Origin of the sequence: Rhodanobacter aciditrophus (genome assembly GCF_042679525.1) — a bacterium.
GTDB classification, from domain to species: domain Bacteria; phylum Pseudomonadota; class Gammaproteobacteria; order Pseudomonadales; family Marinomonadaceae; genus Marinomonas; species Marinomonas aciditrophus.
The window spans coordinates 1-56,624 of record NZ_JBHTMN010000004.1 but is presented as its reverse complement, the minus strand read 5'-3'; the positions used below and the strand labels follow the sequence as shown (position 1 = coordinate 56,624).

Sequence of the window (56,624 nt, the reverse complement as noted above, 5' to 3'; positions counted from 1 at the left end):
GAATAACAGTTACAGATTTAGCAATGTTAGACAGGTAAAGCGCTTCTTCAACCGCCGTATTACCACCACCAATAACGGCAACGTCTTGGCCACGGTAGAAGAATCCATCACACGTTGCACAAGCCGATACCCCTTGGCCCATAAACTTCTGCTCACTCTCCAAGCCTAGGTACTGGGCACTTGCACCAGTTGCAATGATCAAGGCATCACAAGTGTAAACACCACTGTCGCCTTCTAAGCGGAATGGACGGTTTTCTAGATCTACTTTATTGACGTGATCGAACACGATCTCAGTATCAAAACGCTCCGCATGAGCACGCATACGTTCCATTAGCTCTGGACCTTGTACACCTTGTACGTCACCAGGCCAGTTGTCCACTTCAGTAGTCGTTGTTAACTGACCACCCATCTGCATACCAGTGATCATCACTGGGTTCAGGTTAGCCCGGGCAGCGTACACAGCAGCCGTGTATCCAGCAGGGCCAGAACCCAAGATCATTAACTTAGCGTGTTTAACGTCGCTCATATGGAATGCTCCTTAAAATAAAGTCTAGCCACGAATACCACGGGGCTTTTTAAACTGGCGTTAGGATAATAAAACCACTAACAAATAAACATCGAATTAATTTAATAAAGAAAATAGGGCTTAACTATTAATTTTCAACCTGACAAACAGCACATTCGCTATCTGTACTCAATCGCATGGCGCGCCAATCTCCTGTTAAACCATCAAACAAACGCAAGATACCGTGCTTCGCATCGCCTTTACCGGACAAAACCTTGATCGCTTCGAGGGCTTGCTGCACGCCAACCACTCCTACCACGGGACCAATAATACCACTCACGTTACAACTCAATTGTTGATCAGAAAGCTCAGGGTACAAGCATTCATAACAAGGAGTAGAAACTAAATCATAACGGAAATTCACCTGTTGCCCCTCCCAACGAATGGCGGCGCCATTGATGAGTGCTACTTTATTCACGAGGGCCCAACGATGCACTAACTGACGCGTTTGAAAGTTATCACAACAATCCAAGATCACATCTGCATTCAATAACAGCGCTTCGACATTTGATTCACTGACACGGGTTTCGACAGCCGTTACCACTGCACTAGCATTACGTGATAAGAGCGCCTGCTGTAAAGCAATGGCTTTTGAGACACCGATATCGCTCTCGGCGTACATAATTTGGCGAGGCAAGTTGGACAATTCCACCTGATCATCATCAATGATTGTCAGCCGCCCCACACCAGCGCCCGCTAAATAACCCGCTGCAATATTACCCAATCCCCCCGCGCCAATGATCACAGCATGCTTTTCTAGCAATGACTGCTGACCGTCCACGTCAAAATTAGTAAGGAGCATCTGTCGACTGTAGCGATTGATCGCTTCATCATTCATGATGAGTATTTCCTGCCCGCATGGTCAACTTTTTGCTAAGATAAGCAAAAGTTTAGTTGGAAGATAAAACATGAAATTCCCCGGCCGTCGCAAACTGAAACACTACTTCCCTGTTGCACAGGACAAAACATCTTTACCCAAGTCCGAAGTGCAGCCCAAAGCAGACACCTACATTGTAGGACTCGATGAAACCATCGTAGATGTCATCGCGAAAACAGAGGGGAATTTTCTTGAGCGTCATGGTATCCGAAAAGGCCTCTCAAACCTAGTCGACAAAGACACAGCGACTGCAATCTATGATGAATTGGTCAAAGAAAACCGCATCTCAGATCACTTTGCTGGAGGCACTATAGGTAACACCCTGCACAACTACTCCGTGTTAGCGGATGATAAATCTGTGTTACTCGGTGTCATGTCAGAATCCATCACCCTTGGGTCACCGGAATATCACTATATTTGTCATACCAGTAGCAAGGTAGATATGAATCACCTGCAAGGGGTACAGGGGGATATTGGTCGTGGCATTACCCTAATCACTGAAGATGGAGAACGTACCTTCGCCATCGCCCCTGGGGAAATGGACGAGCTTACTCCAGAGGCCATCGACGAAGAAATCATTGCTAACGCCGCCGCTTTTGTCACCTGCGCCTACCCACTGCGCCACGCAGGCAAACCCATCAAAGCAGCATTAATGAAATGCCTAGAATACACCCACAAGCATAACATCCCTGTGATCTTAACCTTAGGCACACAGCATCTAGTGGAAGAATATCGAGAAGAAATCATTCAGATTATTCAAGACTACGTCTGTGTAGTGGCCATGAATGAAGAAGAAGCCCATGCCCTAACGGGAGAACAAAATCCTCTGTTAGCGGCCAATATCGCTTTAGATTGGGTCGATATGCTGCTACTGACCGCAGGGCCTGAAGGCCTGTACCTATGCGGCCACACAGAAGAAGCAAACAAGCGAGAAACCTCTCACCCAATCAAATCAGGTGCCATTGCAGACTTTAACCAGTGGGAGTTTTCTCGACCTCAGCGACAGAAAGACTGTCAAAACCCCATCAAAGTCTTTTCCCATATCGATCCGTACATGGGAGGGCCTGAAAAAATCCGAAATACTAACGGCGCAGGGGATGGAGCATTGTCTGCCCTATTGCATGATATTGCCGCCAACAATTATCACAGAGCAGAAGTCCCAAACAGCAGCAAGCATAATGGCTCCTATTTGGCTTACTCATCGTTTGCTCAAATTTGTAAATATGCCAACCGAGTGAGCTATGAGATTCTCAGCCAGAACTCCCCTAGACTCTCTAAAGGCTTACCTGAGCGTGAAGACAGCCTAGAAGAATCCTACTGGGAGCGTTAGACCAACGCACTTTTAGCAGGCATAAAAAAAGCAGCCAATGGCTGCTTTTTATTTAATCTGTCGCAATTACATCATGCCAATCGCAAGCTGATCATTATCGATATCAAACATACGATTCAGATCCAGCAAAATCACTAGCTCTTCCTCTTTTTGGTAAACACCCTGAATAAACATCAGAGCTTCGTCGTTACCAACACTTGGGCTTTGCTCGATTTCACCTTGGTATAGGTAGAATACTTCTTTAACCGCATCCACCAACATACCAATTTGTTCACCGTCGTGTTCAATAATGATGATACGGGTGTCATCACTGATGGTGCATTCAGGCAGGCTAAAGCGCACACGGGTATCGATAACGGTAACAACATTACCACGCAAATTGACGATACCAAGCACATAAGATTGAGCCCCAGGCACCGGCGCAATCTCGCTGTAACGCAAGACTTCTTTGATCTGCATTACATTAATACCATAGGTTTCATCCAATAACTTGAATGTTAGGTACTGCAGTAACTCACCCTTTTTGCTTTCTACAGGTAACTTCCCTGCTTCTTTGATCGTCGCTAATTCAGACATGGCCTTTACACCTTTAATCAATCCGGTGATGCGCGCTAATGCGCCGCGTTATGAATCCAATCATAGTCTACCTGCGGCGCAATGGCGTGATAAATTACGTAACAATTAGTTGTCTTGCTGTATACCAACTACTGTCCAATTACCGCGTGCATCCGAGACATCTTTTTCCAAATGCCACACTTCATTGGTTTCAGTTGTTTGATCGCCTTCTTTGATCCAACCACTGAAACGCAAAGAAATAGAAGACACAGAACCGATGAACTCACCACGAACTAGCTCTACCATTAGGGAGACTACTTCAGTGCGAGGCTTGTCAGCACCGTACTTTGCACGCTCTTGTTGCAACATAGCACAAACCTCTGCGCTAAAGTAGTCAGCAATCTCGTCAAAATTATTGTCATCCCAAGCTTTTTGCAAAGTGATGTAATGGTTCTTTGCTTCCGCCACAAACGCCTGCTCATTAAAGCCAGGAGGAAGCTGAATATCCGTGTAGCCACCGAAACCAGACACACCGGACATTGGCGAAGGCTGGAAACCATCACGACTCGAGTTTGGCATTTCTCGGAACATGCCATTATCACCCGCAGGGCGCTCAACACGGCGTTTGTTGGCGAAAAACAACTTGTAGATCAAGAAGCCAATGACAGCAAACAGTAAGATGTCACCAAATGAAATACCTTCGAAAGCACCGCTACCTAGTAACGCTGCAAACAGACCACCTGCAAGCAAGCCGCCTAGCAAACCGCCACCAAGGCCCCCTAACAAACCGCCCGGCTTTTTAGTTGCCGTGCTGCCCGCTGCAGCCGTACCAGAAGTAGACGACTTAGTTGGGGTTTTGCTGATGGAGTAGCTCTTACCAAAGCTACCGCCGCCACCCAATTTTTTAGCGTGGGCTTCAGTGGCCATACCACCGGCACCAATCACTAAAACAAAGGCCATTAAAAAAGCATATACCGCTGTTTTCACTTCAACTCTCCAATTATACAAAATTGACCAGACCCACGGCGCTGCGTAGATCTGCGATCAAGGCACGAGCTCGCGCTCTGGCTTTCTCAGCACCTTCTTGGAGAACAGCTTCGATTTGAGCAGGATTCGCCATTAATTCTAGGTACTTTTCACGCGGCTCAGCCAGTTGACCATTAATAAGTTCAAAAAGTTCCTTTTTAGCCTCACCCCAAGCGATTCCATCGGCAAACTTCTGACGCATTTCAGCTGTCTGCTCAGCTGATGCAAAGGCTTTATAGACATCAAACACAGTGGAGTTGTCCGGATCTTTCGGTTCGCCAGGCTCTAGCAGGTTTGTCACGATTTTATTGATGCCTTTTTTCAGCTTCTTCTCCGTATCAAATAGCGGAATCGTGTTGTTGTAAGACTTACTCATCTTACGGCCATCCAACCCTTTTAAAATCGCGCTGTCATCTTCTGCGACAACGGCTTCAGGTAGGACAAAGTGATGACCGAATAAGTGATTAAAACGGGCCGCAATGTCTCGGGCCATTTCAATGTGTTGAATTTGGTCGCGACCCACAGGTACTTTGTGGGCGTTAAACGCAAGAATATCGGCAGCCATCAAGACAGGGTAACAAAACAATCCCATCGTAATGCCGAAGTCCGGATCTTGATCCTTCGCAACGTTTTCATCCACGCTTGCCTTGTAAGCATGGGCACGGTTCATTAGACCCTTTGCTGTGACACAGGTAAGCAGCCAGTTCAGCTCTGCAATTTCTGGGATGTCAGATTGACGGTAAAAAGTTGCTTTATTGGTATCCAGGCCACACGCTAGCCAGGTCGCAGCAATCTCAAGACGTGACTGTTTCACACGCTCTGGATCCTGACATTTAATCAACGCATGGTAATCCGCTAAAAAGAAGAAAGACTCTGTATCTTCGCGGTTACTCGCCTCGATTGCAGGGCGGATCGCACCGACGTAATTGCCAAGATGTGGCGTGCCTGATGTGGTAATACCCGTTAAAACAATTTCTTTACCCATTTTCCCTTACTCAATCTTTATAAAAGGTTTCCGTACCCTACCATAAAAGCCGCGCCATACGTAGCGATAAACAACCGATTTCACACAAGAAAATACTGAAATATCAATCTGTCCGCATTAGTCGAAAGGTCAAATTTATCCGAGGGGTATGAACCTTTTTGGTGGGTGGAAGACGATGTAACCAATGGGTTTGCGTTAAGCCTTCCATGGTCAGCAAGCTACCATGCCCGAGCATGACGGATACGGTTTCTTTTGAGGCTTTATGTTTAAAGGAGAACTTACGCTCTGCCCCAAAGCTTAGGGAGCCAATGACAGCCCCCTCCACCAGCTCTTTCTCTGCATCACTGTGCCAAGCCATACCCTCTTCGCCATCGTGATATAGGTTGAGTAAACACGAATTAAATGTCGCACCAGTAGCAGACTCCACCAGCTGTTTTAGAGCCAAAAGTTCAGGCGTCCAAGGCAAGGCAGTTTTGGTGGTTCTCGAATAGGTATAGGGAAACGGCCGATCCGCGTACCAAGCTACTTTGCGCTTGGTGGTAATATGTTTGCCATAGATCACGGCCTGATCGTGTTGCCATGCGATGGCGTCCATTAAGCTTTGATAAAATTGATCCGCTTCCACTGTTGAACACACGGCCCCTAGGTAACGAACAGTGCCTTCATAGGGCAACAAATTATCCCCACAGGGTGTTTCAAAAAGCATGGTATGCTGCATTTCAATCCTCTTCGCTATGGGTTTTAGCACCTTCCCAACCAATGATAGCGGTCTTTCGCTTTGGTCCCCAACGGTAGCCACCAATTTTTCCAGTGCTTTGAATCACACGATGGCAGGGAATCAAATAAGCAATAGGATTCGCTCCGATAGCCGTGCCCACGGCTCGTGACGCGCTCGGTTGACCTATGTCCGTGGCGATGTCTCCGTAGGTTCGCAATGCACCAGTTGGAATACTCAATAGGCATTCCCAGACCTTTAGCTGAAAGGGTGTTCCAGCAAGATGCAGAGGTATCGGCCTTGATTGTTCGATGGATTGAACAAAAGGGGTTGATAAGGACTCGAAAAACACTAATACCTGCTGGTGCAGCGTATTTTCGGCTTGGGTAAAGGTGCCATTAGGGAAACGTTGCTGCAAATTTTCTAAGGCAGTTTTTGGGTCTTCTTCTAACGCGATATGGCAAATACCTTTCCCTGTGGAAGCAATCAACGCAGAGCCAAACAAGGTATTGTAAAAATCATATTCAATCACCAGCGCAGCGCCACCTTGCTTGTATTCCCCCGGTGTCATACCTTCAATTCTGACAAACAAATCATGCAAACGTCCGGTGCTAGAAAGCCCCGCCGCATCCGCCGCCACCAAATTACTTCCTTGTTTTCGTAAGGTTTGTTTCGCGTGCTCCAAACTGATGTATTGGACAAACTTCTTAGGACTGACGCCAGCCCAAGATAGAAACACTCGCTGAAAATGACTTGGACTCATGTGAGCCACTTTTGCCATGTCTTCTAACGACGGCTGGGACTGGAAGTTCTCAGCAATATAATGAATAGCGTTTTCGATCCGCTGATAGTACTGATGGTTTTGCATGGAGATCACTGTTTAACCAAGACATTTAGTCACATGATAATCCAGTCTGATAAAGAGTCGACCCGATTCTTGCGAACTGACAGTGATTTAGTAAATAGAAAACTATAATAGAAAGTATGGTGGAGCTAAGCGGGATCGAACCGCTGACCTCTTGCATGCCATGCAAGCGCTCTCCCAGCTGAGCTATAGCCCCACAATGTAGGCAGAATACCCTGAGATGGATTTGGTGGAGCTAAGCGGGATCGAACCGCTGACCTCTTGCATGCCATGCAAGCGCTCTCCCAGCTGAGCTATAGCCCCAAAATCGAGCAGAATTTTATGAGGGCAAATCTTGCGTGTCAATAATTTTTGTTTGCAATATCACACACATAGACCAAATGTTTTGATTTTGATCATCAATCTGTTACAAAAATAGCCTATACCCTAGGCAATTTTCGACGCATTATTAAACACACAATGTGTGCAAACGCCATTAACCTGTATTTGAGATGCAATTATGCCCGAGCAGTTCAAAGCGCTTGATGAGCTAATGATGGCTCAACAGCCTATACTTAATAAAAACAAGGAACTATTTGGTTACGAGCTTCTTTTTCGTGGCCAGCAGGAGCATTCAGCCTCATTCAGTAACGCAGAAGTGGCCACTAGCCAGGTGATTACCAACCTATGTATTGGCATTACCAAACTTGAGGCTCAATTACGCCAGCCATTTTTCATCAATATGACCACTGAGTTGGTTCTATCGGATGCATTTTTTCCGATTTCCCCAGATACGGTTTATATCGAAATATTAGAAGACCAAAACATCACTCCAGAATTCATCAGTGCCGTCATTCGCTGGCACGAGTCAGGATTTCGTTTTGTCTTAGATGACTATCACTTCGACTCAAGTTACGACAAGTTACTGCCGTATATCTCCATGATTAAAATTGACGTCCTAGCGACGCCACCCAGTACCTTTGCTAGCAAGTTAGAAGAACTGAAAACCTTAGATATCAAACTGGTGGCAGAAAAGATCGAAGATCAATCCATGTTCGACGAATGTGTCGAAATGGGCTTTACGTATTTTCAGGGCTATTTTTTACAACGCCCAGAGTTAGTCAAAGGTCGACGAGTTGATGCCCAAGTAGAGAGCGCCGTACGTTTGGTCAATATGCTACAGGATCAAGATGTGAGCATTGACAAGGTTACAGAGCTGGTTACACAAAACCCTACTTTGTCCTATCAAATGCTTCGCTTAATCAATAGCCCTGTGGTGGGAGTATCCAAAGAAGTCTCGTCTATCAAAGAAGCCATTACCTATTTGGGCTTAACCCAGCTTAAACGCTGGGCCATGTTGATCACCTTGAGTTCTCAAAGCAGTGAAAACGATAGTGTTTTGCGGGTATTACTCATTCGCGCTCGATGCTGTGAGCTGTTAGCACTGAAAAACGGCCAAATATCCTCTGACTCCGCCTTCACCATGGGGTTAATGTCTGGCATCGACCGCATCCTACAAATGGAGCTAAAAGAAGTACTGAATCAAATCACCCTTGGGGAGGAGATCAAAGAAGCGATTCTCGACTATAAAGGTCCTTTGGGGAAAGTACTCTACAGCGCCACCTGTATCGAAGAAGAGCGCTGGGATCGCATCGGCAAGTTGCCACCAAATGTAAGACGCTCTTTGAACCGATCATTCTTTGATGCATTACAATGGGCTAACGAAGTCTTGCATGGCCTAAAATAAATCTGCACTAAACCATTGACAGGGAAACTAAAAACAATAAAATGTGCTCCACGTTTTCCAAGCCAGTGTGGTGGAATTGGTAGACACGATGGATTCAAAATCCATTGCCTATAAAGCGTGCCGGTTCGAGTCCGGCCACTGGTACCATATTAAAAAAGCCGACTTACATAAGTCGGCTTTTTTATTGCCTAAAATTCGTTCATGGCCTCGTGAACGTAATCAGGCAGATCTTCTTCCGCTGGAATGGGCGTGGACTTACCTTGTTCATCGATAGCAACGAATTTAAAAATCCCTTCTGTCACTTTTTCACGAATACCAATGCGACCGCGACGCACCCAGGCTTCCACATGAATATTCATGGATGTACGTCCTACCGATTCCACATAGGTGTACACGCCTAGGATATCCCCTACTTTCACCGGACGGATAAAGCTCATGCTGTCCAATGCCACAGTCACTACACGGGTTTGTGCCCGCTGACCAGCACAAATACCTGCTGCAATATCCATCTGAGACACGACCCAGCCACCAAAAATATCACCTGCTGGGTTAGTATCCCCCGGCATGGCGACAGTACGGGTTGTTAAACGACCTTTCTCTTTATCAACTGCCATATTAGCCTCTCCTACTACATGCATATGTTATATCAAAGCTACCAGCACGAATCATTAACTAACCTGTTATCCCCCTGAAATAGAGACAAAATGGCTCAAACCTACTTATCAGAATCCCAGTATTCCCCTTTGACTATTGCTGGCACTGATTTAGCATAGAAATCTAAGAACCGCGCCACTTTTACTTGGGTCTGTCCCTAAGGTTTTCCATGTACGCATTTCAAAGCAAATTACCGAGCACCGGCACTACTATTTTTACCCAGATGTCAGAACTGGCAGCCAAGCATAATGCTGTCAATCTGTCACAAGGATTTCCTGATTTTGACGGTCCTAGCGCCTTACTTGAGGGAGTCAATCATTACATCCAACAAGGCAGCAATCAGTATGCCCCAATGATTGGGGTAGCTTCCTTGCGCCAAGCCATTGCTAGCAAAATCAAGCGTTGCTATGACAATGATATAAACCCAGACACACAGGTCACCATTACTTCCGGTGCCACCGAAGCCCTCTTTGCTGCCATTACCGCCTTTGTGCAGACTGGGGACGAGGTCATTGTGTTTGATCCGGCCTATGATTCCTATGACCCAGCAATCACCTTGAGCGGTGGCCGAGCCATCCACATCCCTCTGCTTCCGCCTAGTTTCGCGATGGATTGGCAGCGTATTGCCGACGCCATCACACCTAAAACTCGCATGATTGTGATTAATTCGCCCCACAACCCTACTGGCCAGACCCTATCCCAAGAGGATATTGCGCAATTGGCAGAGCTGGCAAACAAGCACGATTTGCTGGTGTTGTCCGATGAAGTGTACGAGCACATTGTGTTTGACGGCGCCCAACATCAAAGTGTGTTACGTCACAAAGACCTCAGTGATCGGAGTATTGTGGTGTCATCTTTTGGCAAGACCTACCACACTACAGGTTGGAAAGTAGGTTACTGTATTGCGCCGGCGGCGCTAATGGGAGAGATTCGCAAGATTCACCAGTACCTCACTTTTAGCACCACCACGCCGATGCAATTGGCCTTGGCCGATTTCTTAAATTCGGCCCCAGATCATGACCAGCTGTTGCCCGCTTTCTATGAAGGCAAGCGAGACTACTTCAATAAGTTGATGTCAGAGAGTCGATTCAGCTTCACTTCAACACCGGGCACCTATTTCCAATTAATGGACTACAGTGCCATTCAAGACATGCCGGATACGGAATTTGCGTTGTGGCTAATCGAACATGCGGGGGTAGCGGCCATTCCTGTGTCAGTGTTTTACCAAGTGCCGCCGAAGGATATGCGTTTAATTCGCTTCTGCTTTGCTAAACAGAACAGTACCCTTACCAAGGCCGCAGAACAGCTTATTACACTCTAATAATCTTCAGAGAAAATTAGATTGAGTCAGGTTTCGACATGGAAAAGGCACGCGCCAGAGCACAGGTTGCTTTGGCGTTTTTGATTTTATTGAGCGTCAACTCCGGGACAGACTTAGCAAGCTCTTGCGCCCCTAATAACGCTGCTGATTCTGCCACCCCGTATACCCCAACCGTTTTAAACACATACTCAGAACGAGCACTCAAAAAGGGCTCCATCGGCATAAGTGCCGGCGCGTCATAGGTAATAAAGGGCAGCTGGTATTTATTTGCTAACTCAATTAAGTGGGTTTCGTCAGCTTTAACATCAATGCTATACAGGCCAGAAAGGTTTTGGGGCGTTAACCCTTTTGTCTCCAACCCCTCTAACATCAAATCCTCTAGATAGGATAAAGGACAGTTTCTCTCACAGCCCATGCCGAGGGTATAAATAGGGTTCAAATAGGGGTTAGCCGTGGTCACGACCAATTCCGCTCCGAGGAGATCGGCTACCTGACTGCCCCAGTGATTAGCGCCCCCTTCATGGCCCGACAACAAGGGCACCACAAATCGCCCTTGTTCATCCAGCACCAGTACTGGCGGATCGTCATATTTGCTTTGTAGCACAGGCGCCAATGTGCGCATCACTATCCCCGAAGCACAGATGAAGAGCAATTTATCCCCTTGTTTAAAAAAGCTCTGGACCGTGCCAGCAAAAGGCTGAGGCTTGAAGTGTAACGCACTATCAGGCAAGTGCTGGGCAAGGCGCTGAGCCAACAAGGCACCTGCTTCGGTTAAAGCTATGATACGAATCATCGGCTGCCTCGCTCGCTTCGAGTAATGATAAATAACGAGAAATAAGGCCCTGCTTCACTGGGTAGCTCGGCAACATCTGTGACAATGCGCTCATTATCGCGGCCAACGTATTCGAGATATTTAGCATCTTGAAGACGACCAGTAAGCCCAAGAGCAGCGAGTATTTTGGGGCGCGCTCTCCCTGCTTTCATGATTACCACTGAGTCGTGACGCTCCAAAGCATTCTGAATCTGCGCTTCCGTATGTCGACCACTGACCACGGCAAAGGATTCTTTTAACAGTGTAAGCGGAAGTTTAATGGCCGCCGCTGCCGCATGAATGCTAGAGATACCAGGAATCACATCCACAGGAAATTGTGCTTCTAAGCGCTCCATCAAGTAAGTGAAGGAACCAAAAAACAAAGGGTCCCCTTCACATAAGAACACCACATTGTGACCAGCACTCAAGGCCTGCTGGATGCGTTGAGCCCCTTCGTCGTAGGCTTGATTGGCCGCACTACGATCCGTCGACATGGGCATGGGAATGACAATATCAGCCAAACAATTATGACGCTGATCCATAGCAATGTGTGCTATCTGCTTTGCTTGAGAAGTCCCAGACTCCCCGGCCAAATATGCCACCACATCAGCTGACTGAATAAGTCGGGCTGCCTTTAGGGTAAGCAACTCAGGGTCACCGGGGCCAACGCCAACGCCAATAAAACGCCCTTGCTGTTGTGTCTGTGTCATATCATTGCCCCCATTTCTGGTTTTCCTAATTGCCGTTTTTCAAATCGCTTCTTTTCAAATCGCCACAGGGTAACGGGTAAATGGGGGCGACGCATACGGCTGCCGGCCAACCGTTCACTGCGCTGAACCTGTAACGTTACACTTTCATCCATGGCATCGTCTTGGGCATCTCGTTGAGCCAAAAATGCCATAGCCGCCATCTGAGTGGCGTCGGTCACCGAGCTGACTAACAACACGCCTCCCAAAGGCAGACGCTGCCAAACCGTTTCAAGTAATTCAGCCATTTCCCCATCACTCCCCCCGACAAACACTCTATTGGGGGACGGTAATGACCCTAAGGCCTGGGGTGCTCGTCCGTTTACTGTAGTTAAGTTGTGCACCACCCCAAAGCGATCACGGTTTTGCTCTAAACAGGCAAAGCGCTCTGGGTGATGCTCTACTGCATAAATGCCACTTTGGGCATTCCAATAGGCCAGCTCAATTGCCACACCGCCGCATCCCGCGCCAATGTCCCAAATCACTTCTCCCGCCTCAGCTCCCAAATAAGACAAGATAGCCAAACGCACTTCGCGCTTAGTGATCATGCCTTTGCCATCCCCTTTATCCGTCACAAAGAGCTCATCTTTAAAGCCAGGCGTGGCGGGGAATCGCGCCGACTGATCACTCGTTTCAACAATGACCACATTTAAAGGATCAAATGTTGTGTCTTGCTTAGCCAGACTCTCTGCAGAAAATGGAGTGACCCTTTGATCGGCGTAACCCAGCCTTTCGCACACAGTAATTTGGCTTTGTGTTAAACCAAAATCCACGCATTCCTGAGCAATAGCCCTAGGGTGACTCTTTGCATCTGTGAGTAGCACTAACCGACGCCCTTGATGAAGGTGACGCCGTAAGCTGGCGAGAGGACGCCCATGCACACTAACAACTTCAGCCTCTTGCAAGGACAGCCCAATTTGATGACAAGCTGCCTGAATACTGGACACATTAGGATAAAAAACCATGCTGTAGTGGGAAAAATGACGCTTAACCCAAGCCCCAATACCAAAGTACAAAGGATCCCCTGACGCCAGTATCACTACTTGCTTTGTATCGTTTTGCAGGGCTTCATCTAGGACTGTTTGTAACTCAGATAGCTTGGGCAGTACCAATTGTGCGGCTTGAGGAGATAACCGGCTGACCATGGCTAGCTGTCGCTCACTACCAACCAAGAGTCCCGTATCGGGTAAGGCACGAATCATGGCCTCCGCCTCGGGCAATAAGCTAGCCTCAGCATTCACCCCTAGGCCCACCACATGGATTTGTTGGCTAGTCGTTTGGCTCATTAATAATACTCACCAATATTGCAACGTAACAAAGCATTGCAGCTGGCGGAGGTGACAGCACTGCCACCCATGCGCCCTAATAAGGTAATGCATTCAATCCCCAAGGCTTGGTGGGCTTGCCACAAGGCTTCTTTTGATTCCGCCGCGCCAACAAACCCTACAGGCATCCCCACGATCAAAGCTGGCTTAGGCGCTCCCGCTTCAATCATTTCTAACAAGCGAAACAATGCCGTCGGAGCATTTCCGATCAAGACAACGCTGCCCTCCAGATGATCCTGCCAAAGGCTTAGGGCCGCCATGGATCGAGTTTCCCCTTGCTCTGCCGCCAAGGTCGCCGCCTGTGGATCATTTAAAAAACATAAGGGTGGCGTCTTTATCATGCGCTTAGTAACACCCTGTTTCACCATTTCCACGTCACATAGGATGGCACAATCCTTCCCTAACGCTGCTCGTCCAGCGTCACAGGCTTTAGCACTAAAGCGCACCTGCTCGGCAGCACTAGGCAGCCCAAGACTGTGGACAATGCGCATGGCCACTTGCTGTTCATCCTTAGACAAATGATCCAGCTCGGTTAAGGAACGAATCTGACGGAAGCTGTCTTGTTCGATGGCTTGGGGGTTGTGTTCGAATTGATAACTCACTGTTGTTGCATATCCTGCTGTTGTGGAAGACCCACTGTGTAATGTTTGTCGAGTTCACTGACCAGATGCGTCAAATCCGTAAAAAGTCGAGTGGATTTTAGTTCTTGGGGGCGCTGGTGTAAAAGGACAGGAATGCCCTTTTGGCGCGCCGCCAGTAATTTGGCTGAGGTAGCGTCTCCGCCACTATTTTTACTGACGATCACGTCAATACAGTGTGTCGTCAATAGGGCTTGTTCATCCGCTAATGAAAATGGGCCGATCGCCTTTTCCCAAATAACGCCTTTCGGTAGCTCAAACTTTGGTGGCACCGCCGTGCGCCAAAGCACCTGCTCCACTGATGGCAGGGCGACTAGGCGCTGAACAAAAGACTCTGTCATTTGCCCAGCGCTTAAGAGGGGGCGATGATAGTCTTGTAACTGGGTCAATAACGACTCTTCGTCAGCGTAGAAGAGCCATTGATCTTGGGCTTCAGCTTGCCAAGGGGGGCGAAGAAAGCGCCATACTGGAATGCCTGTCTCATGACTTGTCTGGGCCGCTTTATTACTCATATTCACCGCATAGGGGTGGGTACCGTTAATCACCAAGTCAATTGACTGCTGGGCAAGGTAGTTGGCTAATCCACCAAATTGAGTAAAGCCCCCCACTAGGATTTCACAGTCCAATCTCGGAGTACGAACTAAACCAGCAATGGAATACACCACCTTGTAGCCTTTTAGATGAAGAGTCTCAGCCAAACGTCGTGCGTCTGCTGTCCCACCAAGCAGTAATATTTTTGGCACTCTAGTCGTCATTCGATTCCCCTAAGTCTATCGCCTGACCGACGAAATTTCCCTTGCGATCAATGGCCAGCACTTCTAGTGCCATGTGTTCAGGTATATATCGACGACACACCTTCAGGGCCTGCCGACACACCTCATCTGCCAAGGGGATTCCCTGCTTTTGCGCAAAAGCCAAGGCTTCGACACTGGTATTGGCTGAGCCCATGGCATCCTGCAATAACTCATCCCCCCCTAAAGTCCGAGCAAGTTCCGCCAGGGCTCCAAGATCAATGCTGGAGGCTCTTGAGTTGAGGTCTAGATGCCCTTGGGCCAACTTACTGATTTTGCCAAAGCCGCCACAGACAATAAATTTGTCCAGTTTTGCCTGTTGTCCCTCGACTTTTTTAAGATGTTTTAACGCAGCTCCGACAAAGTCCCCCATTTCAATTAAGGCCATAGGGTCTAGCTGGTCTCGGGATTGAATGGCCGTTTCACTGGCATTCCCCGTCGTCGCGGCAATGGTGTGATGTTGATTTGCCCGCGCCACATCAATGCCTTGATGAATTGATGCAATATACGCAGCACAGGAAAACGGACGCACTATGCCAGTGGTGCCTAAAATCGATAAGCCCCCTAAAATCCCTAATCTTGGATTCATGGTTTTTTGCGCAATGGTCGCACCATTTTCAATGCCCACGGTGACTTCAAAGCCACCAGTGTAATCGTACTGCTTGGCTAGTTGCTCTAGGTGCTGGGTCATCATTTGTCGTGGCACAGGGTTGATTGCTGGCTCTCCAACCTCAAGTACTAAGCCGGTTCGGGTGACTGTCCCAACCCCTTCTCCAGCTTTAAAGCGGACGCCTGTTTCAGGCAACAGGCGCACACTGGCAAATACCGTGGCCCCATGGGTGGCATCTGGGTCATCCCCAGCATCTTTTACGGTGGATGCTGTCGCGGTATCGTTTTCAATGCGGCAAGGATTCATGGTCAAACTAACCACTTTTCCCTTCGGCAGAGTCACTTCCGCATTTAGCACTTGAGCATGGGTAAAAAGATATTGAGCAGCTGCCACACAACATGCGGTGGCACAGGTACCTGTCGTCAGGCCTGTCCGCAAAGGTTGCTTGCTTTCACCGCTCTCAGGCCACATAGGTTATTCACCCGCCCCAGAGAATAGCGCTGCGGTAGCAGCCAAATTAGAGGGAAAGAATAAATGTAGATAACTCGCCGTCAGGCCTTTCTCACGATAAATCGCTTCCCCAGGAGCTGGATGACGCTGGCGTTTGCCGTGGGCAATTGGATCAGGGGTATTTTCACTGCGGGATCTATGGTGAGCATGGGCGCGAATCTCACCTTCTGGCAAGGGCGCACTCTGCATCCCCTGACAACCTCGTTTACCACGCATGGCCCCCGCCCCTTTTAAGATTCCCAGCATTGGGTAAGTTGTCTGCTCAAGATCCGTTAAGCTTTCAAGGCTATAAAGCATACCGCCACACTCCGCTAAGATTGGTTTACCCGCCGCAAAAAAAGCACGAATTTGATCTAGCATTGGGCGATTATTTGCCAAGCCTTGAGCATGTAATTCAGGATAGCCTCCCGGCAACCACAGGGCATCTGCCTCAGGTAACAGAGCATCTTTTAAAGGCGAAAAGAAACTCACCTCTGCACCAAGGGATTTAAGCGCTCTAAGGTTTGCATCGTAAATAAAGCTAAAAGCCGCATCTTTGGCTACCGCGATGGTTTTTCCCGCCAGCAGCGGTGTCTCTAGGTGACTTGGCTCTGATTGCTCTGGTGCCCGAAACGCAACAGGTTCAGGCAGGCATAAGAGTTTAGAGTCATTGGTTTGGGCCAGCCAATCCACAGCGGCCTCAAAACGCGCTTCCAGTTCAGCACGGACTTCTTCCGCTTGCACCAAACCAAGATGTCGCTCTGGCAAGGTCACTTCTTCGTCACGCTTTAAGGAAGCCAGTAAAGGAATGTCTGTTGGCAAAGCATCACGAATCAATTGCGCGTGACGTTCGCTACCACATCGATTGGCAATCAGACCAGCAATTTGCACATCGTCTCTAAAACGGGCTAAGCCCAACGCCACGGCTGCAGCCGTTTGCGCCATCCCCTTAACATCCATGACGATGGCCATAGGGATGCCAAAGGTTGCCGCAAGATCAGCACTGGACGGTTCCCCATCAAACATTCCCATGGCGCCCTCCACTAGGATCAAGTCAGCGCTCTGGGCTGCCTCAAACAACATCTGACGGCAGTAATTTTCTCCCGCCATCCAAATATCCAGTTGCTCAACGGGTTGCCCAGAAGCTTGCGCCAAAATCTGGGGATCTAAGTAGTCTGGACCCGTTTTAAATACCCGAACCACCTTGCCCTGTTTCGTGAAGTAACGAGCAAGGGCCGCAGTAATAGTCGTCTTACCTTGGTTAGACGCAGGGGCGGTTAAAAATAAGGCTGGGCAATGGGCCAAGTGATCAGTCATGGTTTACACTTAATACAAATTAGTTGGGACACTTACTATTGTAAGCAATCTTCTAGTGGGAGGTAATCCGCTCCAAGGGCTGTGGCCAGCTCTTTTGCCCGGCCACGCTTCACGGAGGCTTGTTCGATATCAATCACCACCGTTTGAGTCGGCAAAGACGGTACATCTAACGCTCCACTCACTCGACCATCGGTCAAAATATACACCGTGATGTGCTGTTCTGATTGCTGTTTTTGCTGACGCTCAATGTACTCCCCAAGTTCTTCTAAGGCTTTATTGATTGGGGTGCCGCCGCCCGCGCTCAAAGTGTCAAGTTGCGCCAATAGGCTTGATGGTGCACGACGTTTCTCTAACAAGGTCTCTACCGAGTCTCCCCCAAATCCCATTAAGGTCACTTGTTCACGCTTCAAATAGGCTGCGTTGCTAATTTGCTCAATCAAGCCTTTAGTACGGCCAAACCCTTGTTCGGCCAACGTAGAACCAGAAGTGTCCAACAATAACAGGTGCAATACGGGGGCACCGCTCTTGTTGGGCTTGAACTTTAATGTCTTAGGGGGCCAAACACCGGCACTGGTTTGTAGGGTACGAGACCAGTCCACTTGGGAAACATGATTTGACGAATTAGCCCGTTGCTGCCCGCCAAGTGTTTTCCCTTTACGTTTGCCAACGGTTGCTTGTTCAGTCGATGAAGCAGCTTCAGATACGGGGGTTACAAGGGGTTTAAAAAAACCTGATGTATGAACAGTAGACTGCGCCTCTTTGGGCATGGCTCCCCAATCAGACTCGGCGGATGACTCACTCTCCGCCGACGTTGAAGACTTTCCCGGCGCAGAGCCCTCCCGAAGGCTATCGGATGGGCGTCGAGAAGGAGACGGAGCAGAAGATGGCGGCGGTGATGCAGGAGGCGTAGAAGCATTTTGTCGACGATGGGCCAAGACAAAAGATTCCACCGCCAACACATCATCAATTGATACGGTTTGAGCCCCACGCCAAGCCGCATGAGCCATAGCCGCGCGCACCCAGACAATGTCTGCCCGCACACCATCGACTCTGGCATCCTGACAACGACTGGCAATGTCCATGCGTAAGGCATCCGCACATTTTATTTCTGATAAGCGCTCACGAGCTTGATTGATGCTTAAACGCAAATTGCGCTGCTTGTATTTAAAAGCGTCAAAAAAGCCTTGGTTGTCTTGGTCGTATTCGTCTCTTAAACGCACAATCTGCACGCGCTCTTCAAGGGAGTACTGATTCGACAGGGTAACCATTAAACCAAAACGGTCCTGCAACTGGGGGCGTAAGGCCCCTTCTTCCGGGTTCATGGTGCCCACTAACACAAATTGAGACGCATGCTGGTGGCTGACCCCATCTCGCTCGACACGGTTCACTCCACTGGCACTGACATCTAATAGCTGGTCAACCAAGCCATCCGGTAACAAGTTCACTTCGTCCACATACAAGATACCTTGGTGAGCCGCAGCCAGAAGTCCTGGTCGGAACTGGGCTTGTTTATCCTGCAACACAGACTCGATGTCTAGAGAACCGAGCAGGCGGTCTTCGGTAGCTCCCAAAGGTAAGGTAACAAATGGCGTCGATTGCTCCCCTTGAGTAGGCATTACATCCGCCAAACCTCTCGCTAAGGTAGATTTGGCACTGCCTCTGGGGCCAGAGATAAGCACACCGCCAATACGAGGATTAATGGCAGTTAACGTCAAAGCCAACTTCAAGGAGTCTTGCCCAGCTACTGCCGTAAATGGGAAATGGTAATGCTTGAAATCTGCCATGGGGTACCTGCTATTAAACGGCGCAACGATGGCAATACACCATCATGAAATTCTTCTTGAACCTTATCTGTGGCGGTATTTTAAGTCAAATTGAAAACATGCGAGCCACCATGAATGAGATCTATATAAACCGTCCAGTAAAGGTTTTATTTAAGGCTTGACCTTGGTGTTAACTCAAAGGTTTATACTCTATGTAAATTCAATCAAGAGACTCGCTATATGTACCGGATCGGCGAATTAGCAAAACGCTTTGATATCAACACGGACACTTTACGGTTTTATCAAAAACAGGGGTTGTTAACCCCTTCTACCGTAGCGGATAACGGCTACCGCCTGTATTCGGAGCAAGATGCCACGACCCTTGGATTCATTTTGCGGGCCAAGGCAATAGGGTTTTCTTTGATGGACATAAAAACCCTGCTGTCCATCGAGGTGGATAAAGCCAACAGCGAATGCGCAGATGTTAAAGAAGTGGTGGACGATAAACTCACCCAAGTCACTGCGAAGATAGCCGAATTAAAAACCTTTCAGCGCTCCTTACAACGCCTATCCAATGCCTGCTGTGGCGGCCATGAAAGCGCCGAGGACTGCACCATATTACAAGCCTTAGAGTCGGAGTCTCTAGACATCCAACCTGAGCATCATCACCATTAATGGGAGGCCTTATGTCTTGGTTCTATGCATTCATCGACCTGTTTTTAGAGTCCGCCCCTTGGCTGGTCCTCGGGCTGATTATCGCTGGGCTGCTTAAAGAATTCGTTCCCATGGCGTGGATGGAAAAGCAACTGGGACAAAATGCGAAATTCCCAGTGATTAAAGCGGCCTTAATCGGCGCACCTCTGCCCCTGTGCTCCTGTGGTGTCATTCCTGCTGCTGCAGGGTTGCGTAAAGCGGGAGCCTCAAAAGGAGCAACCACCTCCTTTCTAATCTCTACCCCGGAAACTGGCGTAGATTCCATTGCTTTGTCTTGGGTTTTGCTAGGCCCCTTTATGGCCATTGCTCGCCCTATTGCCGCCATTTTTAGTGCTATCACTGCTGGCTGGCTGGTTGGCAAGGAGCAAGCAGTTGAGAGTTTACCAGAGGCACCGAAGAGCACATCAAGCTGCTGCGCCTCTAACTCATGTCACTCGACGCCCAACAAATTATCTCTTTTACAGCGTTTTAAGCGAGGCATTCATTATGCCGCCACTGAAATGGTCGATGACATTGCCATCTGGCTGTTGATCGGTATTGGTTTTGCGGCAGCCGTTCAGGCCTTTGTCCCAGCGAGCTTTCTTGCGCAATGGGGAACAGGACTACTCGCCATGCTGGTGATGGTCATTATTTCCATCCCTATGTATATCTGCGCCACCGCATCCACCCCTATTGCAGCGGGCTTGCTGGTCGCTGGGGTCTCACCGGGTGCTGTATTGGTCTTCATGCTAGCCGGTCCTGCTACCAACATCGCTACTTTGGGAGTGGTCTACAAACTGTTGGGTAAACGTGCCTTGTGGAGTTACTTAGCAGGGGTTTTAGGCTGTGCATTGGCCTTCGGCTGGGCCGTTGATTGGTTGTTTTCAACCTTAGGCTGGCAGTTAGACCTAATGGGAAATGTCGCTGAACAAGCCCACGCCTCGATCTTCGCAATCGTTTCTGGAGTAATTCTCGGGGCATTGATGGTGTGGCGCATCGGCCTTTCTTTGATGCCCAACCAAGGTCACAACCACAGTCATAGCCACTAATGAGAGCAACCCGATTAAAAAAGCCCGTGTCGCCAAAAGGTGACACGGGCTTTTTATCAGTAACTGGACTTATTTATCAGCACGACCTGAGAATTTACGCTCTTCCACGTTAACACGAATACGGTCACCTGTGGAAATGTGCTCAGGCACTTGAATCGTCGCGCCAGTAGACAACAAGGCAGGCTTGGTACGGGAGGTTGCAGACGCTCCTTTAATAGAAGGATCTGTTTCTTGCACTGTTAGCTCAACGGTTTGCGGCATATCCAAACCAACAGGCGCATCGCTCACCAAGATCACCTGAATGCCAGTGGTCTCTTCGTTTAAGAATAACACTTCTTCCGCGATGGCATCTTTATTCAGGTTGTAAGGCGTGTAGTCTTCTTGATCCATAAAGACATAATCATCCCCATCCATATAAGAAAACATTGCCGGACGACGAATCAAATCCGCCATATTCAGCATATCTGAGTCTTTAAAGGTTTCGTCCAGTTTACGGCCAGTCACAACATCGTACATACGCATGCGATATAGGCTACCACCCGCACGCCCCTGTGGGACAGAGCGCTCGATGTCACGAACAATATAAGTCTTACCATCGTATTCAATGGCGTTATTACGTTTGATTTCACTGGCCTTCGGCATTTTCTATTTTCCTAAACTTATCATGATAACCATGCTTTAAACCGTCACTCTATACGCGGCGGCAGCTGCTGATGCTAATCCAGTTTTTGCGGTATATCTAGCTTAAAATCACGCAAAAATGAATCTAACGCCTATCTTTATTCGTATGTGTCGTGAACACATTGTGTTTCTCCATCTTGGCATCATGCACCCTCACCAAAGGAATTAGGAATGAGTGAGCTATCACAGATAGAGCAACTGATACTTCAAGTCGCTCAGGGGAATCGCCCCGCATTTTCCACCCTTTATGATCGCACCAGTGCGAAACTTTATGGTATTTGCTTACGTGTATTAGAAGACGAAGCCCTTGCACAAGATGTGTTGCAAGAGGCGTATTTGAAAATCTGGCGTAGTGCAGAGAAGTACCAAGCTAACGGCTTAAGCCCAATGACGTGGCTGATCACACTGGCCCGTAACAGTGCGATCGATCGACGTCGGGCATTGCAATCGAAGGAGGCGGAATCCATCGATGATTATGACCCTGCTTGCGACGATGCCACCCCTGAGGAGTGCGCGGTAACCGAGCAACTTCAACGTGACATTGAAGAGTGCTTAGAAACCCTAGAGCCAGACAAAGCTAACGCTGTAAAAGGGGCTTATTTAGAAGGGCTAAGCTATGCCGATTTGGCAGATCAATTTTCGGTACCGCTTAACACGATGCGAACTTGGCTGCGACGCAGCCTAATGAAATTAAAAGGTTGTATGGGCCAATGAGTGAATCCTATGAATATCACACACAAGCGGCAGAATACGCACTTGGGTTGCTCTCATCGGACGAGGCAAAGCGCTTTGAAGCGCGATTAGCAAGTGATTCTGACTTGCAGGCTGCTTACATTTTTTGGGCAGAGCATTTCGCGACTTTATACCATGAATGGCACAGTGAAGAACCACCCGCGAGCCTAAAGCAGCGGATCGAGCAAACGGCCTTTGGGACTGCCAACAATAAGGTGACTCAGTTACCTGGCAAGCGCAAAACAACAAGGCCGATTTGGGCCATAGCCGCAGCGGTGCTTTTAACCTTTGGTATCTGGAGCTTGGTGCCTAGTTCGTTTGATGCTACTTATCAAACTAGTTTAGTTGCCACAGAAACAGACTTAGCTGTAGACGTACTCGTTGACGCTGAATCCAAAACTCTGCGCATCATCACAAAACGAGGTGCAGCCGCTATTGAAGGGGATTATGAGCTTTGGGTTGCCATCGGCGATGGTGCGCCAATGTCTCTTGGGGTATTGGACTTATCTGACGTTCAAGAACGCACCCTGGATGTTCCATGGCTATCAGGCTTAACCAATGCCCATATGGCAATCAGTCATGAGCCCAAAGGTGGCTCGCCCACCGGTGCACCGACTGGGCCAGTATTGGCTGTGGCTGACACCATTACCCTGTAATAAATCACTGGTCAGCACGTCTAAAGCCAAGAAACAGTATTTTTTCTTGGCTTTTTTCGTCTGAACAAGACGTAATTGGAGGATCATGTATCATGAATAGACGTACATTTTTGCAAGGCTCTATCGCCACCCTGCTGATGGCCCGCGGTCTAACCGCCGTTGCTGCGGCGACGATTGAAGGCAACTTTGAAATCACTCGTACAGAAGCAGAATGGCGAGCCATGCTGTCTGATTTTGAATACGAAGTAATGCGTGAAGAAGCGACCGAGCGCGCTTACTCTAGTCCACTCAATGATGAGAAGCGCTCAGGTATCTTTCATTGTAAAGGCTGTGATCTGGCGTTGTATGATTCGCAAACAAAATTCGATAGTGGTACCGGCTGGCCTAGTTTTTACGACAGCCTTCCTAATGCTGTCGCCACCAAGGAAGATAGAAGCTGGTTTGTCACTCGCACCGAAGTACATTGCCGTCGATGCGGGAGCCACATGGGACACATCTTTGATGATGGTCCAGCACCAACAGGCCTGCGCCACTGTATTAACGGTATCGCTATGACCTTTAAAGCCAATTAATTTATATTTTTTTGAAACTTTTTGAAATGCTCTACGTGAGTCTCCTTACAAAGGTTATCTAATAACAACACAGGAGAACGACAATGAAACTTCTTACAACTCTAGCAATGGCGACCACTCTTGCAATCACTGGCTGCTCAACATCGAACACGCAACCAATGGCAATGAGTGACTCAGGTAACGACAACCCAATGGTGGGTGGTGCGCCTATGTACGCCAATAAGAACATCATTGAAAACGCAGTAAACTCGAAAGACCACACTACCCTAGTGGCCGCTGTGAAGGCAGCAGGACTGGTAGAGACATTACAAGGAGATGGGCCGTTCACTGTTTTCGTCCCGACTAACGCAGCCTTTGATAAGTTACCTGCCGGTGCCGTAGATAACCTATTAAAACCTGAGAACAAAGCAGCATTACAAAAAGTGCTTACTTGTCACGTGGTCGGTACCAATGCGTTATCTGGCGCCATCATGACCATGGTTGATGACGATATGGGCGCCCATCCAGTGCCAACATTGGGCGGATGTACACTCATGGCGACCTATAAAGGGGACACCATCATGCTTGAAGACGAAAACGGCCGTGTGTCTACTGTCACCATTGCTGACGTTAAACAATCAAATGGTGTGATCCACGTGGTGGATACAGTATTACTGCCTAAGCAATAATTCCTGCCCCCATTTGATAGCAAAAAGCCTAGGCGCAGGCCAATCCAGCGCCTAGGCTTTTTTATGATTGATTCACTGACAAGTATTAAGCACCAGCAAGAGAACGAGTCATGGTGGTGTTTTCCATCACCAAACCAAACCGCTCAATTCGATTACGCTTAGCAGGCATAAAGCCGTGTTTGCGGAAAAACTCGTAGGCGACGTCCGAAGCATCGACGCTCCACGTGGTTTTCTCAGGATACTGGCTTCGAACAAACTCTGCGGCGGTCACAAACAAGGCTTTTGCGATACCTTGTCGCTGCACCCTAGGACAGATGTAAAGACACTCAATGTCACCTGCTTGCGTGAGTTCCATAAAGCCAAGACACTCTTGGTTTTTATCATCCAAGGCCACCCAGACAGCCGCCTGCTCTAGTCGCTGACGCCAACCTTTTATATCCATACAGTCCGGCGCCCAAGCAGATTTTTGATCCTTAGAATAAATCGAATCCGGTATCCCGTGAACGGCCCGATAGAAGACATTCACCACGTCACGCACTGACGTGACGTCGGGATGATAAGTATGGATTGAAAAACTTCTGGAGTTCATTTAAGCGTGCTTGGTCTCAGTATTTTGCGCCCATTTGGGTGGACGGTGGTAACGCCCTACCACTGAGCTTAAACATAGAAAAGCGAGAAGCGAGAATAACAGCCCCCAAACATCTAGCACTAGTACGGCCGCCATAAGAATACAAATATCAGCCACTAAGGTAGTTCGCCCTGCGTGAATTTTGAAACGACGCTCTAAATATACTGCGAGTATATTTAAGCCTCCAAGTGAAGCATTGTGACGGAACAAAATGGTCAAACCAAAGCCCACCAGCAAGCCACCTAGGATCGCCGACACAATCGGATGCAATTCAATATAAACAATGTGTTTGAACAGCTCAGATAATGCTGACAATAAACTCACTGCGACAAAGGTTCGAATAGCAAACTCTTTGCCTAAAGCGCGCCAAGCTAGAATATAAAAAGGCAGGTTCAAAAGGAAGAACAGTTGCCCAAAGGTCAAACTGGTCAAGGTCGAAAGGATCATACCCACACCTGCTGTACCACTAATCAGCAAGCTAGATGAGTTCAGAAGATACAGGCCGAGGGCCGTCAAAATACAGCCTTCCACAATGGAAAGCCATTGGTGAGTCAATTTCATAATCACATCCCTTAAGCAGCGCTGTAACTTTTGATTAAGCGCAAGTTAAAAACGTTCACCTCTTTTGGAGGCGATAACGCGGGTATATCCGAGTTATGTTTTAATGCTGCATATTTTATACCAGCAATTCGCGCTGGATTATGCCTAAACTTTGATCATTATGCACCATTTGAAGTGCATAATGATCCAAGATGGAAGGTTTCAGTGCAGTCTCTAAGCCTAGCGAGTGCGACCTCGAGGACTAGCGACTACGGCGGGCAACAGGAGCTCGAGACTTTGAGCGAACGCTGGAAGCTCCACCCGCTTTTCCTCTGTTACCCTTCGCTGCGCCAGACGATGCCCCTTGCCCTTGCTTACGACGAGCGCGTTCGGCTTCAGCGTTTTTCTCATTTGTGGGACGGTTAGACGTATGGGAAGCACCCGTTTTTTGACCCGGTTTAGCCTTCACAGGACGGCGCGAAGCACGTTTGCCTTTCTCTTCGTCCGGCACGAGCTGGCCTTTACCGTTACCGATTAAGTCAGCACGCCCCATGGCACGCAAAGTATCTCGCAATGCGCCCCAGTTGTTCTGGTCATGGTAACGCAAGAAGCCTTTTTGTACGGTGCGCTGCTTGTAATCCTTTGGTATATAGACGTCTTCACTCTTATAAGTCACCCCGTGAAGTGGGTTTTTACCGGAATGATACATGGCCGTTGCCAAAGACATTGGCGATGGATAGAAGGTCTGTACTTGATCCGGTTTGAAGTCGTTTTTCTTCAGCCATACCGCAAGGTTCATCATATCCTCATCGCTACTGCCCGGATGAGCCGCGATAAAGTAAGGAATCAAATGCTGTTTCTTACCCGCTTCCTTCGAGTACTTTTCAAACATGCGCTTGAAGCGATCGTAAGTCCCCATGCCTGGCTTCATCATTTTCGACAAGGTACCGGCTTCCGAATGCTCTGGGGCAATTTTCAACAAGCCGCCAACATGGTAAGTCACCAACTCACGTACGTACTCAGGATCTTCTACCGCCAAGTCGTAACGCAGGCCAGAGGCAATCGATACCGTATGCACTCCTTCTACCGCTCGGGCTTTACGATAAAGCTGAGTGGTCGCACTGTGGTCAGTCTTGAGATTTGGACAAATCTCTGGGTACACACATGACAACTTACGACATGAGGCTTGGATCTCATCATCCTTACAATTCAAGGTGTACATGTTGGAGGTTGGACCACCCAGATCAGAAATATGCCCAGTAAAGCCCGGCACTTTGGCCTTGATGTCCTCAATCTCGTTCAAGATCGACTCATGGGAGCGGGACTGGATCACTCGCCCTTCATGTTCGGTAATCGAACAGAAAGTACAACCACCAAAACAACCACGCATGATGTTGATGGAAGTTTTAATCATGTCATAGGCTGGAATGCGTGCTTTCTTGTATTTTGGATGCGGTACACGAGCATAAGGCAAGTCAAAGACACCATCCATTTCAGGAGTTTCCAATGGAATTGGTGGCGGGTTGACCCAGATTTCTTTTTTGCCATGCTTTTGGATTAATGCGCGAGCATTGTGAGGATTAGACTCCAAATGCAAAATTCTAGAAGTATGCGCATACAGCACAGGATCTTTTGAGACCTTTTCAAACGATGGGAGTCGAATGTAGGTTTTCTCAGGATTAAGCTTTTCACCACGGCGTAACGGGGCAGGAATCACTCGGATAGGCATGACATCTTCGTCTTCTTGCTCACCGGTTTGGCACTTGCCCTCAGGGATATACTCGTAAGGGCTGTAGATTTTCTCAATTTTGCCGGGCCAATCCACTCGCGTAGAATCAATCTCAGTGTAACCGCCTGGAGGTGTGTCACGCACCACAGTGGTACCACGAATATTATCCAGCTCATTCATCGTCTTGCCCGCCGCAATGGCGTGGGTCACTTCAACGATAGCGCGCTCAGCGTTGCCGTATAACAGAATATCCGCAGTGGAGTCGATCAAAACAGAACGACGCACCTCATCGCTCCAGTAATCGTACTGAGCAATACGGCGTAAGCTAGCCTCAATACCACCTATCATTACGGGGACATCGTGGAAAGCTTGTTTACAACGTTGGGAATACACAATCACAGCACGGTCTGGTCGCTTACCGCCAATACCATAAGGGGTATAAGCGTCATCATTACGTACTTTCAGATCGGCTGTGTAGCGGTTAATCAAGGAGTCCATATTGCCAGCGGTCACACCGAAATATAAATTCGGACGCCCCAAACGCATGAAATCATCAGCATTACGCCAATCTGGCTGATCGATGATGCCCACTCGGTAGCCCTGAGCTTCCAATAGTCGACCCATAACCGCCATGCCAAAACTTGGATGATCCACATAGGCATCCCCTGTCACAATAATAATGTCACAGCTGTCCCAGCCTAGGGCATCCATCTCCTCTCGAGTGGTCGGCAAAAATGATGAAACGCCGTAGCATTCCGCCCAGTAAGCTGGGTATGAAAAGAGATTAGGCGCGGTTTTATGTCGTTTGGTCATATGAACTCGATCCCAAGTGGAGCCACGTGGGAATTTGGTGAAACAAGAAACGTTAATTGCGTCGCATTATCCCAGAATTTTAGTCAGGTATATAGGGATATTATGGCATGACGCGCCAAACACTTTCTTCGTAAAAGGTTCGCTCGCTATCTTGGTATCGTTCATCCAGCTGTAAAAGATCTTCGCTGGCAATCTTATGAACCTTATCTCCCCAAAGAGAAACGACTTCCGTGTCCAATACAGAGAATGGCGGGCCAGACTGCTCACCATCATAACTCAGCACGACAAGTAGAACTTTTGCTTCAGGGGCTAAACGAGCAAGCAAATGCTCCACATAAGGCTGGCGCAGCTGCTCTGGCATCGCCACCATGGCCGCTCTGTCATAACAGGCATCGAAGCCAGTCTCATGGAATTGAAAAAAATCCCCTTCCACAATCCTGAGACTCATGCTGTCAGCGGTATGAATTTTCAAATCCCCATGGGACTCGGTTTGGTAGGTTAAATCGTTGTCACCAAAAAACTGAACCACAGCCAAAGAAGACAACTCAACACCTGTTACATCGCAGCCTTGATTAGCCAGCCAAAGCAGGTCGCTGGATTTGCCACACAGGGGCACTAGCACTTTTGCCCCACGTTCCACAGAAGGCCAGTATTGCATCAACCAAGGATTGACCTCATCACGGTGGAATCCTATGCGGCCAGTTTGCCAACGCTCTAACCAGAACTCGTTTGTAATCACGTTCACCTCGCAGATGTGTTAATCTTTTGGCTCAGTACCTAATTGAGCGTACACCATCGCCATAATAGCGCCTATAGATGACAGCAATTATTCAACAAAGGTTTCTATGTCTTTAAACGATGCCCCCGACCACATTAAACTTGCAGTAGATCTGATCGCGCTATTGGAAGAAAACCAAATCCCTGATGACACGGCCATTAAAGCGCTGCAAATAGTGTTACGAGACTTCCAACAAAAACAGACTACTGCAGAGTCTGACCATGCTTCGACAGCTGACTAAATGAACGAGTCGGCTGAAAAAAGCTAGCCACCATAGTGTGGGGCACATCTAAGACATTTCGATAGCGCCAATGGGGGGTTTTATCTTTGTCCACCAATAACGCTCGGACCCCTTCCTGAAAATCACCGCTCATACTGCAGTTGACCGACAATAGGGTTTCTCGATCGAACACCGCCTGCAGTGGCTGGCCTTTTCCCCATTCTAACTGCTGTAAAATTAGGTGAGCAGATAAAGGACTACCGGTTAAAAAGTTTTCCCGAGCATTTTTTAAGCAGTCAGACTCAGGGACGAAACTTCTCATGGATTGGTAAATATTTTCGATAGTGCCGCCCATGAGTTTTTCTATGGTTTTCTCATGGGATTGCAGCTCTGGTTTTAATAGGGGCAAATCATCGGACATGCTAAAACCATGCAATACATTCGCAATCAGTAGTTTCGCCCGCTCCAGGTCCAACTGTTCCAGATGACAATTGGCCAGTTTTTCCAGCACTAGATGTCGCACGTCATCCGCCACATAATGCGTTGCTAACCCCAATTCACAGGCATCTGTTGCATTAACTTGATACGCTGTTAATGCAAGGAAACGAGCATAATGCTCAGGAAGCAAATTTAAAAAGTGTGACGCTCCCACATCAGGATACAAACCAATTTTAATTTCCGGCATGGATAAGCGACTGGATGGCGTCACTATGCGGTAGTCTGCCGCCATCAATAACCCCATACCACCGCCCATCACATACCCATGCCCCCAACAGACGACGGGCTTTGGATACGTGGAAATCAAATAGTCCAGCTGGTATTCCGTATGGAAATAGCGGTAGCTGAATGCACCGCCATCTTGGTTGTCCGCAAGGGAACGGTACACATCAACCACATTCCCGCCAGCACAAAACCCCTTTTTACCGTCCCCTTCGATCCATATTGCCGCCACATATGGATCCTCACGCCAGAGCTCTAACTGCAGTTTTATCAGGGCAATCATATCCATGCTCAGGGCATTCAGAGATTTGGGGGAAGACAGCCTAACCAGACCAATTTTAAAGCGCGAGCCAAAAGGCAGACTCTCAAACTCAACGGGTTGCGACATAGGGATTCTCCAGATTGTTATTATTGTGTGGCGAGTGTTTCTTGTCCTACCCTAAAAATTAGCGAATCCAAGCTCAAGGAACAATGCTTTTATGACTAAAGTCGACCCCAGAAATGTAAAAAGCCCAGTTTGAATCAACAAACTGGGCTTTTGAAATCACCACCTACACGCTACTTTTTAGTGGGCGCAAATGGGTTGTCCGAAGACTTAAACTCAAATGAGATCGGTGTGCCGGTAATATTCAAAACCGTACGGAACTTGTTTTCCAAGTAACGTTTATAGCTCCCTGGTAGTTGATTCGTTTGGTTTCCGTGCACGACGATACGAGGCGGGTTAGAGCCCCCTTGGTGAGCATAACGCAGTTTAATACGACGGCCTTTCACCATAGGTGGCTGATGCTCTGCAACGGCGTCTTCTAAGATACGAGTCAAACGGTTTGTAGACCATTTAGCGTAACAAGAGTCATAAGTGTCTTGGATGGTATCGTATAGATCACCCACACCTGTACCATGCAGAGCTGAAATGTAGTGAACCTTTGCATAAGGCACGAAACCTAAGCGGCGCTCTACTTCTTTTTTAATGTGTTCACGGTCGTCTTTTTTCAAACCGTCCCACTTGTTAATCGCAATCACCAAACCACGTCCAGCGTCCAACACATAACCAATCATGTGTAAGTCCTGCTCGACCAGGTCTTCGTGGGAATCAATAACACAAATCACCACGTTGGCATCTTGGATCGCTTGCAGTGTTTTAACGATGGAGAATTTTTCCACCGCTTCTTTTACGTGCTTACGACGACGGACACCGGCCGTATCGATCAGAGTGTAATCTTTATCGTGACGCTTGTATGGAATGTAGACACTGTCACGGGTGGTACCAGGCATGTCATAAACTACGACTCGCTCTTCCCCCAACATGCGATTAACCAAGGTAGATTTACCGACGTTTGGTCGGCCTACCACACCTATACGAATCCCTTTGGCGCCTAACTCAACTTGACTTCGGGCTTCAGCAACTTGCTCAGCAAAACCTGCCATCACTGTATCAATAAGCTGACGCACACCTTTACCATGGGCAGCCGCAATGGAATGCAGCTCTCCCATGCCGAGGGAATAAAAATCTGCCAACGCGATATCTTCGTTAATACCGTCAGTTTTATTAACCACTAAAAACTTTGGTTTGTCTGAACGACGCAAATGGTTTGCAATCATCTCATCCGCAGGATTCAAACCGTGACGGCCATCTACTAGAAACAGTACCGCGTCCGCTTCTTCGATCGCCAACAAAGACTGACGAGCCATATGCTCATCAATACCCTGCTCATCACCGCTAATACCGCCTGTGTCGATGACGATAAATTCATGTTCACCCGCTTTGCCGTCACCGTATTTACGGTCACGGGTCAGTCCAGGATAGTCCGCCACGAGCGCATCACGCGTGCGTGTTAGACAGTTAAACAAGGTGGATTTTCCAACATTGGGTCGACCGACCAATGCAATAACTGGGATCATTCTTTCAACCTATATAAATACAAAGCGGCTGCAACCCCAAAGGGGAAGCAGCCTCTTCAAAAATTGCTTAGAGTGAGTGCATTAAGCACTCAACTCATTAGTAACTCAATGCAGTCACTTTTGCCGTTGGTGTAAGTATAAACAATTGTTTTCCATTCGACACCATTCGGCTTCCTGCTGGGCGTTCCGTATCTGCCAACATCCAAGCACCCGTTTCACCTGTGCTCTGGTTTAGCAAGTGCACCCAACCACCGCGATCCAGTACTGCTACGTAATCACGGAAAAATACTGGCGTTGCTAACTCGCGACCTTCTAAGGAATCGTTTTCCCAAAGGGTTGAGCCATTTCGAGCGTTCAATCCATAAACCTTACTCTCGTGATCCACTGCGATCACTTGATTGTTCTCTACTGCGACACCCACAGCACTTGGGATATTACGCTGCCAAACTGGACGCCCGGTTTGTAAAGCAATGGCTGTTAGAGTGCCATTGTATGCCACTGCATACACAAGTCCATCTTGCACCACAAATCGGCCACTGATGTCCGTTAAGCGTTCAATTTCATAACGGCCTTCCGGCTTACCTACTGCGTATTCCCAGATCATATCGCCGCTTTGCAGGTCATATGCTTTCACTTTGCCTGAGGCAAATCCAGCGATCACTTTTCCATTTACGATAACAGGTGCCGTGGTACCACGAACCGTTAACGCAGGAATATCTTCTTTGTCACGCCATAGGGTTCCGCCGTTAGACTCATCCAGTACAGTTAACCAACCGTCACCGGTTTGCACGGCAACACGACCTTCACCTACCGCAGCTTCTGATAGTACTTCTGAAGTCAGAGACTTGGTCCATAAGACACTTTTATCTGCTAAGGAAACCGCTATCAGTTCCGCATCAAAAGTACCATAAAACAGCTTATCGCCATCGATGGCGATACCTGAACTGGGTTTAAACTCAGTATGGAAATAGTTTCGGCGATGTCCATCATCTTGAGCAAGCTCATATACCGCACCGCGATTAGTCACAAAAAATAAAGACTCATCGTTAGCAACAATATTGAAGGTCTCGGTTTGCTCACCAGCGCCCCCATCAACGCCACGACGCCACGATGTGTCAAAATACACTTCGTTTTGCATGCGTTCTGGAGCAGGCAACGGAGGTCTTACCGAACACCCTTGTAACAACACAGCACTCACAACGGCTGCGGCGATAATTGGCTTCCACATATTAACCTTGTACCAAATCCTTTAGTTTAATGTCTAATAGAGGGTGTTGGGCGTTCGCACCCATAGCCGCTACGGCTGCTTCATAGGCAGAGCGCGCTTCTTCTCGCTTACCTTGAGCAAGTAGGATATCTCCCTTAAGCTCATGCACTTGACCAGCAAACTCATCACCTGTCACATTCTCTAACGTAGTCATTGCTGCGCCATGGTCACCTTGCTCAGCCTGTAATCGAGCAATACGAATTTTAGCAATGGCATCAAAAGACGCGTCTTCTGAACTATCCATAGCCTTATTTAACGCACTAATCGCCGCATCATAGTTACCCGCTTCTGCATCGACTCGCGCCAAGAAAAGCTGGCCAAACAAGGCGTAACCTGTGTCTTCATAGTCTTCAGACAATTGTTGAGCAACGAAGCGAACTGTTTGCTGATTGTCTTCTTTGCTTAGATCTGTTGCCGCTTCGGTTAAGCTTTGATACAGCGCTGACGCTTCAGCAACATGGTTAGCTTGGCTGGTTTGCCATCCTTGCCATCCAAAGTAACCACCTACACCTACTGCAACCGCAAGGACCAGTGCCGTGCCGTTCTTTTTCCACCAGGCTTTAAATGCTTCAATTTGTTCTTCTTCAGTTTTTAGTTCAGACACTCTGACTTCCTCATCGTCCAACTGTGCTAATCGTTTTAAATTATCCGTTTAATTTTTCGCTCAGATAACTCACGACGTTTCCAAGTTCACAGGTTTCCTGCTCACCGGTTTGCATGTCTTTAATTTGGCAGACACCTTTCACCACTTCGTCTTCACCAATGATTAGGGTAAAACGAGCACCTGAATTGTCTGCTTTTTTAATTTGTTTCTTAAAGTTACCACCGCCACAGTGACGCAGTACTGTCCAGCCTTGCTGAGCATCACGCAACTGTTCGGCAACAACGAAAGACTGAAGTTCCGCAGCATCACCTAAGCTCACCACAAAAACCTCTGTAGAGTCTTTAGCGGCTTCTGGAATCAGGTCTAATGTCTCAAGTAACAACACTAGACGCTCAATCCCCATGGCAAAGCCCACTGCTGGAGTCGGTTTACCACCTAGTTGCTCCACCAAACCATCATAACGACCACCAGCACACACTGTCGCCTGAGCCCCTAGGTGTGTTGTTACCCATTCGAATACCGTACGACCGTAATAATCTAAACCGCGTACCAAGGAACGGTTGATCACGTATGGCACATCATTGGCTTTCAAGATGGCTTGCAGTCGCTCAAAATGCGCTTGAGATTCTTCGTCGATGAAGTCTTCCAAGTTTGGAGCATTTTCTAGCACGGCTTGGGTCTTAGCGTCTTTAGAATCCAAAATACGCAGTGGATTTGTAGACAAGCGACGCTGACTGTCTTCATCAAGCTGATCTTTGAACTCTGTTAAATAGTCGACCAAAGCCCCTTTAAAGGACTCACGAGCCGCCGCTACACCGATGGTATTCAGCTGCAATTCTACGTGTTCAAGTAAACCTAGTTTCTTCCATAAACGAGCAGACAGAATAATCAATTCAGCATCAATATCTGCACTGCCCATACCGAAGGATTCCACACCAATTTGGTGGAATTGACGGTATCGACCTTTCTGGGGACGCTCATAACGGAACATAGGGCCCGCATACCAAAGGCGCTGGGTTTGGTTAAAAAGCAAACCCGCTTGATCCGCTGCGCGCACACAACTTGCGGTCCCTTCTGGGCGCAATGTCAAAGATTCACCATTGCGATCGTCAAAGGTGTACATTTCTTTTTCTACGATGTCTGTGGTTTCACCCACACCACGCTTAAACAGCTCTGTATGTTCGACAATCGGAAAACGAATTTGTTGGTATCCGTAGCTACTTACGACATCGGATACGGTTTGTTCTAGGTACTGCCATACCGAGCTTTGACCCGGTAAGATATCGTTCATCCCGCGAATAGCTTGTAATTTGCGACTCACTGTTTATTGCCCTTATGACTTTGCGATTAAATTCGCTTCTGCTTTTTCTTTCTCCTCGGCTTTGTCTCGAATCATTTTTTCAAGATCTTCAACCAAGGTTTCATTCTTAACTTTTGTATTGGGTTTGCCGTCTAGGTACACCAAGTTATTCGGTGTGCCTCCTGCCAGCCCCAGATCCGCTTCTTTTGCCTCACCTGGACCATTCACCACACAGCCAATAACAGCCACGTCCATAGACACTTTAATATCGTCTAGACGTTCTTCTAACTCATTCATGGTCTTAATAACGTCAAAGTTTTGACGTGAGCAGCTTGGGCAAGCAATAAAGTTGATGCCACGGTTACGCAGCTTCAAGCTCCGCAACATATCCCAACCTACTTTGATTTCTTGAACAGGGTCTGCAGCAAGGGACACACGCAAGGTGTCACCGATACCATCCATCAGTAATAAACCCAAACCAATAGAAGATTTAACCGTACCGGAACGAAGTCCACCCGCTTCGGTAATCCCTAAATGTAATGGATTATCAATTTGGCTAGCAATTTTGCGGTAGGCATCGACCGTCATGAAAATATCTGACGCTTTAAGGCTTAGCTTAAATTCTTGGAAGTCCAGCTCGTCAAAATATTCGATTTGACGGAAAGCGGACTCTACCAAGGCATCTGGCGTTGGCTCACCGTATTTCTTTTGCAGGTCTTTTTCTAAGGAACCTGCGTTCACACCAATACGAATGGGGATGTTTTTATCACGAGCACAATCCACCACCGCACGAATACGATCTTTGTTACCGATGTTCCCGGGATTGATGCGCAAACAGTCCACACCGTACTCAGCAACCTTCAATGCGATTTTGTAGTCAAAATGGATATCCGCTACCAATGGAATGTCCACACGCTGGCGAATGGATTTAAATGCTTCCGCAGCATCCATGGACGGAATAGACACACGCACGATATCCGCGCCCGCATCTTGGATTGCCAAAATTTGCGCGACTGTGGCATCAACATCACAGGTTTCTGTGTTGGTCATACTCTGCACACTAATGGGTGCACCGCCGCCTACAGGTACATTACCCACCATAATCTGGCGAGACTGGCGACGTTTGATAGGAGATTCGAAATGCATGATTGCTCTCTAATTCAGCTCAAAGCGAGCAAGGTCTTTTCGCACATAGGAGGAAAAGTCGAATGATTCGCCTTTATAAATAAAATCTTTTACGCCTCGGGCATACCCTAAAACAACCTTATAGGGGGCTTCACCGTCTAGCTTTAATGTACTACCCGCTGATCTTACACCTGAGAACAGTATCGTCCCAGTATTGTCTCTCACTTCGACCCAACAATCAGCGCTAAATCTAACTTCGATATCATTACGGTAAGCAGGCTCTTGAGATATTTCTGGAACCACAGGTGCTTCAGGTTCGCGGGTTGCGGCCACAACTGCCTCAGGATCAACACCCGCATCTTCTAATAAGGCAATCGTTTCAGCAGACAAGCCAGTCACAACCCCAGAGTCATCGGGCTGAGAAGTTGTCACTTGTTCGACTGGTGTGGTGTCGCTGATCTCTTCTGCTGGCGCTTCAGAACCGGACGCCACCATGTCTAGATCTTGCTCATCGGGCAGATCTTCTACTGGCTCTTGTACGGATTCTGTCTGCTGCGGATTAGCGGCGCTTTCTGTTTCGGACTCGGCGGTAAATGTTGGCCACCAAAAGGCCACAAAAACCACAATAGCGATTAGGATACCAGAGACAATGTAGACAATAGGATCTTTTGCACTGCTCTGAGATCCTACATTATCAACCGGGCGAAGATTGGACTCTCGATCCGACTGCTGCACATCAAAGGCTTTGAGAATAGGCCTATAATCCATCTGTACATGTCGGCAGTAACTCTTGATATAACCACGGGCAAAGGTAGCCGAACGAAAACGTTCAAACTCGTTGTTTTCCAATGCGTAAACTTTTTCAATCGAGATTTTCAGCTCAGTGGCAAGATCACGTTCCTGCAAGTTAAGAGCCAAACGCTTGGATTTCAGCAAACGACCAATATCTGTGGTGGCCTCATCATGCTGTTGTTGCACGTTATCGATCTCGAGTTCAGTATTCATGGTGTTACCTTGGTGTAGCAGGCGAACAGAAGCGTTGAATTGCTAAAGTGTATGGTCAGTTTCGCGCTGTGAATCGCTGCGACAGACAAATTTAGCAATTAAAACCCAAAAATGGGTATGTAAATGCGCCTGAATATGTTGATGTCAACACGCTTTCTGTGAATTGCTTTGTATTAAATCAAGATTGCACGCTACCATCAAACCAATACAGCCAAAATGACGAAAATCTTTTCTATCAGAGGCTATTTTCTAAGACAATTTGACATTTTACTGACATCAGAGCTAACAAGCCGCACGAAAGGTGCGGCACATATTGGTCACTCTGAGACTTGACGTAATTCAATATACTTTTGAGAGCGGCGGGTTTTATCCATAAAGTCCCCTACTAGCTGACCACAAGCCGCATCGATATCATCACCACGAGTGGTACGAACGGTTACTGTGTAGCCATCATCCGCCAAGATTTTTTGAAAGCGACGGGTCTGGTTGTTAGACGGTTTTTCATAACCCGAGTGAGGGAAAGGATTAAATGGAATCAAGTTGATTTTACATTCCAAGTTTTCTAACAATTTCGATAGCTGACGCGCATGCACTTCCTGATCATTAACCCCAGCCATCATGGTGTACTCAATGGTAATATGACGCTTATCCGGCAGGTTATCTAAATAGTGCTGACAGGCTTCTAGCAACTCTTCAATAGGGTACTTTTTGTTGATCGGCACTAATTCGTTACGCAGTTCGTTGTTAGGCGCATGCAAAGACACTGCTAAAGAAACATCCGTACGTTTAACCAAGTCATACATACGAGGCACCACACCTGAGGTACTCAAGGTGACACGTCGTTTAGACAAACCATAGGCGTTGTCATGCATCATCAGAGTCATGGCATCAACCACTGGCTCGAAGTTCATCAAAGGTTCACCCATACCCATCATCACCACGTTGGTGACACGGCGGGGGCCATTAGGGTCCATAGGACCAAAGGATTTGATGGCAATCCAAACTTGACCAATGATTTCGGCAGCCGTTAAGTTACGGTTAAACCCTTGTTTACCCGTTGAACAAAAACTGCAATCAAGGGAACAACCCACTTGGGAAGACACACACAAGGTTGCACGGTCACCATCAGGGATCAGTACTGCCTCAACACAGTTATTTTGGCCACCCTCAGTCCGAATGATCCATTTACGAGTCCCGTCGTTAGAAATGTTCTGGGTTACGATCTCTGGTGCACGGATCTCACAGATATTCTCCAACTTCGCACGCAGTTTTTTACTGACATCCGTCATTTCTTCAAAAGACTCAGCGCCCTTCTGATGAATCCACTTCATCACTTGGGTTGCGCGGAATTTCTTCTCACCTATAGACTCAAAGAACTCAATGAGTTTATCTGGCGAAAGGCCTAATAAATTTACTTTTGCGGTGTCAGTCATAAGATTCAATCATTCGCCCTAAAGCGTTAAGTGTAGACAAAAAAGCTTCTGAAAAGAGATTACGCTTTTCAGAAGCCTCTGCAAAGAAGCGGGCCATAGGCCCGCTTCCTCTTAAACCAGCTTTTCTTATCAGAAAAGGTTGGCTTTAAAACAATTACTTACCGAAGAAGTAAGCAACTTCACGTGCAGCAGACTCAACAGAGTCAGAACCGTGAACAGCGTTTGCATCGATAGACTCAGCGTAGTCTGCACGAAGAGTACCAGCAGCCGCTTCTTTAGGGTTAGTTGCACCCATTAGTTCACGGTGACGTAGTACAGCGCCTTCGCCTTCAAGAACAGAAACAACGACTGGACCAGAAGTCATGAATGCTACAAGGTCTTTGTAGAAAGGACGCTCTTTGTGCTCAGCGTAGAAACCGCCAGCTAGCTCGTCGTCTAGTTGAATCATTTTAGTTTCAACGATTTTAAGACCAGCACGCTCGAAACGAGTGAAGATTTCACCGATTACGTTTTTAGCTACTGCATCAGGCTTGATGATAGATAGAGTGCGTTCTAGCGCCATGATTAACTCCAAATTGTATTTAAATGGGCTATTTTAATGTTAGCCCGACCATAAAAGTTTAGCGCGCAGATTATACGCATGTCTCTGTGAAAGTTGTATGTATCTAACGTGCTTTTTTACATTTATTCAGTAATTTCCCTAAAAAATGTCGTAATTAAACGCCACGCAACTGAGACACTGCATTTTTCAGGGTTGTAACAACAAATTCCACCTCTTCTTCCGTGGTAAAACGACCAATAGAAAGACGTAAAGAAGCATGGGCAAGCTCGTCAGCCAAGCCAATAGCACGCAATACGTAGGACGGCTCCAGACTGGCAGAAGTACAAGCAGAACCCGAAGATACAGCAATATCTGCAAGAGACATTAAAAGAATCTCGCCATCAACCCCATCGAACCCCACATTTAGAACTCCAGCCACGCGGTTAGGAGAATCACCATTTAGATGCACCCCAGATAGCTCAGATAAACCAGCCCACAGACGCTCCCTTAATGCCGTAATGCGAGCACTGTCAGCCTCCATATCAGACTTGGCAATTGCAAAGGCCTCACCCATACCCACAATTTGATGAGTCGCTAAAGTTCCCGAACGCATGCCTCGTTCGTGACCACCCCCATGGATTTGAGCTTCCAGTTTCACCTTAGGAGAACGGCGAACATATAGGGCACCTATTCCCTTCGGGCCATAGGTTTTATGTGCCGTTAGAGACATGAGATCGACATTCATAGCGTTCACATCTATGGCAACCTTACCTGTGGTTTGAGCACCATCCACATGCAAATAGATACCTCGTGCGCGGGTCAATTGACCAATCGAGGCGATATCCGTCAGCACTCCTAGCTCATTATTGCCATGCATCAGAGACACCAAAATAGTGTCCTCTCGCAGTGCAGCCTCCACCATTGCCAAAGTGATTTCACCGTGGGCATTTGGCTGCAAGTAAGTCACCTCAAAACCCTCAAGCTCCAGCTGGCGACATGGGTCCAACACAGCCTTATGCTCAATCAATGACGTAATAATATGACGGCCTTTTTGGGCGTTCGCACGAGCCACACCTTTCAAAGCAAGGTTATTAGCCTCGGTCGCACCTGAGGTCCACACAATTTCGCGAGCATCCGCACCAATTAACTCTGCCACCTGCTGACGGGCTTCTTCTACCGCTTCCTCAGCACGCCAACCGAATAAATGAGAGCGAGAAGCTGGGTTACCAAAGTTTCCGTCTTGGGTCAGGCAAGCCATCATTTTTTCAGCAACACGGGGATCAACGGCAGTGGTAGCTGAGTTATCTAGGTATACGGGAGTGTTCATCTTAAATCTCCGAATAAGCTATGCAGAGGCTTGAGCAATAGATTGAATACGTCCCACAATAGAACGTAAGCCGTTTCCGCGAGTTGGGCTCAGATGGCTTTCAAGATCCAACTCAGCAAAATAGGTGTCGATATCAAACGCCAATATTTCTTGGGCGGTTTTTTCATTGTACGCCGCCATAACTAACCCCAATAAACCACGCACAATCACCGCATCACTGTCTACGGCGAACACCAAAACTTCACCTTTCTCTGGGTCTTGTCGGCTGTCTGGCTGAATCCAAACATTACTCTGGCAACCTTTGACCAATCGCTCCTGGGTGTGCCAAGCATCATCAAACTCAGGTAAAGACTTACCTAGGTCGATGATGTATTTATATTTCTCTTCCCAATCATCAAAGAATGAAATGTCATCAACAATGTCTTCGGTAGTCGGTAGTGACATAATGCGCCTCTCTGTCAGGGCAAAAGCAAAAAAAGAAACGGCCGACGTGTCAGCGTCAGCCGTGGAATATAGTCAGTCATTTTAACGCGTATTTAAGCGTTCTAAAAGAATAAGCCAGCTTCTAACTGAGCTTCTTCGCTCATCATTTCGCGAGACCATGGTGGATCAAATACTAGCTCAACCTGTACCAATTCAACGTTCGGTACCTTAGCGACACGGTATTTCACATCACTCACTAAAACTGGCCCCATGCCACAACCTGGGGCGGTTAATGTCATATCAATGCTGACCTTGCCAGCCTCTTGATCTATAGCGACTTTGTAAACTAACCCAAGGGACACCAAGCTAATTGGAATCTCAGGATCAAACACGCTATCAAGAGCCTGCCAAACTTGATCTTCAACAATTTGACCAGAGCCATCGTCTGTAAAACTCAGCACTTCAGGCTCTTGCCCGATGGCATCTGCATCCGTGCCATCAATGCGTAGCATGTTACCTTGAAAGGTAACGGTATAATTGCCACCTAGCGCTTGGTTAATCGTAATAAATTGCCCTTCTGGAATGGTGGTGGGCTCACCACTAGGGACTCGTCGAGCGGGGCATTCTCGCTGAGTTACAACCATCTTTTGCATAGATTAATTCACGCTAAAGCTTTCACCGCAGCCACATTCTGCTACGACGTTTGGATTATTGAACTTCACAACCTGGTTAACACCTTCACGGACCAAATCGATTTGTGTGCCGCGAAGTAAGGTCAAAGATTCATCATCAATGGCCAACTTGATACCATCAAAATCCAACAAGGCATCCCCTTGCTCCGGCGCCGCAACAATATCCAGTACATAGGCATAGCCCGTGCAGCCGCTTTCTTTGGTGCTCAGGCGCACCACACCCTCTTGCTTCGCCAATTTAGAAGCAAAGAACTTTCGGGCTGAGTCTGTCAAACTCACTGTTTGTTTGGGATCAAATGTTTCTGTCGTCATAATGTCCTCCTAAGCCAACATCATGCGCACTTTTTTCAATGCGGCAAAAAACTGCTCAACTTCGTCGAGCGTATTGTAAATCGAGAACGACATGCGCGCCGTACCTGGCACGTTAAAACGAGCCATAAGCGGCTGAGCACAATGATCGCCAGTACGGATAGCAATCCCCTGACGATCCAAAAGAAATCCGATGTCTGCCGGATGACCTTCATCTAGCACAAAGCTAAACGCCCCCACTTTATCCTCTGCCTCGCCGATCATGCGCAGACCTTCAAAGTCCTTAGCAAGCTCGGTTGCACGAGTCATCAAAGCTTGTTCATGGGCTGCCACATCTGCGTGATCAAGAGCATCAAACCATCGAATAGCCTCACCTAATGCAATGGCATCACCGACATTTGGTGTACCCGCTTCTAGTCGATAAGGGAGTACATTCCAAGTAGCGTCTTGTAGGGTCACCGTAGCGATCATCTCACCACCAGTTTGCCAAACGGGCCATTGCGCTAATAGATCCGCCCTCCCCCAAAGCACCCCAACACCCATGGGACCATAAATCTTATGGCCTGAGAAAGCGTAGAAGTCACAGCCAATGTCTTGCACATCCACATTGCCATGAGCAATGCCTTGAGCGCCATCCACCAATACCCAAGCGTCAACGCGTTTTGCTTGCTCCGTCATCCATTTAATCGGATTCACAGTGCCCAATGAGTTAGACACATGGGGGAACGCCACTAACTTGGTGTTTTCATTTAATAAAGACGAGTAAACCTCTAAGTCTAACTCACCCTTGTCAGTCACAGGCACTGTATGTAAGGTCGCACCTGCGGCCTTACAAGCTTGCTGCCAAGTAACAATATTGGCGTGATGCTCCATGCCTGTCACAATCACTTCATCGGAAGCAGTCAGAAGCTTCGCTAAACCGTTAGCAATCATATTGATGCCTTCGGTCGTACCAGAAGTCCAAATCACTTCTTCACGCTTTGGCGCGTTAATGAAGTCTTTAATGATGTCGCGGGCGCCTTCAAACTTACGTGTCGCCTCATCCGCTAGCCGATGGGCACCACGGTGGACGTTAGAATTATACTGAGTGTAATACTCAACCAGCGCATCGATTACGCACTGCGGCTTTTGTGTGGTCGCGGCGTTATCGAGATATATAAGCGGCTTACCGTCGATTTCTCGTTTTAAGATTGGAAACTGCTCACGTATCGCAGCAACATCAAGACTCATAGCTTTCTCGCTTATTTAACTTCCATTTGAGCAAATCGGTCACGAATAATAGGACGCACCCATTCCGCTAACTCTGCAGCAGGCATCTGATCGATCAATTCATTAATAAAACCAAAACTCAACATAAGCTGGGCTTGAGAGCGACTCACACCGCGAGTTTGCAAGTAGTACAAGGCCTGTTTGTCGATCTCGGCAATGGTGGCACCATGAGCACAACGTACATCATCAGCGTAAATCTCAAGCTCCGGCTTGGTATTGATTTCAGCTTTGTTAGACATAAGCAGGTTACGGTTATTTAACTCTGCTAACGTCTTTTGCGCATCTGGATGAATATGGATACGTCCGTTAAAGACTGCTCTACTTTGGTCTGCGGCAATGCCGCGGATGTTTTCTTCGGTAGTACAGTTTGGCACCCCATGCTCAACGTTTGCATGCAAGTCAAACAACTCTTTTCCATCCAGCAAGTAGATTGCGTTCAGTTTTGCATCCGCTTTTTCACCAGCATGGATAATATCTGTGTCGATGCGCTGAAGATCACTACCAAAACCGATGATAGTGCTATTCAAAACTGCTTTTTCAAGCAATTTGAAGTGGCTTCCACCAATGGCAACATTATCTGCTGCCTGCATAGCAAAACGGTAATGCTCTAAGCTCGCTTCTGGGCCCACTAAAAACTCTGTAAACGCAGTGGTCAGAGAAGCCCCTTGAGCTTCAGCATTCTCAACGACTTTTACTGAGGCGCCCGCCTTGATGTCCACGACCACACGAATATGGCCTTGAGCGCCATTGCTCATCAAATTATTGATACGCACCATAGACTCAACGGCAACACCTTCTGCAACCGTTACCACCGCCACGTCAGCAGCCAAAACATCGTTGACCAAACCAAATACATGGCGTGCAGGCTTGATGGAGCCAAATAGGTCAGACTCCTGCATTTCAATGGTGATGCCTTCTGGTAGTTCTTCTGGCATAGACACCAACTGCCCATCCACAAAGGTCAACTCTAGAAACTCAATGCCTGCAATCTGTATTGGCTCCAGCTCTGGGGATTCTTCTTTGTAGATCGCAGTGCTACGCTCAACCGCTCGAAGCGGTGTGTACTTCCAAGCTTCGGTTTTACGGGTTGGCCATTTAACGTCTTTTAATTGCGTAAGCGCAGCCGCTCGCTGGCTTTCAAAACCATCTTGAATGCTGTCGGCACGAGCGATGGCTTGTTGTAACCATTCACTCATGATTAATCCTCTAGTTCGTCTTCAGTTGGCTCTGTTTGTAACCAAGCATACCCTTGTGCTTCCAGCTCTTTGGCCAAAGATGCATCACCACTTTTAACGATTTTACCGTCCGCCAAAACATGCACGAAGTCAGGCTTGATGTAATCCAAAAGGCGCTGATAGTGGGTCACAACGATAAAGCTGCGCTCAGAATCACGTTGGCTATTGACGCCGTTGGCAACCACTTGCATAGCATCGATGTCTAGACCAGAGTCGGTTTCATCCAAGATGCAAAGTTTTGGCTTAAGCAAAATCATCTGCATGATCTCGTTACGCTTTTTCTCACCGCCAGAGAAGCCTTCGTTAACACCACGCTTAAGGAAAGACACAGGCAAATTAACTTGTTTACAGGCTTCTTTAGCAATCTTTAGAAACTCTGCGGAAGTGAGTGACTCTTCGCCACGCGCTTCGCGCTGGGCATCTACTGCGACTTTTAGAAACTCAAGGTTGCTTACACCAGGGATTTCAACTGGGTATTGGAAGGCTAAGAAAAGCCCTGCACGAGCGCGATCTTCCACTTCCATTTCTAGCAAGTCTTCACCCGCTAAGGTCACAGAGCCACTATCAGCTTCGTAGCCATCACGACCAGAAAGCACATAACCAGTGGTGGATTTACCCGCACCATTTGGCCCCATGATGGCGTGTACTTCACCAGGTTTGATATCAAGGTTGAGACCTTTGAGAATGTTTTTTTCTTCTACACTGGCGTGCAAATCTTTAATCGACAACAAAACGTTTTCGTTTGACATGTTCAATGGGTTCCTCAACCTAACCAACAGAGCCTTCAAGGCTAATTTCGAGAAGTTTGCCCGCTTCAACGGCAAACTCCATAGGGAGTTCTTTGAATACTTCTTTACAGAAGCCGTTTACGATCATGGAGACCGCTTTTTCAGGATCCACACCACGTTGACGGCACAAGAACATTTGATCGTCGCTGACTTTAGAAGTCGTTGCTTCGTGTTCAACAATGGCCGACGGATTGCGGCTTTCCACGTATGGGAAGGTATGGGCGCCACACTTATCACCGATCAGCAAAGAGTCACACTGGGTGAAGTTACGTGCACCTTCTGCACCTGGGTTCATACGCACTAAACCGCGATAGGCATTGCTACTGCGACCAGCGGAGATCCCTTTAGAGATAATCGTAGATTTAGTGTTTTTACCGATATGAATCATCTTGGTCCCCGTATCCGCTTGTTGGCGGCCACGAGTCAAAGCGACAGAATAAAACTCACCAATACTGTTGTCCCCTTTCAAGACACAGCTTGGGTACTTCCAAGTCACTGATGAGCCCGTTTCTACCTGCGTCCAAGAGATTTTCGCATTGGTATGGCAGACACCACGTTTAGTAACGAAGTTGTAAATACCGCCTTTACCTTCTTCATCACCTGGATACCAGTTCTGAACGGTAGAATATTTGATTTCCGCATCGTCCATAGCCACCAGCTCAACTACCGCAGCGTGAAGTTGGTTTTCGTCACGTTGAGGTGCAGTACAGCCTTCAAGGTAGCTAACGTATGAGCCTTCATCGGCAACGATTAAGGTACGTTCGAATTGACCAGTATTTTGTTCGTTAATACGGAAATATGTAGACAGCTCCATCGGACAGCGAGTGCCTTTTGGAATGTAAACGAATGAGCCATCAGTGAAGACAGCACAGTTTAGAGCGGCAAAGAAGTTATCCTTAGTAGGAACAACACTACCAAGGTATTTTTTAACTAATTCAGGGTACTTATGAACGGCTTCGGAGATTGGGCAAAAAATAACGCCGGCCTCTTCTAGCTTTTCACGGAAAGTCGTCACCACCGATACCGAATCGAATACAGCATCTACTGCAACACCCGCTAGCATTTGCTGCTCAACCAAAGGGATACCTAACTTTTCGTAGGTACGCAGCAACTCAGGATCCACTTCATCAAGAGATTTAGGCTTATCCTTCATACTCTTTGGCGCAGAGTAGTAAGAGATCGCTTGAAAATCGACTTTTTCGTAATCCACATGAGCCCAATCAGGCTCATCCATTTCTTGCCAAACACGAAACGCATTAAGACGCCATTCCAGCATCCACTCAGGTTCACCTTTGACTTCAGAGATTCGGCGGATAACGTCTTCGTTAAGCCCTGGCTCAAACGTTTCTGATTCCACTGCAGAAACGAAGCCTGCTTCGTATTCTCGAGCTAACGCCTTATCAATCTGCTCAGTCATATTCGAAACTCACTCGTTGTTCTAGGAATGCTAGGCATTCACTTGATTATGTTTGTTAATTGATGAGTGCCGCAGAGATTTTATCAATCGAACTGCCACCAACCATCTTGCTATCATGCTCCTGACGCTCAGCCACTTGACGTACGTCGTTGCGCTGAACCAGTTTTTCGAGACTGATACCACTCAAAAAATCATGAATCTGATCGCTTAAATCACACCAAAGGTGATGCGTCAGACATGTGTTGCCTCCCTGACAATCACTCCGCCCTTTACATCCTGTCGCGTCTACTGATTCATTCACAGCATCCACAATTTGAGCGACGTAAATATCTGCTCGATCTCGACTCAAGCGATAACCACCGCCCGGCCCACGAACACTAAGAACCAAGTTTTGCTTTCGCAACTTGGCAAACAACTGCTCGAGATAAGACAAAGAGATACCTTGACGATTTGAGATATCAGAAAGTGACACTGGCCCACTGTCTGTGTGTAAAGCCAAGTCCAGCATTGCCGTCACGGCGTAACGGCCTTTTGTTGTTAAGCGCATACACGTTCCACTCAAATACTCATTGATGGAGCAAATAATACACAAAACCTACTATTTTGATCAAGTATTTACCCGACTGTATTAGTAGGTTATTAGCGCTTATCTAAATTCTGCGGTATTTTAAGGGTATACGTTTCAAAACTGAACAAATTCCCTAGCATTTGTTTCTATATACTGATGAGTTTTTCTGATAAACCTCTTAATAATTGAAGTAAAGGTTCCTAAGGAGCATCAGCATGGCCAAAAACGCCGATAAAGTTGAGCAAAAAGACGACACAGAGCAAGAAAGCAAACCCAAACGCAAACTCCCCTTAGGGCTGATTGCCAGTTTCTTTGGTTGCTTTGTTTTAAGCGTAGGCGCCTCCTCAGGAGTAACCTATATGCTGGTCTCTAGTAATACTGAGGATGAAATCAGTGCTGAGGAAGAAACAGTAGACTCGCAACTGGTGGCCATGCGCCAAAGCATTGAACAGCAAAACAGTGCCATTGATGCCATGAGTGCTGAAAATGAAACGCTGAAAACCTATCTACGTCATAGTAGCGCCACAGCCTTGAAAAACATCTTGATTAACCAAGAAGAAAACATTCAAGGCTACTTATCGGTTATGCGGCAGGCTATTGGTGACTTAGGTGACATATTACCTAATGGCACAGATTGGGAAACCACCTATCAGTATCAGATGGATCTGGCGATGAAATCGAGCATGGAACGCGCAAGTCTATTGCGCCTGCTCAAAACTGGCGAACCGCCAGAACAACCCAATAATGTTGCTCCACAAACCACAACAAGCACTCAATAACGCTTCATGCCCCCTTGTTTGGTGTAAAGATCTTTACACCAAACAAGCACCTCCACTTCACCTACACCCACAAAAACTTTTAATTTTACCTTTATAAATCAGACACTTAGAATAGAAATCAAACACTCTCCAAACCACCCGGTTTTTGCAATACTTTAGGATACGCATAGGCCCATTCACTATTTCGATTGAGCGTTTGCAATGCTTGCATAATGATCATTGACGGTCAGCACCCAAGCCACGAGCTTAAATAACAACACAGTAAGGTGCTTTTACTCATCGTCAAATTACATAAGGAACCATTATGTCAATTCGCAAGACGCTTATCGCGAGCGCTATTCTTTCCGCTACCGTTACCTCCAGCTATACCCTTGCCGCCCATGTACCTGAAGGCGTTAAACTGGCAGACAAGCAAGAGCTGGTTAAAGGCGGTGGTGCAGAACCTGCAACCCTAGATCCTCAAAAAATCGAGGGTACTCCAGGCTCATTACGTGCTAGGGATTTGTTTGAAGGACTGTACAACCAAGATGGTGATGGCAACTTGATCCCTGGCGTTGCAGAAAGCTACACAGCGAATGATGACAACACCGTCTACACCTTTAAACTACGTAAAGATGCCACCTGGTCAAATGGCGAACCTGTTACAGCAGAAGACTTCGTGTTTGGCTTTACCCGTGCCGTAGATCCAGCCACCGCATCGCCTTATGCTTGGTTCATTGAAATCCCATCCATTGTAAATGCCAGCAAAATCATTTCAGGGGAAGCAGATCCTTCCACATTGGGAGTCAAAGCACTGGACGACCATACCTTTCAGGTCACCCTTGAACGCCCTGTACCATATTTCGTAAAAATGACGTCCCACCAAACCATGTTCCCTGCTCCTAAAGCAGTCGTAGAAAAATGGGGTGATGACTGGACTAAACCAGAGCACATCGTATCAAACGGCGCATATCAACTGGATGATTGGATCGTTAACGAAAAGATGGTGTTCACTCGAAACACTCACTACTGGAACAACGATGAGACTGTTATCAACAAAGTCACCATCTTACCAATCGAGTCCCCTAACGCAGAAATGAAACGCTATCAAGCGGGTCAAATGGACGTTAGTTATGAATTACCTAACGATCACTTTAAACAGTTAACCAAAAGCATCCCAGACGAAGTTGTTGTAACGCCTCAACTCGGCACCTATTACTACCAATTCAACACAAAGCAAGCGCCATTTGATGATGTTCGCGTTCGTAAAGCCCTGTCCTACACCATCAACCGCGACGTAATTGCGAAATTTGTCACAGGAACAGGAGAGCTTCCTTCCTACTCGTTCACCCCTGACGTTGTAAACGGCTTTACACCTGCAAAACCTGACTACGCTACTTGGTCGCAAAAAGAACGTGACGAGAAAGCGAAAGAGCTGCTAAATGACGCAGGTTTTGGCCCAAGCAACCCACTCAAATTCAACCTGCTTTACAACACTAATGACAATCATAAAAAGATTGCCATCGCTGTTTCATCTATGTGGAAAAAGGCCCTCGGTATTAATGTCACACTAGAAAACCAGGAATGGAAAACCTACCTCGAAACCAAAAAAGCGGGTAATTTTGAAGTGGCTCGAGCCGGCTGGATTGGTGACTACAATGAAGCCTCCACCATGCTGGATTTACTAACAACGACCCACGGCAACAACGACGGCAAGTACAGCAACGCCGAGTACGACAAGCTGTTGCATGACGCCCGCACCATGAAAGCCCCCGCACAGAATTACAATGCCGCCGAAGAGATTGCCATCGAGCAAGACATGGCTGTGGCACCTATCTACCAGTACACCACGAAACGTCTAGTGAAGCCTTATGTGGGTGGCTACATGCCAAACCCAGAGGACAATATCTATACCCGTGATATGTACATCATTGCCCACTAATCGACTCGAGTCGAAACGGACAAGGCCCCCTGGGCCTTGTCTATTTGTTCCACCCCCATTCGCTTGGGTTAACACAAGTAATTCAACATGCTGACATTTATTATCAAGCGTATTTTTGAAGCGATTCCGACTCTGCTGGTCTTGATTACGATTTCGTTTTTTTTGATGCACGCCGCGCCGGGCAGCCCTTTCTCTAGTGAACGAAGCCTACCACCAGAAGTACTCGCCAACATTAATGCAAAATATCACCTAGATGAACCCGTCATTAACCAGTACTTCCGTTATCTTGGTGGCTTATTACAAGGGGATTTCGGCCCATCCTTCCGTTACAAAGATTTCTCTATTAACGAGCTGATCGAACAGAGCTTTCCCGTCTCCGCCAAGATCGGTATATGGTCATTTCTAGTCGCACTTATCCTAGGCGTGGGAAGCGGCATTATTGCTGCTTTGAAACAAAACTCTTGGTGGGATGTGGGTGTCATGGCGTTTGCTAACCTCGGCATCGTTCTACCCAACTTCGTACTCGCCCCCCTGTGTATTTTGCTGTTTTCTATCCATCTTAATTGGCTTCCCCCGGGTGGTTGGAACGGTGGCGCATGGCCTTATTTAGTGATGCCTGTGATTGCCATGTCCACCAGCTATATTGCACAGATCGCACGAATCACACGGGGAAGCATGATTGAAACCATGCATTCCAACTTCATTCGCACCGCTCGTGCCAAAGGACTACCGAAGTTTCGCATCATTTTTCAACATGCCCTGCGTCCAGCCATGCTTCCGGTTATTTCATACCTAGGCCCCGCATTCGTTGGCATTGTCACCGGGTCTGTGATCGTAGATGTCTATTTCGGCACCGGTGGGATAGGTCAGCACTTTATTAATGGCGCATTAAACCGTGACTACTCCATGGTAATGGGAGTCACTATTTTGATCGGCACATTGACGATTCTATTCAACGCCATCGTCGACATTCTTTATGCCGTGATCGATCCAAAAATCCGCTACTAGGTTCCTGTTATGCAAATCACAAAAGATAAAATTCAGACGGTAGAGCAATTCGCCCTCGACGTCACAGAAGTACAAGGCAGAAGCTTATGGCAAGACGCCCGAAGACGCTTCTTCTCTAACAAAGCGGCAGTGGTAAGCTTAGTTATACTCGCCCTAATTACAGCAATCAGTCTAATAGGCCCGTTATTAAGCCAATGGCACTACGAAGACATAGATTGGGAAGCCCTTTCAGATATCAGTACTCTGGGTCGCCCTAATATTGAAAATGGCCACTACTTTGGCACAGATACTCTCGGGCGAGATATCTTCGTTCGCACCATGCAAGGCGGCCAAATATCGCTTTTAGTGGGCATTATGGGGAGCTTCGTAGCCATCGTCATTGGAACCCTATACGGAGCAACATCAGGGTACCTTGGTGGCCGAGTAGACAGTATCATGATGCGCGCCCTAGAGATTTTAAACTCTTTCCCTTTTATGTTTTTCGTCATTATTTTGATGACGCTTTTTGGCCGTCACATCTTCTTAATATTTGTCGCCATTGGCGCTATTTCTTGGCTCGACATGGCGAGAATTGTACGCGGGCAAACCTTAAGTCTGAAAAACAAAGAGTTTATTGAAGCCGCTCATGCCTGCGGCGTTTCAAGCACCAAGATCATCCTTCGCCACATAGTACCCAATGTACTTGGGATTGTTGTCGTGTATGCCACCTTACTCGTACCTAACATGATTCTACTGGAGTCTTTTATTAGCTTCCTTGGTCTTGGGGTTCAAGAGCCTATGACAAGCTGGGGAGCTTTGATTTCAGAGGGTGCTCAAAACATGGAAATCGCAGTCTGGCAGCTTGCTTGGCCTCTGAGTTTTCTGATTGCCACCCTGTTTTGTTTTAACTTTTTAGGCGACGGGCTGCGAGACGCCCTCGATCCAAAAGATCGATAAGGAGCCGATAATGAGCTTATTAACCGTTAATAATTTACAAGTACACTTCAACACACCAGATGGCCAAGTCACCGCGGTAAACAACTTAAACTTCTCCTTAAACCAAGGGGAAACCCTAGGCATAGTTGGCGAATCCGGTTCAGGAAAAAGCCAAACAGCTTTTGCCTTGATGGGATTGCTAGCGAAAAACGGCGTGATTGAAGGTGAAGCCATTTTTAACCAGCAAAACCTGCTGACTCTCAATGAAAAGGCGTTAAACAAAGTAAGAGCATCGGAAATTGCCATGATTTTTCAGGACCCGATGACCTCCCTCAATCCCTACATGAAGGTCGGCAAACAACTGATGGAAGTCTTAAAGCTGCATCGTGGTATGTCGCACAGTGCAGCCTTTGAGGCCTCCGTACGCATGCTAGAAGCCGTGAAGATCCCAGAAGCACGCCAGCGTATGAACCATTACCCTCACGAATTCTCTGGAGGCATGCGTCAACGGGTTATGATCGCCATGGCACTACTCTGCCAACCTAAACTCTTGATTGCAGATGAACCAACCACTGCCCTAGATGTAACAGTACAAGCGCAAATCCTAACCTTGTTAAACGAACTCAAAGCAGACTTTGATACATCAATCATCATGATTACCCATGATCTAGGTGTTGTGGCTGGATTATGTGACCAAGTCCTGGTGATGTATGCGGGACAAACCATGGAATACGGCTCCACCGAAGACGTTTTTTACCGACCGACTCACCCTTATACACAAGGGCTGCTGCAAGCGGTGCCTCGCTTGGACACCGAAGGAGAACTGCTAAGCACCATACCAGGCAATCCACCAAACCTATTGCATTTGCCCAAAGGATGCCCCTTCCAAGAACGTTGCCTCCATAAGGAGTCACGCTGCGAAACAGAGGAACCTACCTTAGATGAATTCGCCTCAGGGCGACTCCGCGCATGCCATCACCCGATTGATACACAGGTTGCCCTATGATGAATAACAAAACTTCAATCATGGAAGTGAATAACCTTAAGGTGCACTTCCAAATCAAAAAAGATAATGCTTGGCCCTGGGAAAAACCTCGCACACTCAAGGCCGTAGATGGCATAAACCTGAGTATCTATGAAGGGGAAACCTTAGGTATTGTCGGCGAATCAGGTTGTGGTAAATCCACCCTCGCTCGGGGGATACTTCGCCTAGTGCCCATCACAGAAGGGAGCGTGGTGTGGCTAGGGAAAGACCTCACCTCCTTAGATAAACAGCAGTTGCGCGCTAAACGGCAAGAGCTACAAATGATCTTTCAAGATCCATTAGCGTCTCTTAATCCTCGCATGACTGTGGGCGAAATTATTGGCGAGCCACTCACCACCTTCAGACCTGAGTTAACCAAGGACCAGGTCAAGGAAGAAGTGAGGCAAATGATGGCCAAGGTTGGCTTGTTACCAAACGTGATCAACCGCTACCCACATGAGTTTTCCGGTGGCCAATGTCAACGTATCGGTATCGCCCGTGCACTGATCCTAAAACCGAAGTTAATTGTCTGTGATGAGCCTGTGTCAGCCCTGGACGTCTCCATTCAAGCTCAAGTGGTGAACTTGCTAAAAGCCCTGCAAAAGGAAATGGGATTGTCCTTAGTGTTTATCGCCCACGATCTAAGTGTGGTAAAACACATATCTGATCGAGTGCTTGTTATGTACTTGGGCAATGCAGTGGAAATAGCCCATAAGAATGAACTCTATGACAATCCGCGTCACCCTTACACCCAAGCATTGCTGTCCGCCGTGCCTGTACCTGATCCAAAGTTAGAGCGAAACAAAGAAATCCAACTGCTTGCCGGAGAGCTTCCTTCGCCTATGTCACCACCTTCCGGCTGCGTCTTTCGGACCCGCTGCCCCCATGCCAAGGAACTGTGTGAAACACAGAAGCCAACATTGACTCAAGTAAATGATCTTCATTACGTCGCTTGCACCCGCAAGGACGAACTTCAATAACAAAAAAGCCCGATGGAAACATCGGGCTTTTTCTTAAATTTCTGGCACCACTTCAACCAGTGGACGCTGCCGTTTCTTCGCTCTTTCCGCCAGCATATCTTTTCTACCAATGTAGAAAAGCGGCAAAATAATCAGAGCGGCGCCCAAGATCAAGCTAAGATCGATCCCCTCACCAAAGAACAGCCATCCCGCTACAATGGCGAATAATAAGCCAGAGTACTCCGCAGAGCTCACCTGACTAGACGCCACATAACGGTATCCTATTAAGCAACCCATACTGTAAGCAACGGAACACACGGAAGAAGCTAAGGCGAAACCAAATTGTTCCCAAGTTAAAGAGCCACCTTCCCAAATGGCTAAAGCTCCAGCAAGAGGTAGCGCACAAAATTGTGCTACCAAAAGGCCATGCATTGCACTTTGACCCGTTGGTAATTTACGCACCAAAAGACTATTCACCGCCAATACAAAAGCAAACGCTAGAGCGCTTAACATGCCCCAACCAATATAACTTGGCTTTAAAATAACAAGAACGCCTAAAAAACCTGAGATTGCAGCCACAGATACCGCAGGCGTTAGCTTCTCTTTGTAAAACACTACCGCCAATAAGATGATAAAAATAGGCGCTGTGTAAAAAATGGCATTGGCGGTTGCTAAAGGCAATTGCGAAAGTGAAATGACCAATAAAACAGACGTCAAGATCCACAGGTTACCACGCACAACATGCAACTTAAGCCCAGCGAAAGGGTTCTGCTCACGCTTACGCAATACGAAAGGCATCAGCAAAAGACACATGAATAACACACGGAAAAAAGTAAACTGAAATACCGCCACATTCGCATCGGCCAACTTGATAAACACATCACACAATGTGGCCATCAAATTCCCCAATACCAAAACAACAATGGCACTACTTACCGTACGCCCAGACATCGCTCATTACCTCAAAACAGTGAATCAATGGCGGCAGTATAATTAACAACAAAAATCCAATAAAATGATATAATTTAACCAACTATTAGTTTTTTGGATACTAAAATGAAGCTGCCACCATTGAAGTCACTTCCCGTATTTGAAGCTGTTGCCCGATTAAACAGTTTCTCATTGGCAGCGGAAGAACTTCACATTACTCAAAGTGCCGTATCCCATCATGTGAAGAGTCTAGAAAATCATTTAGGTGAACAGCTTTTTCTACGCTCAGGTAGAAAGCTCGAGTTGACTCAAGAGGGACGAAGCTACTTAGACAGCATCACCAGCTCCCTCAATCAAATTGCCCGAGCAACCGAACAGGTCAAAGGCGCGACGGAAGCAAAATTGAGGCTAGCGGTTTACAGCTCATTTGCTGTGTATTGGTTAATTCCGCGGCTACCAAATTTAAAACGACAGTTCCCTAATTTAGAGCTGACCATTGAAATGACCTTCTCCGAGCCTGAACTATCAGATCGCACAGCCGATTGCTTCATCACCATTGAGACAAACAAAAGAGGGTTTGAGTTTGAATACTTCTACACAGAAAGATTGTTTCCAGTTTGTAGCCAAGGGATGTATCAACAAATCAAAGCAGAATTAAACGCTGACACAGATGAGGACTTGCTTACGATTCTGGAAGCGCAACCAGAGGCACTGGCCAAATTTCCTTTGATCACGTCCTATAGTATGTACGATAAATATGCTGAGGATTGGCGTAGATGGTTCGATGAACAAAAAGTAGTGATGCCCGACAACGTGATGTTTCATCGCTTCAGCCACCTAATGCTCGCTCAAGAGGCCGCCATACATTCGCTAGGAATAGCCTTAGTAAATGATTATATGTACAACGAAAACGAGCCCCAGGATGGACTGGTAAAGATACCGTGCTTTTATCATAACGCTAAGGACAAGTTCTACTTAGCATTCAAACAAAGCAGAAAGCACGAACCAGCTTTGCAACAACTGCGCAGCTGGCTCATGAAGGAATTTAACACCCTAGTAGAGAACTAGTTGCTTGTGGCGGCTCGCTCTTTTTTGACCGCCGCAATAACAAAGGCAAGTAACTCAACCGCTGCGATCATAACAATCGAGTAGCCTAAAAGCTCTGTCCCCTCTTCCACAACATTTTTAACAACACGGACATAACCATCTCCCATCAGGGCTTTCCATAAATCACCGCGTCCCATCATGCGAGAGAAAGCTAAGATGATCACCATGCCACAAGCCACAAAACCAAAACTCGATGTTTCAGAGAAACGACGTAGAGACTGATAGCTCTCTTTCACTTGCTTGCGAAGAACAACAATCACAACCAACAAAATCACACTGACGATTGCCTGCCATGCACCATCAAACACATTTTGATCTAGGTACGAATCCGACTCACGGACACACATCATCAAAGTAAGGGCACCTAAAAGAATGCAGGCTTGACGAAGTGGCTTAGAGTAATAAGCACAAATAAAGAAAATCACAGAACTAGAAAACGTAAACAAGTCCTGAAGCCTCTCCGTAAGAGATTGCTCGTTGTACTCTGCCGCAGTCCCAAACTCAAAAGCCTCTAAGGCGATACACTGCGCAATGGCAGCCAAACCAAACAAATAAATTAAACCACGAATAATAAACATCACTATCTCCAAGCAGAACCTGAAGAAGTTTACAGACTAGCTAATGTTAAAAAGAGACCATGTAAGTAACTACCGCTGTGTATTCACATTACTGCAGAAAACATACACTTTAATCCCAATTAGTAAAAAGTCGAATAAAAGATATAATTAAAACAGTCACTTAGAATCATCGAATTATGTAAATCTAAAATATTAGACATAACGTTCGCACTAGAATATCCAGACAAACTCAAAAACACTTAACAGAACACAATTCAACAGCAACTTACACCTGTGACCGCCGTATCAACCAAGTAGCAAGTCTCAGGCATCTCATGTCCCTTCCCTTTTAAAGGGGAAGGCTAGGATGGGGTTCGGATTCGTAGGGGTCAAAACCCTATACTATTAGGGATTGCCTGAAACTAATGTACGTAAAGGGATCTGACCCCTTTTAACGCAGGCATCTCAGGTTCCTTCCCCTTTTTAAGGGGAAGGTTAGGATGGGGTTAATCTGCCTCGTCATTAATGTAAACGACCTACAATGATCTGACGCTGCGCGTCATCCCCTGCGGGCATCCTTCGGATGTCTGCCACTGGCTCCTTCGGAGCATGGTGTCATCTCACGTCCCTTCCC

General features: G+C 47.3%; 57 protein-coding genes, 3 tRNA genes and 1 pseudogene (1 of these 61 running past the window's edge). 18 read left to right on the top strand and 43 right to left on the bottom strand.

All coding sequences use genetic code 11. The annotated features are described in order from the left end of the window. On the bottom strand, positions 1–526 hold the 5' portion of the coding sequence (gene trxB / locus ACFQ45_RS03020) for a thioredoxin-disulfide reductase (protein WP_377365201.1). Its footprint begins 428 nt before the window's first position; only the first 526 of its 954 coding nucleotides appear in the window; the start codon lies at positions 524–526; its stop codon lies off the left edge, out of view. A gap of 127 nt (positions 527–653) precedes the next feature. Further along, positions 654–1,403, bottom strand: coding sequence for a HesA/MoeB/ThiF family protein (locus ACFQ45_RS03015; RefSeq protein ID WP_377365199.1), 750 nt, complete (start codon positions 1,401–1,403; stop codon positions 654–656). A gap of 70 nt (positions 1,404–1,473) precedes the next feature. Between ACFQ45_RS03015 and ACFQ45_RS03010 the strand changes: the two genes are divergently transcribed. After that, positions 1,474–2,772: an inosine/guanosine kinase gene (locus ACFQ45_RS03010; protein ID WP_377365197.1), complete on the top strand. Its 1,299-nt coding sequence runs from the start codon at positions 1,474–1,476 to the stop codon at positions 2,770–2,772. A 66-nt stretch (positions 2,773–2,838) separates the two neighbouring features. On the opposite strand, the gene ACFQ45_RS03005 is transcribed toward ACFQ45_RS03010, so the two are convergent. The 7 genes and pseudogenes from ACFQ45_RS03005 to ACFQ45_RS02975 form a co-directional block, all read right to left on the bottom strand. Continuing rightward, on the bottom strand, positions 2,839–3,348 hold the full coding sequence (locus ACFQ45_RS03005) for a chemotaxis protein CheW (protein ID WP_377365195.1): 510 nt from the start codon (positions 3,346–3,348) through the stop codon (positions 2,839–2,841). 105 nt (positions 3,349–3,453) lie between these two features. Further along, positions 3,454–4,314, bottom strand: coding sequence for a Tim44 domain-containing protein (locus tag ACFQ45_RS03000; RefSeq protein WP_377365193.1), 861 nt, complete (start codon positions 4,312–4,314; stop codon positions 3,454–3,456). Between the two features lie 28 nt (positions 4,315–4,342). Next, a pseudogene (locus ACFQ45_RS02995) lies at positions 4,343–5,338 on the bottom strand (tryptophan--tRNA ligase); the annotation flags it as partial. 103 nt (positions 5,339–5,441) lie between these two features. Further along, positions 5,442–6,056 carry an alpha-ketoglutarate-dependent dioxygenase AlkB family protein gene (locus ACFQ45_RS02990; protein ID WP_377365191.1) on the bottom strand — a complete coding sequence of 205 codons (615 nt, stop codon included), beginning with the start codon at positions 6,054–6,056 and terminating at the stop codon, positions 5,442–5,444. A gap of 1 nt (position 6,057) precedes the next feature. Next, positions 6,058–6,921 carry a bifunctional transcriptional activator/DNA repair enzyme AdaA gene (locus ACFQ45_RS02985; protein ID WP_377365189.1) on the bottom strand — a complete coding sequence of 288 codons (864 nt, stop codon included), beginning with the start codon at positions 6,919–6,921 and terminating at the stop codon, positions 6,058–6,060. 117 nt (positions 6,922–7,038) lie between these two features. Beyond that, a tRNA-Ala gene (locus tag ACFQ45_RS02980) sits at positions 7,039–7,114 on the bottom strand. Between the two features lie 31 nt (positions 7,115–7,145). After that, positions 7,146–7,221, bottom strand: a tRNA-Ala gene (locus tag ACFQ45_RS02975). A gap of 196 nt (positions 7,222–7,417) precedes the next feature. Between ACFQ45_RS02975 and ACFQ45_RS02970 the strand changes: the two genes are divergently transcribed. Next, the gene (locus ACFQ45_RS02970) at positions 7,418–8,644 is read left to right on the top strand and encodes an EAL and HDOD domain-containing protein (RefSeq protein ID WP_377365187.1); all 1,227 of its coding nucleotides are present in this window, start codon (positions 7,418–7,420) and stop codon (positions 8,642–8,644) included. 61 nt (positions 8,645–8,705) lie between these two features. Then, positions 8,706–8,791 (top strand) — tRNA-Leu (locus ACFQ45_RS02965). Positions 8,792–8,832: 41 nt separating this feature from the next. Here the strand turns inward: ACFQ45_RS02965 and ACFQ45_RS02960 are convergent. Then, on the bottom strand, positions 8,833–9,258 hold the full coding sequence (locus tag ACFQ45_RS02960) for an acyl-CoA thioesterase (protein WP_377365185.1): 426 nt from the start codon (positions 9,256–9,258) through the stop codon (positions 8,833–8,835). A gap of 209 nt (positions 9,259–9,467) precedes the next feature. Here ACFQ45_RS02960 and ACFQ45_RS02955 point away from each other — a divergent pair, with 209 nt between their 5' ends. After that, a complete protein-coding gene (locus tag ACFQ45_RS02955; RefSeq protein ID WP_377365183.1) occupies positions 9,468–10,619 on the top strand; it encodes a methionine aminotransferase in 1,152 nt (383 codons plus the stop codon). A 16-nt stretch (positions 10,620–10,635) separates the two neighbouring features. Here the strand turns inward: ACFQ45_RS02955 and ACFQ45_RS02950 are convergent, their stop codons facing one another. From ACFQ45_RS02950 to ACFQ45_RS02915, 8 genes are read right to left on the bottom strand one after another with little or no spacing between them, the layout of a single operon-like run. Next, complete coding sequence (locus ACFQ45_RS02950; protein WP_377365181.1) at positions 10,636–11,412, bottom strand: cobalamin biosynthesis protein; 777 nt, start codon at positions 11,410–11,412, stop codon at positions 10,636–10,638. Then, positions 11,409–12,140 (bottom strand): precorrin-2 C(20)-methyltransferase, encoded by a 732-nt coding sequence (cobI, locus tag ACFQ45_RS02945; RefSeq protein ID WP_377365179.1) that lies wholly within the window; start codon positions 12,138–12,140, stop codon positions 11,409–11,411. Before cobI ends, ACFQ45_RS02950 begins: the two co-directional genes overlap by 4 nt. Further along, on the bottom strand, positions 12,137–13,462 hold the full coding sequence (gene cbiE / locus ACFQ45_RS02940; protein WP_377365177.1) for a precorrin-6y C5,15-methyltransferase (decarboxylating) subunit CbiE: 1,326 nt from the start codon (positions 13,460–13,462) through the stop codon (positions 12,137–12,139). The genes cobI and cbiE overlap by 4 nt, the downstream gene beginning before the upstream one ends. Then, positions 13,462–14,103: a precorrin-8X methylmutase gene (locus ACFQ45_RS02935; RefSeq protein WP_377365175.1), complete on the bottom strand. Its 642-nt coding sequence runs from the start codon at positions 14,101–14,103 to the stop codon at positions 13,462–13,464. The genes cbiE and ACFQ45_RS02935 overlap by 1 nt, the downstream gene beginning before the upstream one ends. Further along, a complete protein-coding gene (locus ACFQ45_RS02930; RefSeq protein WP_377365173.1) occupies positions 14,100–14,894 on the bottom strand; it encodes a precorrin-6A/cobalt-precorrin-6A reductase in 795 nt (264 codons plus the stop codon). The genes ACFQ45_RS02935 and ACFQ45_RS02930 overlap by 4 nt, the downstream gene beginning before the upstream one ends. Continuing rightward, entirely contained in the window at positions 14,884–16,011 is a 1,128-nt protein-coding gene (locus ACFQ45_RS02925; protein WP_377365171.1) for a cobalt-precorrin-5B (C(1))-methyltransferase, read from the bottom strand. Before ACFQ45_RS02925 ends, ACFQ45_RS02930 begins: the two co-directional genes overlap by 11 nt. A 3-nt stretch (positions 16,012–16,014) precedes the next feature. Further along, positions 16,015–17,346, bottom strand: coding sequence for a cobyrinate a,c-diamide synthase (locus tag ACFQ45_RS02920; protein ID WP_377365169.1), 1,332 nt, complete (start codon positions 17,344–17,346; stop codon positions 16,015–16,017). A gap of 35 nt (positions 17,347–17,381) precedes the next feature. Beyond that, a complete protein-coding gene (locus tag ACFQ45_RS02915) occupies positions 17,382–19,130 on the bottom strand; it encodes an AAA family ATPase (RefSeq protein WP_377365167.1) in 1,749 nt (582 codons plus the stop codon). Positions 19,131–19,349: 219 nt separating this feature from the next. Between ACFQ45_RS02915 and zntR the strand changes: the two genes are divergently transcribed. Together zntR and ACFQ45_RS02905 are read left to right on the top strand one after the other, a co-directional pair. Next, entirely contained in the window at positions 19,350–19,784 is a 435-nt protein-coding gene (gene zntR, locus ACFQ45_RS02910; protein WP_377365165.1) for a Zn(2+)-responsive transcriptional regulator, read from the top strand. Between the two features lie 11 nt (positions 19,785–19,795). Beyond that, on the top strand, positions 19,796–20,851 hold the full coding sequence (locus ACFQ45_RS02905; RefSeq protein ID WP_377365163.1) for an SO_0444 family Cu/Zn efflux transporter: 1,056 nt from the start codon (positions 19,796–19,798) through the stop codon (positions 20,849–20,851). 69 nt (positions 20,852–20,920) lie between these two features. Here the strand turns inward: ACFQ45_RS02905 and efpL are convergent, their stop codons facing one another. After that, entirely contained in the window at positions 20,921–21,493 is a 573-nt protein-coding gene (gene efpL / locus ACFQ45_RS02900) for an elongation factor P-like protein EfpL (RefSeq protein ID WP_377365161.1), read from the bottom strand. A 210-nt stretch (positions 21,494–21,703) separates the two neighbouring features. On the opposite strand from efpL, the gene ACFQ45_RS02895 reads away from it, so the two are divergent. From ACFQ45_RS02895 to ACFQ45_RS02880, 4 genes are all read left to right on the top strand, one after another. Then, complete coding sequence (locus ACFQ45_RS02895) at positions 21,704–22,246, top strand: sigma-70 family RNA polymerase sigma factor (RefSeq protein ID WP_377365159.1); 543 nt, start codon at positions 21,704–21,706, stop codon at positions 22,244–22,246. Next, a complete protein-coding gene (locus ACFQ45_RS02890; RefSeq protein ID WP_377365155.1) occupies positions 22,243–22,920 on the top strand; it encodes an anti-sigma factor in 678 nt (225 codons plus the stop codon). Before ACFQ45_RS02895 ends, ACFQ45_RS02890 begins: the two co-directional genes overlap by 4 nt. Before the next feature lie 92 nt (positions 22,921–23,012). Beyond that, positions 23,013–23,492, top strand: a complete 480-nt coding sequence (gene msrB / locus ACFQ45_RS02885) for a peptide-methionine (R)-S-oxide reductase MsrB (RefSeq protein WP_377365153.1) — start codon at positions 23,013–23,015, stop codon at positions 23,490–23,492. Positions 23,493–23,575: 83 nt separating this feature from the next. Continuing rightward, the gene (locus ACFQ45_RS02880; RefSeq protein ID WP_377365151.1) at positions 23,576–24,160 is read left to right on the top strand and encodes a fasciclin domain-containing protein; all 585 of its coding nucleotides are present in this window, start codon (positions 23,576–23,578) and stop codon (positions 24,158–24,160) included. An 85-nt stretch (positions 24,161–24,245) separates the two neighbouring features. On the opposite strand, the gene ACFQ45_RS02875 is transcribed toward ACFQ45_RS02880, so the two are convergent. The 4 genes from ACFQ45_RS02875 to tmpT form a co-directional block, all read right to left on the bottom strand. After that, on the bottom strand, positions 24,246–24,749 hold the full coding sequence (locus tag ACFQ45_RS02875; RefSeq protein ID WP_377365149.1) for a GNAT family N-acetyltransferase: 504 nt from the start codon (positions 24,747–24,749) through the stop codon (positions 24,246–24,248). Next, positions 24,750–25,349, bottom strand: coding sequence for a YitT family protein (locus ACFQ45_RS02870; protein WP_377365147.1), 600 nt, complete (start codon positions 25,347–25,349; stop codon positions 24,750–24,752). It lies immediately after the preceding gene. A gap of 241 nt (positions 25,350–25,590) precedes the next feature. Next, positions 25,591–27,870, bottom strand: a complete 2,280-nt coding sequence (locus ACFQ45_RS02865) for a YgiQ family radical SAM protein (RefSeq protein ID WP_377365145.1) — start codon at positions 27,868–27,870, stop codon at positions 25,591–25,593. Positions 27,871–27,970: 100 nt separating this feature from the next. Continuing rightward, a complete protein-coding gene (gene tmpT / locus ACFQ45_RS02860; RefSeq protein ID WP_377365143.1) occupies positions 27,971–28,609 on the bottom strand; it encodes a thiopurine S-methyltransferase in 639 nt (212 codons plus the stop codon). Between the two features lie 106 nt (positions 28,610–28,715). On the opposite strand from tmpT, the gene rsmS reads away from it, so the two are divergent. After that, positions 28,716–28,889, top strand: a complete 174-nt coding sequence (gene rsmS, locus ACFQ45_RS02855) for a pleiotropic regulatory protein RsmS (protein WP_377365141.1) — start codon at positions 28,716–28,718, stop codon at positions 28,887–28,889. On the opposite strand, the gene ACFQ45_RS02850 is transcribed toward rsmS, so the two are convergent. From ACFQ45_RS02850 to iscR, 18 genes are all read right to left on the bottom strand, one after another. Then, positions 28,852–29,976, bottom strand: coding sequence for an enoyl-CoA hydratase/isomerase family protein (locus ACFQ45_RS02850; protein ID WP_377365139.1), 1,125 nt, complete (start codon positions 29,974–29,976; stop codon positions 28,852–28,854). The genes rsmS and ACFQ45_RS02850 overlap by 38 nt on opposite strands. A 170-nt stretch (positions 29,977–30,146) precedes the next feature. After that, positions 30,147–31,487: a ribosome biogenesis GTPase Der gene (gene der, locus ACFQ45_RS02845; RefSeq protein ID WP_377365137.1), complete on the bottom strand. Its 1,341-nt coding sequence runs from the start codon at positions 31,485–31,487 to the stop codon at positions 30,147–30,149. Positions 31,488–31,584: 97 nt separating this feature from the next. Continuing rightward, a complete protein-coding gene (gene bamB, locus ACFQ45_RS02840) occupies positions 31,585–32,715 on the bottom strand; it encodes an outer membrane protein assembly factor BamB (RefSeq protein WP_377365135.1) in 1,131 nt (376 codons plus the stop codon). Between the two features lies 1 nt (position 32,716). Then, positions 32,717–33,358 carry a YfgM family protein gene (locus ACFQ45_RS02835; protein WP_377365133.1) on the bottom strand — a complete coding sequence of 214 codons (642 nt, stop codon included), beginning with the start codon at positions 33,356–33,358 and terminating at the stop codon, positions 32,717–32,719. 40 nt (positions 33,359–33,398) lie between these two features. Beyond that, positions 33,399–34,679, bottom strand: coding sequence for a histidine--tRNA ligase (gene hisS / locus ACFQ45_RS02830; RefSeq protein ID WP_377365131.1), 1,281 nt, complete (start codon positions 34,677–34,679; stop codon positions 33,399–33,401). A 12-nt stretch (positions 34,680–34,691) separates the two neighbouring features. Then, on the bottom strand, positions 34,692–35,804 hold the full coding sequence (ispG, locus tag ACFQ45_RS02825; RefSeq protein ID WP_377365129.1) for a flavodoxin-dependent (E)-4-hydroxy-3-methylbut-2-enyl-diphosphate synthase: 1,113 nt from the start codon (positions 35,802–35,804) through the stop codon (positions 34,692–34,694). 9 nt (positions 35,805–35,813) lie between these two features. After that, entirely contained in the window at positions 35,814–36,788 is a 975-nt protein-coding gene (locus tag ACFQ45_RS02820) for a RodZ domain-containing protein (RefSeq protein ID WP_377365127.1), read from the bottom strand. Positions 36,789–37,105: 317 nt separating this feature from the next. Beyond that, positions 37,106–38,221, bottom strand: a complete 1,116-nt coding sequence (rlmN, locus tag ACFQ45_RS02815) for a 23S rRNA (adenine(2503)-C(2))-methyltransferase RlmN (RefSeq protein WP_377365125.1) — start codon at positions 38,219–38,221, stop codon at positions 37,106–37,108. Positions 38,222–38,375: 154 nt separating this feature from the next. Continuing rightward, a complete protein-coding gene (gene ndk / locus ACFQ45_RS02810; protein WP_377365123.1) occupies positions 38,376–38,783 on the bottom strand; it encodes a nucleoside-diphosphate kinase in 408 nt (135 codons plus the stop codon). Positions 38,784–38,937: 154 nt separating this feature from the next. Further along, positions 38,938–40,089 (bottom strand): IscS subfamily cysteine desulfurase, encoded by a 1,152-nt coding sequence (locus ACFQ45_RS02805; RefSeq protein WP_377365121.1) that lies wholly within the window; start codon positions 40,087–40,089, stop codon positions 38,938–38,940. 18 nt (positions 40,090–40,107) lie between these two features. Continuing rightward, a complete protein-coding gene (locus ACFQ45_RS02800) occupies positions 40,108–40,533 on the bottom strand; it encodes a SufE family protein (RefSeq protein ID WP_377365119.1) in 426 nt (141 codons plus the stop codon). Between the two features lie 101 nt (positions 40,534–40,634). Further along, entirely contained in the window at positions 40,635–41,165 is a 531-nt protein-coding gene (gene sufT, locus ACFQ45_RS02795; RefSeq protein WP_377365117.1) for a putative Fe-S cluster assembly protein SufT, read from the bottom strand. A gap of 3 nt (positions 41,166–41,168) precedes the next feature. Beyond that, positions 41,169–41,516: a HesB/IscA family protein gene (locus ACFQ45_RS02790; protein WP_377365116.1), complete on the bottom strand. Its 348-nt coding sequence runs from the start codon at positions 41,514–41,516 to the stop codon at positions 41,169–41,171. 9 nt (positions 41,517–41,525) lie between these two features. Continuing rightward, positions 41,526–42,743: an aminotransferase class V-fold PLP-dependent enzyme gene (locus ACFQ45_RS02785; RefSeq protein ID WP_377365114.1), complete on the bottom strand. Its 1,218-nt coding sequence runs from the start codon at positions 42,741–42,743 to the stop codon at positions 41,526–41,528. An 11-nt stretch (positions 42,744–42,754) separates the two neighbouring features. After that, positions 42,755–43,978 carry a Fe-S cluster assembly protein SufD gene (gene sufD, locus ACFQ45_RS02780; protein ID WP_377365112.1) on the bottom strand — a complete coding sequence of 408 codons (1,224 nt, stop codon included), beginning with the start codon at positions 43,976–43,978 and terminating at the stop codon, positions 42,755–42,757. 2 nt (positions 43,979–43,980) lie between these two features. Further along, complete coding sequence (sufC, locus tag ACFQ45_RS02775; protein WP_452600440.1) at positions 43,981–44,766, bottom strand: Fe-S cluster assembly ATPase SufC; 786 nt, start codon at positions 44,764–44,766, stop codon at positions 43,981–43,983. A gap of 19 nt (positions 44,767–44,785) precedes the next feature. Beyond that, positions 44,786–46,222, bottom strand: a complete 1,437-nt coding sequence (gene sufB / locus ACFQ45_RS02770) for a Fe-S cluster assembly protein SufB (protein ID WP_377365110.1) — start codon at positions 46,220–46,222, stop codon at positions 44,786–44,788. 55 nt (positions 46,223–46,277) lie between these two features. Then, positions 46,278–46,769 carry a Fe-S cluster assembly transcriptional regulator IscR gene (gene iscR, locus ACFQ45_RS02765; protein ID WP_377365108.1) on the bottom strand — a complete coding sequence of 164 codons (492 nt, stop codon included), beginning with the start codon at positions 46,767–46,769 and terminating at the stop codon, positions 46,278–46,280. A gap of 236 nt (positions 46,770–47,005) precedes the next feature. Between iscR and ACFQ45_RS02760 the strand changes: the two genes are divergently transcribed. From ACFQ45_RS02760 to oppF, 6 genes are all read left to right on the top strand, one after another. Next, entirely contained in the window at positions 47,006–47,569 is a 564-nt protein-coding gene (locus tag ACFQ45_RS02760) for a hypothetical protein (RefSeq protein ID WP_377365106.1), read from the top strand. A 304-nt stretch (positions 47,570–47,873) separates the two neighbouring features. Further along, on the top strand, positions 47,874–49,490 hold the full coding sequence (locus tag ACFQ45_RS02755; RefSeq protein WP_377365104.1) for an ABC transporter substrate-binding protein: 1,617 nt from the start codon (positions 47,874–47,876) through the stop codon (positions 49,488–49,490). A gap of 87 nt (positions 49,491–49,577) precedes the next feature. Then, positions 49,578–50,498 carry an oligopeptide ABC transporter permease OppB gene (gene oppB / locus ACFQ45_RS02750; RefSeq protein WP_377365102.1) on the top strand — a complete coding sequence of 307 codons (921 nt, stop codon included), beginning with the start codon at positions 49,578–49,580 and terminating at the stop codon, positions 50,496–50,498. 9 nt (positions 50,499–50,507) lie between these two features. Beyond that, positions 50,508–51,434, top strand: coding sequence for an oligopeptide ABC transporter permease OppC (gene oppC, locus ACFQ45_RS02745; protein WP_377365100.1), 927 nt, complete (start codon positions 50,508–50,510; stop codon positions 51,432–51,434). A 10-nt stretch (positions 51,435–51,444) separates the two neighbouring features. Continuing rightward, complete coding sequence (gene oppD / locus ACFQ45_RS02740) at positions 51,445–52,419, top strand: oligopeptide ABC transporter ATP-binding protein OppD (RefSeq protein ID WP_377365098.1); 975 nt, start codon at positions 51,445–51,447, stop codon at positions 52,417–52,419. Next, on the top strand, positions 52,416–53,417 hold the full coding sequence (gene oppF, locus ACFQ45_RS02735; protein ID WP_377365096.1) for a murein tripeptide/oligopeptide ABC transporter ATP binding protein OppF: 1,002 nt from the start codon (positions 52,416–52,418) through the stop codon (positions 53,415–53,417). Before oppD ends, oppF begins: the two co-directional genes overlap by 4 nt. Positions 53,418–53,450: 33 nt before the next feature. Here the strand turns inward: oppF and ACFQ45_RS02730 are convergent, their stop codons facing one another. After that, positions 53,451–54,347 (bottom strand): DMT family transporter, encoded by an 897-nt coding sequence (locus ACFQ45_RS02730; RefSeq protein ID WP_377365094.1) that lies wholly within the window; start codon positions 54,345–54,347, stop codon positions 53,451–53,453. 105 nt (positions 54,348–54,452) lie between these two features. Here ACFQ45_RS02730 and ACFQ45_RS02725 point away from each other — a divergent pair, with 105 nt between their 5' ends. Continuing rightward, positions 54,453–55,394: a LysR family transcriptional regulator gene (locus ACFQ45_RS02725; protein ID WP_377365092.1), complete on the top strand. Its 942-nt coding sequence runs from the start codon at positions 54,453–54,455 to the stop codon at positions 55,392–55,394. Here ACFQ45_RS02725 and ACFQ45_RS02720 read toward each other — a convergent pair. After that, positions 55,391–56,011, bottom strand: coding sequence for a hypothetical protein (locus ACFQ45_RS02720; protein ID WP_377365090.1), 621 nt, complete (start codon positions 56,009–56,011; stop codon positions 55,391–55,393). The genes ACFQ45_RS02725 and ACFQ45_RS02720 overlap by 4 nt on opposite strands. Positions 56,012–56,624 lie beyond the last annotated feature (613 nt).

What these genes read in the sequence shown, in the direction of transcription:
- ACFQ45_RS02870 (WP_377365147.1), bottom strand. Translation starts at nt 25,349, where the DNA reads ATGAAATTGACTCACCAATGGCTTTCCATTGTGGAAGGCTGTATTTTG.
- ACFQ45_RS02875 (WP_377365149.1), bottom strand. Translation starts at nt 24,749, where the DNA reads ATGAACTCCAGAAGTTTTTCAATCCATACTTATCATCCCGACGTCACG.
- ACFQ45_RS02955 (WP_377365183.1), top strand. Translation starts at nt 9,468, where the DNA reads ATGTACGCATTTCAAAGCAAATTACCGAGCACCGGCACTACTATTTTT.
- ACFQ45_RS02905 (WP_377365163.1), top strand. Translation starts at nt 19,796, where the DNA reads ATGTCTTGGTTCTATGCATTCATCGACCTGTTTTTAGAGTCCGCCCCT.
- rlmN (WP_377365125.1), bottom strand. Translation starts at nt 38,221, where the DNA reads ATGACTGACACCGCAAAAGTAAATTTATTAGGCCTTTCGCCAGATAAA.
- ndk (WP_377365123.1), bottom strand. Translation starts at nt 38,783, where the DNA reads ATGGCGCTAGAACGCACTCTATCTATCATCAAGCCTGATGCAGTAGCT.
- ACFQ45_RS02805 (WP_377365121.1), bottom strand. Translation starts at nt 40,089, where the DNA reads ATGAACACTCCCGTATACCTAGATAACTCAGCTACCACTGCCGTTGAT.
- ACFQ45_RS02950 (WP_377365181.1), bottom strand. Translation starts at nt 11,412, where the DNA reads ATGATTCGTATCATAGCTTTAACCGAAGCAGGTGCCTTGTTGGCTCAG.
- ACFQ45_RS02920 (WP_377365169.1), bottom strand. Translation starts at nt 17,346, where the DNA reads ATGACTGATCACTTGGCCCATTGCCCAGCCTTATTTTTAACCGCCCCT.
- ispG (WP_377365129.1), bottom strand. Translation starts at nt 35,804, where the DNA reads ATGCATTTCGAATCTCCTATCAAACGTCGCCAGTCTCGCCAGATTATG.
- ACFQ45_RS03010 (WP_377365197.1), top strand. Translation starts at nt 1,474, where the DNA reads ATGAAATTCCCCGGCCGTCGCAAACTGAAACACTACTTCCCTGTTGCA.
- sufD (WP_377365112.1), bottom strand. Translation starts at nt 43,978, where the DNA reads ATGAGTGAATGGTTACAACAAGCCATCGCTCGTGCCGACAGCATTCAA.
- sufB (WP_377365110.1), bottom strand. Translation starts at nt 46,222, where the DNA reads ATGACTGAGCAGATTGATAAGGCGTTAGCTCGAGAATACGAAGCAGGC.
- ACFQ45_RS02850 (WP_377365139.1), bottom strand. Translation starts at nt 29,976, where the DNA reads ATGTCGCAACCCGTTGAGTTTGAGAGTCTGCCTTTTGGCTCGCGCTTT.
- ACFQ45_RS02925 (WP_377365171.1), bottom strand. Translation starts at nt 16,011, where the DNA reads ATGTGGCCTGAGAGCGGTGAAAGCAAGCAACCTTTGCGGACAGGCCTG.
- ACFQ45_RS02960 (WP_377365185.1), bottom strand. Translation starts at nt 9,258, where the DNA reads ATGGCAGTTGATAAAGAGAAAGGTCGTTTAACAACCCGTACTGTCGCC.
- oppF (WP_377365096.1), top strand. Translation starts at nt 52,416, where the DNA reads ATGATGAATAACAAAACTTCAATCATGGAAGTGAATAACCTTAAGGTG.
- ACFQ45_RS02985 (WP_377365189.1), bottom strand. Translation starts at nt 6,921, where the DNA reads ATGCAAAACCATCAGTACTATCAGCGGATCGAAAACGCTATTCATTAT.
- ACFQ45_RS02725 (WP_377365092.1), top strand. Translation starts at nt 54,453, where the DNA reads ATGAAGCTGCCACCATTGAAGTCACTTCCCGTATTTGAAGCTGTTGCC.
- ACFQ45_RS02930 (WP_377365173.1), bottom strand. Translation starts at nt 14,894, where the DNA reads ATGACGACTAGAGTGCCAAAAATATTACTGCTTGGTGGGACAGCAGAC.
- ACFQ45_RS02785 (WP_377365114.1), bottom strand. Translation starts at nt 42,743, where the DNA reads ATGAGTCTTGATGTTGCTGCGATACGTGAGCAGTTTCCAATCTTAAAA.
- bamB (WP_377365135.1), bottom strand. Translation starts at nt 32,715, where the DNA reads ATGTGGAAGCCAATTATCGCCGCAGCCGTTGTGAGTGCTGTGTTGTTA.
- der (WP_377365137.1), bottom strand. Translation starts at nt 31,487, where the DNA reads ATGATCCCAGTTATTGCATTGGTCGGTCGACCCAATGTTGGAAAATCC.
- oppC (WP_377365100.1), top strand. Translation starts at nt 50,508, where the DNA reads ATGCAAATCACAAAAGATAAAATTCAGACGGTAGAGCAATTCGCCCTC.
- sufC (WP_452600440.1), bottom strand. Translation starts at nt 44,766, where the DNA reads ATGTCAAACGAAAACGTTTTGTTGTCGATTAAAGATTTGCACGCCAGT.
- efpL (WP_377365161.1), bottom strand. Translation starts at nt 21,493, where the DNA reads ATGCCGAAGGCCAGTGAAATCAAACGTAATAACGCCATTGAATACGAT.
- oppB (WP_377365102.1), top strand. Translation starts at nt 49,578, where the DNA reads ATGCTGACATTTATTATCAAGCGTATTTTTGAAGCGATTCCGACTCTG.
- ACFQ45_RS02790 (WP_377365116.1), bottom strand. Translation starts at nt 41,516, where the DNA reads ATGACGACAGAAACATTTGATCCCAAACAAACAGTGAGTTTGACAGAC.
- ACFQ45_RS02820 (WP_377365127.1), bottom strand. Translation starts at nt 36,788, where the DNA reads ATGAATACTGAACTCGAGATCGATAACGTGCAACAACAGCATGATGAG.
- ACFQ45_RS02970 (WP_377365187.1), top strand. Translation starts at nt 7,418, where the DNA reads ATGCCCGAGCAGTTCAAAGCGCTTGATGAGCTAATGATGGCTCAACAG.
- ACFQ45_RS02760 (WP_377365106.1), top strand. Translation starts at nt 47,006, where the DNA reads ATGGCCAAAAACGCCGATAAAGTTGAGCAAAAAGACGACACAGAGCAA.
- cbiE (WP_377365177.1), bottom strand. Translation starts at nt 13,462, where the DNA reads ATGAGCCAAACGACTAGCCAACAAATCCATGTGGTGGGCCTAGGGGTG.
- iscR (WP_377365108.1), bottom strand. Translation starts at nt 46,769, where the DNA reads ATGCGCTTAACAACAAAAGGCCGTTACGCCGTGACGGCAATGCTGGAC.
- cobI (WP_377365179.1), bottom strand. Translation starts at nt 12,140, where the DNA reads ATGACACAGACACAACAGCAAGGGCGTTTTATTGGCGTTGGCGTTGGC.
- ACFQ45_RS02800 (WP_377365119.1), bottom strand. Translation starts at nt 40,533, where the DNA reads ATGTCACTACCGACTACCGAAGACATTGTTGATGACATTTCATTCTTT.
- ACFQ45_RS02990 (WP_377365191.1), bottom strand. Translation starts at nt 6,056, where the DNA reads ATGCAGCATACCATGCTTTTTGAAACACCCTGTGGGGATAATTTGTTG.
- ACFQ45_RS02865 (WP_377365145.1), bottom strand. Translation starts at nt 27,870, where the DNA reads ATGACCAAACGACATAAAACCGCGCCTAATCTCTTTTCATACCCAGCT.
- ACFQ45_RS02895 (WP_377365159.1), top strand. Translation starts at nt 21,704, where the DNA reads ATGAGTGAGCTATCACAGATAGAGCAACTGATACTTCAAGTCGCTCAG.
- ACFQ45_RS02730 (WP_377365094.1), bottom strand. Translation starts at nt 54,347, where the DNA reads ATGTCTGGGCGTACGGTAAGTAGTGCCATTGTTGTTTTGGTATTGGGG.
- ACFQ45_RS02720 (WP_377365090.1), bottom strand. Translation starts at nt 56,011, where the DNA reads ATGTTTATTATTCGTGGTTTAATTTATTTGTTTGGTTTGGCTGCCATT.
- sufT (WP_377365117.1), bottom strand. Translation starts at nt 41,165, where the DNA reads ATGCAAAAGATGGTTGTAACTCAGCGAGAATGCCCCGCTCGACGAGTC.
- ACFQ45_RS02890 (WP_377365155.1), top strand. Translation starts at nt 22,243, where the DNA reads ATGAGTGAATCCTATGAATATCACACACAAGCGGCAGAATACGCACTT.
- ACFQ45_RS02915 (WP_377365167.1), bottom strand. Translation starts at nt 19,130, where the DNA reads ATGGCAGATTTCAAGCATTACCATTTCCCATTTACGGCAGTAGCTGGG.
- zntR (WP_377365165.1), top strand. Translation starts at nt 19,350, where the DNA reads ATGTACCGGATCGGCGAATTAGCAAAACGCTTTGATATCAACACGGAC.
- oppD (WP_377365098.1), top strand. Translation starts at nt 51,445, where the DNA reads ATGAGCTTATTAACCGTTAATAATTTACAAGTACACTTCAACACACCA.
- msrB (WP_377365153.1), top strand. Translation starts at nt 23,013, where the DNA reads ATGAATAGACGTACATTTTTGCAAGGCTCTATCGCCACCCTGCTGATG.
- ACFQ45_RS03015 (WP_377365199.1), bottom strand. Translation starts at nt 1,403, where the DNA reads ATGAATGATGAAGCGATCAATCGCTACAGTCGACAGATGCTCCTTACT.
- rsmS (WP_377365141.1), top strand. Translation starts at nt 28,716, where the DNA reads ATGTCTTTAAACGATGCCCCCGACCACATTAAACTTGCAGTAGATCTG.
- ACFQ45_RS02880 (WP_377365151.1), top strand. Translation starts at nt 23,576, where the DNA reads ATGAAACTTCTTACAACTCTAGCAATGGCGACCACTCTTGCAATCACT.
- ACFQ45_RS02755 (WP_377365104.1), top strand. Translation starts at nt 47,874, where the DNA reads ATGTCAATTCGCAAGACGCTTATCGCGAGCGCTATTCTTTCCGCTACC.
- ACFQ45_RS03005 (WP_377365195.1), bottom strand. Translation starts at nt 3,348, where the DNA reads ATGTCTGAATTAGCGACGATCAAAGAAGCAGGGAAGTTACCTGTAGAA.